Genomic DNA, 49,532 nt, shown 5'->3' on the forward strand with positions numbered 1-49,532 from the left:
GGCTTTGCGCATAAAAAAGGCTGTGTCAGCGTTTTGACACAACCTCTTCTTATTTATTTAATTTCGAATAAATTCTTATTCCAGTCTACGAGAACCGTCACCGATTACTACGTCATACACTTTCGGGCTTCTGCCGAATTTAGCTTTGAAAGCAGCTTTTGTTTTTTCAACGAAGTTATCGTACAACTCATCCTTAACAAGGTTGATAGTACAACCACCGAAGCCGCCACCCATAACGCGTGAACCGGTTACACCGTACTCTTTAGCGCAGTCATTCAGGAAGTCGAGTTCTTCGCAGCTTACTTCGTACAACTTGCTCATGCCGTGATGAGTTTCGTACATCTTCTTACCTACAGTTTCGTAATCATCCTTTTCCAATGCCTCGCAAACATCGAGTACACGTTGGATTTCTTCGATTACATATTCTGCACGCATATAGTCTTCAGCGCTGATATCAGCTTTCGCTTCTTCTAGCATAGCCATTGTACAGTCGCGCAGGAATTCTACGTGCGGATGTTTTTTCTGGATAGCGGCAACAGCAGCTTCACAGCTTTGGCGACGCTTGTTATAAGCAGAAGAAGCCAATTCGTGTTTCACAACTGAATCCATCAGAACCAGACGATAACCTTCCGGATGGAATGGGAAATACTGATACTCCAGTGAACGGCAATCCAGACGGATCAAACTACCTGCTTTACCGAATACGGAAGCAAACTGGTCCATAATACCGCAGTTCACACCACAATAGTTATGTTCTGTAGCCTGGCCAACTTTAGCCAATTCAAATTTATCTATTTTGTTTTCACCGAACAGTTCGTTCAGTGCGAAAGCATACGTACTTTCCAAAGCAGCAGAAGAAGACATACCTGCACCCAGAGGTACATCACCTGCGAAAGCAGTATTGAATCCCTTCACATCAACGCCACGTTTAATCATTTCACGGCATACACCGAAAATATATCTTGCCCAGCTGGCGCGTGGAGCATCTTCTTCATTCAAACCAAATTCTACATAATCCTTCAAGTCGATAGAGTAAGCCTTTACTTTGTCAGTACCGTTAGGTTTGATTTCAGCAATCATCCCTTTGTCTACCGCTCCCGGAAAAACGAATCCACCGTTGTAGTCAGTGTGTTCACCGATCAGGTTGATACGGCCCGGAGAAGCATATAAAAATCCAGTAGTTCCGTCAAAGTGTTTAATGAATCGACTTCTTACGTATTCTGTATCCATGATATTTATATTTTAAAGGTGAATAAATTGAATTCTATTCTATGTGATTATTCCACAGGAATATCCTTATTTACATTCTTGCAACCTACCAAACCGTAGAACAACAGGTAAGCCAGAGCAGCGATAATCAACCAGTAGCTAGCCATATAACCTACAGAGTCAGAGATGCTTTGTTGGATCAACGGCAATACACCACCACCAACAACCATCATCATAAAGATTCCGGAAGCCTGTGCTGTATATTTTCCTAAGCCTTCTACTGCAAGGTTGAAGATACCACCCCACATTACAGAAGTACAAAGACCGCAAAGTACAAGGAACAAGGCACTTATAGGAACCTGTGCCATCATAAAGCCTTCGCCTACAGTGTAACCCGGCATTGAAACCGTTACATCTTTCGGAGTGAAGATAGCGATCAATACGAAAATGATAGCAGTAGCAGAAACAGCGATCAACTGTGCACGGCTGGAAACCTTACCACTGATAGCACTACTTGCAGTACGTCCCACAAGCATCAGCAACCAATAGATAGCAGCGATAGCACCACCGATAGCAGCACCGTTCATCATGATACCGGCACCTTTATCGCTTGAATCGGCAAGATAGAAGTTCAGTGTACCCGGGATACCAATTTCAATACCTACATAAATAAAGATACCGATTACACCCAGTAAAGTGTGACGGAAGCTCCATGGACTGTGAGAGAATTTTTCTTTCTTCACTCCACCTTTCTGAAGGTGTGGTTCAGGAATAGCAACAAATGAGATAACGATAAATGCAGCAACGAATACACCCATAGCAACGAAGAGCAGAGGAGCAACGTCAGACATAGCAGTACTTGAAGTAACAGTACCGATCAAAGCACCTACGAAAAGCGGAGTCAATGTACCAGACAAAGAATTAAGAGCTCCACCAGTCTGAATCAACTGGTTACCTTTGTTACCACCGCCACCGAGAAGGTTCAACATCGGGTTTACCACTGTGTTAAGCATACAAACGCAGAAACCGCAGATAAATGCACCAAGCAGATAGATTACAAAGTTTAATTTGATAACATACTCACCGAATGCGAATACTTCAGCACCTGCTCCGAATAAGCTGGAAAGATACTGTGTGAACAAACCGAGGAAACCTACTGCCATTGCAATCAAAGCAGTCTTCTTGTAACCGATCTTAACGAGCATGTTACCGGCAGGAATTCCCATAAACAGGTAAGCCAGGAAGTTCATCATATTTCCCATCATACCTAAAGTGTTCGAACCCGCATATTCATTTCTCCAGATTGTTCCGAATGGAGCAGCGAGGTTTGTTACGAAAGAGATCATCGCAAAGATGAAGAACATCGTGATAATTGCGACGAGATTACCGTTCTTTTTTTCTTGTGTCATGGTTCAAAAAAAATGTTAGTTTATAAAATTAGGTTAGTTATTTTTCAAATCTTATTCTTCTACCGTAAATTTGTAGACAGTGATCTGTTGGTATTCATCACCTGGCAGCAAGGTAGCCGATGGGAAATGAGGTTTGTTCGGAGTATCCGGGAAACACTGTGCTTCAAAGCAGATAGCGCTTCTGGCAGGGAATGTAGCTCCGTGTGCACCTTCAAATCCATTGAGCCAGTTGCCCGTATAGAGTTGTACACCCGCTTCGGTGGTATATACTTCCATGATACGTCCGCTTTCCGGGTCCTTGCAAGTGGCAGCCAGGTCGAGCGAACCGCTTTCCATCTTGTTCAGTACATAACAGTGGTCATATCCTGCACCGAAAATCAGTTGCTGGAATTTGTCGTCGATACGTTCGCCTACAGTGTGCGGAGCACGGAAATCCATCGGAGTACCTTCTACTTTGGCAATTTCACCGGTAGGGATAGAAACTTCGTCGATAGGCGTATAGAAATCAGCGTTGATCGTAACGATGTGGTTGTTAACGGTAGGAGTAGGGTTGGAAATACCGGCGAGGTTGAAGAAACCGTGGTTAGTCAAGTTAACGACTGTAGCTTTGTCGGTGGTAGCGCGGTATTCGATAGTCAGTGCATTTACTTCATTTTCCAGGCGGTAAGTCATTTCCACTTCCAGATTGCCGGGGAATCCCTCTTCGCCGTCAGCAGAAACATAGTTGAATTGCACTGTGCTCTCATCAATCTGGACAGCATCCCAAACACGGGCGTGGAAACCGGTAGGTCCACCATGCAGAGAGTTAGGTCCGTTGTTAATCGTGAGTTCATGTTCTTCGCCGAACAAGGTGAATTTTCCTTTCGCGATACGGTTGCCGTAGCGTCCGATAGTAGTGCTTAGGAAAGGTTCCGGGCTGTTGATGACGTGGTCGATGCTGTCGTGTCCGAGGATTACATTAGCATACTTACCGTTTTTGTCCGGTACCATGATAGAAAGAATGGCGCATCCGTAATTGGTTACAGCTACTTCCATTCCCTTTGTGTTTTTGAGGATAAATAAATCAGTTTTCTTATCATTTATATCCTTTTGGAAATCTTTCCGGCTGAGCCCTGATAGATTCCCTTCTGTTGGGAATGTGTTATTCATGTCTGGTATTATTAAAAATTTCCTGCAAATAAAGGGAAATTCTTTCTTACTCACAAATTATTCCGACTAAATATGACAGGTGCTTTAGGAAAGTTTAGCTTTATTACTTCATCTTCTTTGGATGCAAGGACAAAAGATGATTTCTTAAATGAATTTTCATCCTCCTTTTCTTAAAAACTGAACTATTTTTTGTATGTTTGTTCCCGGATTGTAACAATCCGAGCGAATTTAATCTAAGTTTATAACAAGAAAAACAAAAATGTATCCATTAAAATTCGAACCTATTCTGAAGCAGACGCTTTGGGGGGGCGACAAAATTATTCCGTTCAAGCATTTGAATTCAGACTTGAAAGGAGTAGGAGAAAGCTGGGAGATTTCCGGTGTTGAGAACAATGAATCCGTAGTGGCTAATGGCCCGGATAAAGGTTTAACCTTGGCCGATATGGTAAGAAAGTATCGTGAGGAACTGGTTGGTGAAGCGAATTATGCCCGTTTCGGCAATAAATTCCCACTGCTCATTAAGTTCATCGACGCCAAACAGGATTTGTCAATCCAGGTACACCCAACAGATGAGTTGGCGAAGAAACGCCACAATTCGATGGGAAAAACCGAGATGTGGTATGTGGTAGATGCCGACAAAGGAGCTAAATTGCGTTCAGGATTCTCTGAACAGATTACCCCGAAAGAATATAAAGAACGCGTGTTGAACAATACGATTACCGACGTATTGCAGGAATATGAAATTCATCCGGGTGATGTGTTTTTCCTTCCTGCCGGACGCGTGCACAGCATCGGAGCAGGTTCTTTCATCGCCGAGATTCAGCAAACTTCTGATATAACTTATCGTATCTACGATTTCAACCGTAAAGATGCGAATGGTAAAACCCGCGAACTTCACACCGATTTAGCCCGTGAAGCCATCAACTACGAAGTGTTGGATGACTATCGCACTAAATACGAACCGTTGAAGGACGAACCGGTAGAACTGGTTGCCTGCACTTACTTTACGACTTCTCTGTATGACATGACTGAAGAAATCAGTTGTGACTATTCCGAACTCGATTCATTCGTGATCTTTATCTGTATGGAAGGATCATGCAAGATGAGAGACAATGAAGGTAATGAACTGACTGTTAGTGCAGGAGAATCTATCCTGTTGCCTGCTACCACGCAAGATGTCACTATCACTCCCGAAGGAGGAAATGTGAAATTGCTGGAAACATACGTATAAAACGAGAAAAACATAAAAAATGAAGGGGCATTCTTCTGAAGGATGTCCCTTATTATTCGGTAAAGTGGTAAAATATAGGCAAGAAAATGTGCAGAATACTATGCATTGTCCATGAAATCGATGATGAGAGCCATCATTTTTAGAAGTCTTTTTTCTAAATCAATATTGGGAGTGCTACTTCCTCCATGGGTATTGTTGTTTCTTGTAGAGTTTAATTCCAATAATGTCATGAAATGCCGGTTTGTGGTACGGGCGAACATCCATGATCCAATTCGTGCATATGATCCCAATTCTAACTCTTTTTCTGTACGACTACCTTGTGTTTGTTGGATCAAGTTGCCTTCCATATATTGTCATATATCATTTTTAGCTGTTCAGAACAATTAATATCCTTTCCTTTTGTGTCTTCGCAATAAATATCCTTTTTATTCTTGATTTTGATATACATTCCAGTACTTGTTTCTGCGAAAAGTTCTAGTATCTGATAATATGACAAGTAAGCATACCGTAAATACCTTTCATCGAAACGATAATTCGTCAACATTACCCAAGCTATTTCTATTTGTTCCTTTATATTATAAAGCATCCTTTCTCTAATAGGAACACTTATTGTGCTTGTTTTATCGTTTAATCTGTCCAAAATCTGTTTTTCATTTTTTGCCACTTGCTTGAGAAAACGACTTTTAGAGATTGCGTCAACAGACTGTTTTAATAACTCTTCCAGTTTTTCTTTAGAACAACTTTTATCAAAAATAGATTCTTTAGTGATGTAAGCAAATACATTTCTGTTTAAAGCATATTGCAGGTTCCACGCCTTATTGGAGGCTGTCACGATGATAATTTGGATTCCCTTATCAAGTGTTTGTAGCACATTGATAACATCAAAGCTGGAGAAGTCTGTTTTCTTTTTAAAGTCATCTTGCAGTAGCCGGATGTCAAGTAATACTAAATGATACGGTTCAAACGGCCTTTCTTCAATCGCTTCCTTTACTTTCTGGAGTAAGGTCGCTTTGGTGTCGGATGCATAATCAAAGTCTTTCAGGGTGTTTACTTCAATGTTGGAGTAGTGAGAAAATAATGCCTTGTAAAGTTCACCCCATCCTTTATCTGCTTCATCATCAATAATGAGAATGCGCTTTTTTTCCGACCCTGACTCTGATGAATACGGAGGATAATCAATCGTAACTTTAACGTCAGATTCGGGGTGTTGCGATATAACATACCTGTAATATAAATTCCTTTCAATATGATTTGCTATCGCTGGTTTGATATTCAGACATGTAGACCATTGGTATAAAGACCATTCGCTCGTTATAGAATGATGGGAAAGATAGTTGTTAGGTTGAGGTATATGAGTTTTTTCTAGATATGCTTCATAATTTTCCAGATGTTTATAGCTCTGAATATTGTCAATGACATTTTTCACTTTTTCTTTAGAGTAAGATAAAAGTTCCACCGCCGGAGTCTGTAGAATGGAGGAATAATCTGAAAGACGTAATAATTCAGTGATATTTTCTGAACCAATTAAGAAAATGGGTAGCTTTCCTACTCCTTCACCTCTGGTTATAATACGTATATAGTGTGCCATCTGAAGTCCTTGCAATTCTATAGCATTATCAGATAATGTGTTCATAATAAAAATGGCTGTGACTCCTTCCTTTTTGTAGCTTTCTGATAAGTCATTGAATGTCAGGTAAAATCTTTCATCAACAGTGCGTCCGGAAGTGGCTAAACGGATGTTTTGAAAATAATCAAGTTGCGAAAATACATTTTCTTTATAGTAAATCAAGGCCGGTTTCATATTTTTTGTTTTATAAGTGAGGATATACTATTAATCTGTTCGCGCAATAGAGTCGGATTGTACTCTTTATCTTCATGCACACATTCGGTTAGCGAAGCATTGTCGGCTAATTCTAATACATAGCTGTCTAAATCAAGTTCGGAATATGTCCGCGTGTCGTCTTCGGATTCAAGCCATTCTATCAATTTATTTCTTGTATTCATTAATATGGCAACTTCATAATCTTCTCCGAATTCTATTTTTTCAAGTATCAGCGGATTTTCTGCTTTTATATCTTGCACTATGCATGGCAATGCCTGTGTGTAAAATTTGTCGACGCTCAGTTGCAATACATTATCACTCATGTAGGAGTAGGAATAACGTCCGGAAAAGAAAATGAGTGGAATACTGTTTTTCCGGCATATCTCTTTTAACTGCTCCTCTATTTTTTCTACAAATGTGTGATGGCAACAAATAATTGCATATTCTGCCATATTAAATGTTTTGTTGTTGGAACGAACTCCTTCAATAAAAGTATTACATTCATTCCCTGTCAGGATGTGAAGCTGGTCGCAGTTCTTCAGTGTGTTGTTTACTTCCTCATTTATTGAAGCAAGCTCTTCCCGCCGTGTTTTCTTTTCATCTATAATTAGGATTTTCATAAGCATAATGTTTATATATACGGATTCGGTGAGTGAATCCCTTTACTCCATCTGAAAGCAAAGGTTCCGCTATTGTCCGATCAGGCTGAATACTATTTAAATAATTGATGCGGAATGCTCCATCTTTACATTGTGTTTCCACATACCAGTCGCATAAGTTTGCCATTTTTCTTTTCAATTCACAAAAATCTCCAGATTCAGTTTCCTGGATCAGTTGTAGGTGAGTGGCATAATAATCCGAATCCTTTTGACAAAGTAGGATATCTACATAATCAGAACCAAGGTCTTCAACTCTAACGAGAATGTCGGGAAACTGCTTCCTTTGTGCCATATCATGTAGTATGTCAGATAGAATATTACGTATCATATATACGTTTGTATATAATTTGACATCTGTTAGTTCAAACGTAACATGAAAATCGAAATTTAAATATTGCCTGACTAGTTCTCGTAGAAGTTTCTTTAGTTGGCGTGTTTCCGGTCTGAGCTGAAATTCAGATTTAAATAGCTCTACGATATCGCTGAAATAGTTCAATTTTACATTATTTGCTATTTCGCGTTTATTTTCCGGAATCGGACAATCGAAAGGAGAACGCTCCGGATGTTCAGAACACCATGCTTTTAGCCATGAAGAACTCCATCCGGATTTTATTTTATATTGCCCCCATCCTCTGTTGTTGAGGGGATTATGTAGAAAACCGTAAAAACAATAAAAAAGATTTTTATCTATTGTTTTAAAACGTCCGGTTATCTCTTTAAATGCAATTTGTTCCTTTCGGATAAAATCCTCATACCCTTCAAATTTGCAATTGTCCGCATTTCCGTCCCAGATATGAGTGATAAATTTGAGCGGATCGTTTTGCTGAAATTCTCATATAAAAAGGATGGTAGTAGTGTGGCATTGTGTATTGGTTCCTTAAAGACAGTCTGTGTGGGAATGTCAGATGCTTTTAAAGTTAAACAAGACAGAGCTTTGGTAAGTGAAGTATAGAGGGGGGTGTCTTTTAATAGATGTATATTGATATTTGTACTAATTGTTTTATACCATTTATTTAGCTCTTCTATACTTAATTTAGAGTTTTGTACCGCATCACAGAAGTCGAGTATATTCTTTTTCCATTCTTTCCATTGAGGAATATATAAGTAGATAAATTTGTTTCGCAATGTTTTATAAGTAGCATCACTGTTTCCTTTTATCATCTGCATATATTGGATTTTTCCATTTAAATAATGGGATAATTGAGGTATGTCGGAATGGTTGCCTTTCGTTTTCTTTATATCTGAAGCGAGATACATCTGCGCGCGTTCATATCCATACCGTTCCCATAGATATAAATATAACCGAATCTCTTTGACATACGATTTTGAGACATTGACCTTCTCATTGATTGTTAAGCCGCAAACAGTTTGCCTGTATCCTCTGCCTTCTGCTCTGGTTTTGGAAGGCTGAATTTGAAAGTTCTGTCCCGAAATGATCCTGACTAGTTCTTGCTGGAACTCTGTGTTGTTTGCGATGTCCTGATAGGATGAGAAAGTTATATCATCTGCATAGCGTGTATATCTAGCACTGAATCTTTTGGCAAGTCCGGTAAGCTTTCGATCCAGACGCAGGCTTACAATGTTGGACAAAATGGGAGAAGTCGGTGCGCCTTGAGGTAAGAAGGTTCTGCTGCCGTCATTAGTACAACATATATTGGCTATACAATAAGCTATCCTTTCTTTATCTCCATTCAGATTGAATGGAGGTAATGATAGACAAGCCTTTACCCGATAAAGAGAAATAGAAGTAAAAAAGTCTTTTAAATCTAAATGAAAAACATAAGGCATTCTTACGTGTGGTTTTGTTGCGTCACTTATGTTTTGTCCCAAAATAAACCCCTTAGCGGCAGGATGAGGGTGATAAAGACTGGACAGGATAAAGTTCAGACATATTTGCAGACGTTTTAAGTCTTTTACAGGTGCTTGTATCTCACGCGTTTTTCCGTTCTTTTTAGGAATTAAAAACTTGTAATATGCATCTTTAGCTAATTTATAGTTACTAAAGTAAGTCACGTCTTTTAGTGGAATTCTTTTATGTGTACCTTTACATAAGAATGACCAAACCTCATTCATTAGTTTAGTCAAATCCGCAACAGTCTTTATTTCTTGAAAAGACCGGGTTACTTGCTGACGTATCTTAATCTCTTGCTCTGTCATTAAAATAAGGAAAGTATACTAAAAAAATTCTTTATGTATAAACGAGCACGCAGAGCGGTCTGCGACTACGGCAAATGATAAAACCTATAGTCTTCCGAAGAAGACATCAAGCCGATCTGTTAATTTCTTAACCAGCTTGCTAAATTCAATTTATGTAATAGTATACCTTCCTTGTGTGCAAAGATAAGATTTTCGTTTGAAATAGGAAAGAATTAGAAAGTTTTTCGTTCTTTTGCCGCTTGCCAAATGGTATAATATACAAAATAACTAATGATGTAATGAGGAACAAAAATGGATTTAGCCGATGTGCAGAGTTCTACATCGGCCGTTTGCGAAAGGAGGGACGCTATTCTACGGCGCATGTCTACAAGAATGCTCTCTTCTCTTTCAGCAAGTTTTGCGGCACGCTCAATGTGTCGTTCAGACAAGTCACCCGGGAAAGTTTACGACGCTACGGGCAGTATCTTTACAAGTGTGGCTTGAAGCCCAATACGATCTCTACGTATATGCGTATGCTTCGTAGTATTTATAACCGGGGAGTAGAAGCGGGCATTGCGCCATACGTGCCGCGATTGTTTCATGATGTTTATACCGGTGTCGATGTTCGCCAGAAGAAGGCCCTGCCTGCTGTCGAATTGTATAAGCTTCTGTATGAGGACCCCAAGTCGGAGCGTTTGCGTCGTACACAGGCTATTGCTGCCCTGATGTTCCAGTTTTGCGGAATGTCGTTCGCAGATTTAGCCCACCTGGAGAAATCGGCACTCGATCAGAATGTGTTGCGATACAACCGTATCAAAACTAAAACCCCGATGAGTGTGGAAGTACTTGATACAGCCAGGGAAATGATTAACCAGCTTCGCAATAGGGAAGATGCACAACCCGATTGTCCGGATTATCTGTTTGACATCCTTAGCGGCGATCAAAAACGTCTGGATGAAAGAGGGTACCGGGAATATCAGTCCGCTCTTCGCCAATTCAATAATTGTTTGAAGGACTTGGCAAGAGCTTTGCATTTGCAATCTCCCGTCACTTCCTATACACTTCGCCATTCTTGGGCAACGACAGCGAAGTATCGGGGAGTACCTATTGAAATGATTAGTGAATCATTGGGCCATAAATCTATAAAAACCACACAAATCTATTTGAAAGGCTTTGGACTTAAAGAACGTACGGAGGTAAATAAAGGGAATTTATCTTACATTAAAAACTGTTGTGTAGGCAGGGTAAAAAGTGCAAAGTGTTAGTATTCAGAATTAAAGTATGTGTGTTACTTCTTAGGTAACGGAACTTAAATTTGACGCAAAGATAGACAAAAACATAAATAGTAAGCAAATATTCTTCCACTTTTTTTCGTTTTATCTGAAATATAGGAAAAAAACTATCCGAACATGAAATAACTTTGTTTTCATGCTCTAAACTTTTTATTGCCTAATCTCTGGATTTTTCCTGTTGAGTATTAGGCAGTTCCTTTCTTGTGCCCTATTCCTATATGTGATTTCCATTTTTATAGAGACGCGCGCCTTGTGTGTGTATTGTCCGTTACCTAAGAAGTAACGGACATACATGAGGTAAAAAAACATGATTTTAACAAAGCCGAAATCAATTAGTGCTGGGCCTAGCGATGGGACAGGGGAAGGCGTAGCACACTCTAAACGCTGGTATGTTGCTCTGGTTCGTATGCATCACGAGAAGAAAGTAGCCGAACGTTTAGATAAAATAGGGATTGAGAATTTTGTTCCTGTTCAGCAGGAAATTCATCAGTGGAGTGACCGGCGCAAGATGGTTGAGTCTGTCCTTCTTCCAATGATGGTGTTTGTACACGTTAATCCGAAAGAGCGCAAAGAAGTTCTAAGTTTTTCTACAGTGAGCCGTTATATGGTGATGCATGGTGAGAGCTCTCCAGCGGTGATTCCAGATGAGCAGATGGCTCGTTTTCGTTTCATGCTCGACTATTCAGAGGAAGCTATTTGTATGAACAGCTCTCCTTTGGCACGTGGTGAGAAGGTTCGTGTTGTGAAAGGACCTCTGACCGGGCTGGTTGGTGAACTGGTCAATGTCGATGGCAAAAGCAAGATTGCCGTCCGGCTGAATATGCTGGGATGCGCATGCGTCAATATGCCTATTGGTTATGTCGAGGCTATCTGTGAGAAAAACTAATCCAGTCATCATTTATCCACCATTTACATGAATACGAAATTATCCGGTGCTTTTGCACTGATATTCTTTTTCTTCTTTCTCTCGGCTTGCCAGTCCTATAAGAAAGTACCTTACTTACAGGATGCGGAGATTTTGAAACAGGCGAATACGCAAGTTGCGCCTGTTCAGGACGCAAGGCTGATACCGGGTGATGAAGTTTCCATTCTTGTTTCCACTTCCGATCCGGTTGTTTCGCAGCCTTTCAATGCGCAAGGCAGTACGTTTCTATTGGACGATCAGGGAAATATCAATTATCCGGTTTTAGGTAAACTTCCTTTGAACGGTTTAACAAGTCGTGAAGCTGAAAACCTGATAACGGATAGACTGAAATCTTACGTGAAAGAAAGACCTACGGTAGTAGTCCGTATGTCCGGCTTTAAAGTTTCAGTTTTGGGCGAAGTGGCCTCTCCCGGTGTTTATCCGGTAGTGAATGAGCAGATCAATGTGCTCGAGGCCCTTGCCATGGCAGGAGATTTGACTATTTATGGTGTTCGTGATAATGTGAAACTAATCCGCGAAGACAAGAACGGGCATAAACAGTTTGTTACACTCAATCTGAACGACGCGGATTTGTTGTTATCTCCTTACTATCAGTTGCAACAGAATGACATCCTATATGTCACTCCCAATAAAACCAAAGCACAGAGCGCGGACATCGGAACAAGTACTACGATGTGGATTTCGGGATTTTCCATCTTAGTGTCAATTGCCAGTCTGTTGGTCAATATACTTAGATGATCCTTACAACTCTCCATATTCTTTGATACAGTTAAAACACGGACATTCCTTCATCGGATTTAAATCATGATGGCCTACAATCAATGCTTTGGGGAATCTTTTCCTCAATTCGCGGAGCAAAGCGAGCAAGGAACCTCGTTGCGCCAATGTACGTGTGTCTTGGGGACGTCCGGCAATATCCAGCCCTCCTTCGTAACAAATACCTATCGAATGGGTGTTATGGTCACGGCAGTGTGCCCCGACCTTTTCCAGAGGACGGCCCTGGCAAATTTCTCCATCGCGGGTGATGTAGAAATGGTAACCGATGTCACGGAATCCACGGTGTTGGATATGATCTTGTCGGCAAGCCTCCGCCGAAAGGAATTTTCCTTCCGGCGTGGCACTGCAATGAATGATAATCAGCGTGATGGTGCGCATGGGGCTACATACAACTTTGTACTCCGATCAGGCCTCCGATAGCGGTGGCAACGGTGATAATCACTTTGATAATGAAGCTCCATACGGAACGGGGAGAAGATGAATTACTCATGACATTGTTTTTTTAAGATTAAAAATTGGATTTAAATAAGTCCTTCACTAAATGAAGGACTTACAGGAACTAAGGAATAGGAATTAGGCAGCCGGGTCAGGTGCTTCACCGCTTCCGCCCGGATTCGGATTGGGCGTATTGCCTGAATCGGAACCTCCACCGGGGGTAGTTGGTTTCTGATATTCGGCCTGTTGTTTCAACTGGCTGTCAAGTTTCAGGTTGGTGGTTGACAAATTACCGGTAGCACGGGCTTTCAGACGCATACCAGTGATGTTTTTCTCCAATGAGAAATCTTCCAGTGTTTCAGCCGCCTTACTTCGGATGCCCACACCAAAGATGGCAAGGTCGTCGATTTTCACACATTTGCCGTCGAGCAGCAGTTCCTTGATACAGTCTACCATGTCGGAAAGCACACCTTTGATGACCCCACCGGAATACGGTGAATTGTGTTTCGACATGTGTTCGGCAAGCTTGGCCAAATCAAACGTCTCGTCGCTTACTGCACGGGCGAACCACTTGCCTGCATTCAGGCCTTTTTGCTGTTGGTTTTGATAAATTTTGTAACGAATCATAAAACAATAAATTAAAGGGTTAAACATTGTGTCCGGGGGATTCTTTTCCCTTTCGACGATACAAAGATACAACCCTGAAACCCGCAGAAATCAATAGTCTACAGTTGCACGCGATTATTGTCAATTATACGCAGTAACGGTCGGTTATTCAATGGAAAAACGTAGGATATGTGAATATGTTTTGTTGTTTTTGTAACTGTAAATCAGAAACTTATTCATCATGAACGAATTCAAAATACGCGCCTACGGCCGCATGGAACTGGCTCAACTTTATTCTCCGGAACTAACTGACATTGCTGCATATCGAAAGATGAAGAAATGGATCTCTTTATGTCCCGGACTTCTGCAACGCCTGTACGACTTAGGTTACGAATCAAAGCGCCGCTCATTCACCCCGTTGGAGGTGAGAGTGATTGTAGATGCCTTGGGAGAACCTTAGAAGAGCGGAAAAGTAAAGCACCGCTTTAGCAGTCGTAAAGCTATGCTTTACCACCTCTAAAGCGCCGCTTTAGGATTCATGAAACGTCCTGTTGTTATATAAATGCAAAAAATGCACTTTTTTCGAGGGCTCCCTAACACACGCACACATGCGTGCGCGTATAAACGCCTTTATCGTCTGTATTGATAAGCAATCCTTTTTTTATCAGACGGTTCAGCCAGCTAAGAGCAGTGTTAGGTTTGATTTTCATCTTTTCAGCCTGCTCCAACAACTGTGTGCGGGTGAACTGGTTGCCCATCATTTCAAAAAGTGCATCCCGGTCGGCATTGGCTCTATGTTTGACCTCTGTGGAAGGAAGAAAAGACAAGATATGTGTGGCATGACGATAGAGCGGAGTTACAAGCTCCAGCACCGCATGGAAATCTTCAGCGGTGATTGTCACATCCCAACGGGTGATAATGCCGTCTTTGATATTATCGGCGGCAATCTCCTTGTCAGGGGTCAGCAGAGGGGAGGAAGAATCCTTGAACTGATAAGGCTGGTCGCATTCCAATGCACGAATCATAGCTATTTCTGCCATGATACGGCATGTATTGACAGCCAGTCGGGCTATGGAACTGCTCATTTCGTTATCGTTGGCAAGTCCCGAACGGAAAAAAAGATCGGCAAAGAGGGCATTGAACTCTTGCTTTTGCTCATCAGTGAGCCGGAGCGTATGAAGCCCGTGTGCTTTCATCAGGTCCAGTTGCTTTTTCCATTCCAGGCCTATGCCTGTGAAGATGGCTTCCAGATCGGTTTCGCCACTTTCAAACTGGTTGATCCATGTCCATATACCGTGCATATAATAAAACAGTTGGCGCGAGAAAAGACCGTTCTCTGTCGAGGGAATGAGTGGTTTTACTTGTGCGGGTGTGCCGGAAAGCAGGAGGGAGAGATAGCTTTTCTTTACCTCCCGGTATTCCTGGTCGGTGCGCCGGTTGTACGACAGACGATCGTGGTCGAATGCTTTGCGGAGTGTATCGCTCCAGTGTCCATATTCAGAACCGATAGCAGCGGAGATGGTATCCGCTTCGGTTTCGCAGATAAGTCCTGTGCCGTTGGCATCCATGATATTTTGCAGAATACCTGTTCCGGTGTTATTGCCCGAGATGAGAAACATTTTATTCTTGGGCATTTGAGGAGCTTCCACTTTGCAGCGCTCCTTTCCCATGGTATCATAGGCGGCTTTCTCTTTTTTGTAGGCCTTGACCTCTTCCGCTACTTTTTGGCGGATCTCGTCATGAATAGGCTCTACAAGCAGCCGGATGAACGAAAGAATTCCCTTACCCGAGGCGGAAGGAGCTACAATAAAACTTTGCAGGCAAGGAGACTGGAGTTTGCCGGCGTATGGACATCTCACATATCGCTCCATGCTGGCACCTATGGCGGTCAATGCTCCGAGCAGCATGACATCGCGTTGTGTGGGGCTGGTGGCATAACTCATGATGAGCAACAGGATTTTCGGCCAGTCCGCTTCGGTGAAAGAGGGCAATGGCTGGTTCGGGTCACTCCCGTCCTGCAGCTCTTCGGATTCGTCCGGTTCTTCATTGTCCACCTTATTATACACGTGCGTGTGTGTGAGATTTTTGGACGGTGCATTTCCTGCATTTTTTGCATTTTTCCGGTGGTTCATCATTTCCTCTTTGCAGAGAGTCACACCCGCCCTTTCAGCAAGATGGAATGCAGTGCCCAGATGGACATCTCCATGCCGGGTAGTAAGTGCATTGGAGAATATCCGTTCGGCATGTTCCCGTTCGTACTTGGCAGACACCCGGCACAACCGATGGAAAAACTCGCGTCCCGCTTCTCCGCAATCCGTTGCGATGGCGAACGCCAGTTGTACATATTCAGCATACGTAGGGGCAATATCCGCTCCTGCAGTTTCAACCGCCTCACAGAGGCGGCATAACGATTCAATTTCGTCCATAATTTTAATTTATAGTTTTTAATATCTAATTATTTGTTGTTTCTAAACAACGCTCCCGGATCATGACTAAGAAAACAAGACCTAACAATGTCCTTACCGGAAAAGTCTACCCCTTTGCGTTTTTCTCCGAATGGAGGAGGTGTTTCAGTACCATAGAGCAACACAGTGAACATCATTGCCAGTTTCATATTTTCGATGATACTGTTTGTGTCGTTAGCAATGGGTAAATGATCGTAGGGTACGAATGCTTTCACACCCCGTCCGCTGGGACTGATAAACGTGAGTACAGGATGCAGAAGGTGGTCATTAAACAATGTACTGCGCATTTCCACTGCCTCCTGATAGGAATCGAGATGGTCGATATCTACCACCACCAGATGTGAAGAAGCTACGAAACATTTGCTGTTGCGATGCGAGAACGTACCACAGGGAGTCACATAAGGCAATAGTGATGCTTTTGCTGTCCGTATATCTCCGGAATTGCGTACTTGTCCGGTCAGAATTTTGAGATTCTCGTTGCAGGTTATTATTTGAAAAACTTGTTCTACGGAGACTTCGCAAGAGGGAATAAGTGTTGCAGGAGTAACAATCCGTCCCTGTTCATTTTTGATGGGAGCAATGGGAGGCATGAAATAAGACATTCTAAAATCGTTTGTCATAATGTTTATTATTTGAAGTTATCGCCTTGAATTTTCAAAACGCGGTGCGAAGGTAGAAATAGCTTTTAAATATATCGTTCAGACATGTCTGAACGGATATGCATAAAATTAACATATAATACAATGTATTTAACAACTAATAAAATTATAAACATGAAAAAATTTAATCATCCCGTACTGGGCCATTTCATCGCAGAGCAGTTTGAACGTGCTCACTTGTCAATAGAGGCTATGCGTAAAGAAATCCACATGGGAAAACCCACTTATTACAAGATGACATCTGGGGAGATTTACGTCTAAGTGATTTTACCCGTCTTTTTTCCTATTACTATGACAATCTCACAAAAGAAGAGTTTCGAGCCAAAATGGTAGAATGGGGAGAACTTTATATTGAGTATAGGGAGAAAAATGAGGATATGGATGAAAATCTAAATCAAGAATAAAGTAATGCAGGAAGTCCAACGTTTTAATAAAGTCCTAAAATCTTTTGTCCTTTCAGGGGACGTCATCTTACTGAACTTACTGTTGTGGGTGTTTGGTTCTCTTTGGGGAAACCGTTCTCCTTTTGAGTTTTCCATGCCTCTTTTCCAGAACATGGCTTTGATGACTTTATGTTATCTGGTTTGCAACATTCGTTCCGGAGTGATCCTTCATCGTCCGGTGGTTCGTCCGGAGCAAATAATGCTTCGGGTGGCCCGGAATATGATTCCTTTTGTCTTGATAGTCTTTGGGCTTTCATACATATTCCATTTTGAATGTGTCAATCTGCGTCAGTTGGGGATATTTTATGTAGTTCTCATTATCGTTATCATTTCCTATCGTCTGACGTTCCGATCTATTCTGGAACTTTATCGCAAAAGTGGGAAAAATGTCCGAAAGGTAGTACTGGTGGGTAGCCATGAAAATATGCAGGAACTTTATCATTCCATGACGGATGATCCGACATCAGGATATCGTGTACTGGGGTATTTTGAAGATTTCCCATCAGACCGCTATCCTATGAATATTGCATATTTGGGGCAGCCGTGCGAAGCTGTTGATTATTTGACCCGTAATGCGGGAAAGGTAGACCAACTTTATTGCAGTCTTCCTTCCGCCCGTAGTGCTGAAATTGTGCCGATTATCAACTATTGCGAGAATCATCTAATTCGTTTTTTCAGCGTTCCCAATGTCCGGAACTATCTGAAACGGAGAATGTATTTTGAAATGTTAGGTAATGTCCCGGTACTTTCTATCCGTCGTGAGCCACTTGAGTTATTGGAAAATCGTATTGTGAAACGTAGCTTTGATATTGTTTGCTCGCTACTATTCCTTTGTACTCTTTTCCCGATTATATACATCATTGTGGGACTGGCTATAAAGATAAGTTCTCCTGGACCTGTCTTTTTCAAACAGAAACGAAGTGGTGAAGATGGTCGTGAATTTTGGTGCTATAAGTTCCGTTCGATGCGGGTGAATGCTCAATGTGATACATTACAGGCTACAGAACATGATCCTCGTAAAACCCGTATCGGTAATCTGATTCGCAAGACGAATGTGGATGAACTTCCCCAATTTATTAATGTACTGAAAGGGGATATGTCTTTAGTGGGTCCCCGTCCGCACATGTTGAAGCACACAGAAGAATATTCCCATTTGATAAATAAATATATGGTTCGTCATTTTGTTAAACCGGGTATTACAGGTTGGGCACAGGTGACAGGTTTTCGTGGAGAAACGAAGGAACTTTGGCAGATGGAAGGACGTGTGCAACGTGACATCTGGTATATCGAGCATTGGACGTTCATTCTGGACTTATATATCATGTATAAGACTGTATATAATGTAATCCGTGGGGATAAAGAGGCTTATTAGGTGAGGAATTGGAAATTGAGTAAAAATTAAATCAATAGTTGTAAAATTACATGAGTAGGTGGTTATGAGAAAACTGAAACGATTGACTTTGGGTGTGTTACTTGCTTTTTTGCTGGTATCCTGCCAATCATATAAGAAAGTGCCTTATTTGCAGGATACGGCTTTTGTGAATGATACAGAACAGAGTGTTCGTCAGACAGGTGTGAAGGTTATGCCCAAGGATTTGTTGACGATTGCCGTATCTTGTTCTACTCCGGAACTGGCTGCACCTTTCAATCTGGTAAATTCGGGTACTGCTAGTGGAACGGAGGGAAAGATGGTAGGACAAGGAAACGCATCACCTGCTCTACAGCAGTATTTGGTAGATAATCAGGGGAATATCAACTTTCCAGTATTGGGTGAGATTCATGTAGGTGGATTGACTAAACTGGAGATAGAAAATCTGATTATAGATAAGTTGAAGGTTTATTTGAAAGAAGTACCGCTTGTAACTGTGCGTATTGTTAATTACCGAATTTCGGTATTGGGGGAGGTTGCCAAGCCTGGTAGTTTTGTGATCTCTAATGAGAAGATTAATTTGCTGGAAGCACTCGCTATGGCAGGTGATTTGACTATTTATGGTATGCGTGATAATGTGAAATTGATCAGGACAGGGCAAGATAACAAGCAGGAAATTATTACTATGGACTTGAATAAGGCTGAAACGGTACTGTCTCCTTATTATCAGTTACAGCAGAATGATATAATTTATGTGACACCTAATAAGACTAAGGCTAAGAATTCGGATATAGGAACCAATACGGGATTATGGTTTTCTGCTACTTCTATCTTGGTTTCACTTGCAAATATATTGGTAATTTTATTAAATAAGTAATTAGTAATGAAAGAGAATGAGAATTCGTATAACAATAATATGAGTGAATTAGACGAAGAGAAAGTAAATTATCAGGAAATTCTCTTTAAGTATATCATTCACTGGCCTTGGTTTATTGCTTCGGTTTTAGCTTGTTTGATTGGCGCTTGGGTGTATTTGCATTTTCAAACTCCTGTGTATCAGGTCTCTGCATCTATCATGATAAAGAATGATAAAAAGAATGGTGGTGGAAATACTGCAGATTTGGAAAGCTTGGGATTAGGTGGGGTGATTACTTCTACGCAGAGTATTGATAATGAGATAGAAGTGCTACGCTCAAAAACAATACTGAAAGAGGTCGTTAATAATCTGGAACTTTATATTACTTACTATGATGAGGATGAGTTTCCTAAAAAGGAACTGTATAAAACCTCTCCCGTAATTGTGAATTTGACGGCACAAGAGGCGGATAAATTGCCAAATGTAGCTTTGGTTGATATGAAGTTATCTCCAGAGGGTGGTCTGGATGTGAATCTAAAGATAGGCTTGAATGAATATAATAAGCATTTTGATAAACTTCCAGCAGTGTTACCTACGGATGCAGGTACATTTGGGTTTACATTGAAAGATTCTTTATCAAATGGGAAGATAGTAGGGCAAAGTGTAGTACGAAATATCAGCGCTGTAGTTAGTCAGCCTTTTGGGGTGGCAAAAGGATATCAGTGGGCATTGGAAATAGCACCTACCTCAAAAACGACTTCTGTAGCAGTTGTTTCATTGATGAATACGAATATACAGCGGGGACAGGACTTTATTAATAAGTTAATGGAAATGTATAATCGGAATACGAATAATGATAAAAATGAGGTTGCCGAAAAGACGAGAGAGTTTATCAATGAACGTATTAAGATTATTGATGAGGAACTTGGCACTACAGAGGATAAGCTGGAAGCTTTTAAAAGAAATGCAGGATTGACGGATATCAGTAGTGATGCCCAATTAGCAGTATCGGGAAATGCTGAATATGAAAGAAAACGTGTAGAAAATGGAACTCAAATTAATTTAGTTCGTGATCTTAATAAATATATCAATAATCCGTCGAATGAGTATGAAGTATTACCTAGTAATATTGGTTTATCCGATAATGGTTTAACTACTCAAATAGATCGTTATAATGAATTGATTATTGAACGTAAGCGTTTACTTCGTACTTCTACGGAAAGCAACCCGATGATTGTAAATCTGGATACAAGTATTCGTGCCATGAAAGCAAATGTAAAAGCTGCTATTGATGGGACTTTACAAGGCTTGCTTATCGTGAAGGCTGATCTGGATCGTGAGTCCAGTCGTTTTTCCCGTCGTATCAGTGATGCTCCGGGACAGGAGCGCCAGTATGTAAGTATTGCACGTCAGCAGGAAATCAAGGCTGGGCTTTATCTGATGCTTTTGCAGAAACGTGAAGAGAATGCTATTACTTTAGCCGCTACTGCGAATAATGCGAAGATTATTGATGAGCCAGCAGCTGAAGGTGCTCCAGTTTCTCCTAAGCCTAGGATAATCTACTTAATTGCTTTAGTGGTAGGAGTGGGATTGCCTGTTAGTATTATTTTTTTAATTGGTTTGACTAAATTTAAAATAGAAGGGCGTGGTGATGTAGAGAAGTTAACAAGTCTGCCTATTGTAGGTGATGTACCGTTGACAGAAGAAGCAAATGGTTCTATTGCTGTGTTTGAGAATCAGAATACTTTAATGAGTGAAACTTTCCGTAATCTCCGTACTAATCTTCAGTTTATGCTTGAGAATGATCAGAAAGTGATTTTAGTGACTTCGACAGTTAGTGGTGAAGGTAAATCTTTTATTTCTTCCAATCTAGCAATAAGTCTTTCTTTATTAGGAAAGAAAGTAGTGATTGTGGGGCTTGACATTCGCAAGCCCGGTTTGAATAAAATTTTTAATATTCCGAGGAAAGAGCAGGGAATTACTCAATATCTGTCGAATCCGGACAAGAATCTGATGGATTTCGTTCAGCCTTCGGATGTTAGTAAGAATTTGTTTATTCTTCCAGGAGGAACTGTACCACCTAATCCAACAGAGTTATTAGCTCGTGATAGTTTGGATAAAGCGATTGAGGTATTGAAAAAGAACTTTGATTATATAATTTTGGATACTGCCCCGGTTGGTATGGTAACTGATACTTTGCTCGTAGGTCGTGTGGCTGATTTGTCAGTTTACGTATGTCGGGCAGACTATACTCGGAAAGCAGAGTTTACCTTGATTAATGAATTGGCTGATAGTAATAAGTTGCCTAATCTTTGTACTGTAATCAATGGTTTGGATCTTCAGAAGAAAAAGTACGGCTATTATTACGGTTACGGTAAGTATGGCAAATATTATGGCTATGGTAAGCGTTATGGCTATGGTTATGGCTATGGGGAGACACACCATGGTGGTAAGGGAGAAAGGACAGAAGAATAGACGAATGTGATTTTGGAGAAGACAAATGAATTATATAATATGAGAATTAAACAATTACGCATAAAAGGTAGAATCATAAGATTATTTAGGCTTATTGTAAATACAGGTTATATGCTTTTGCATAAAAGAGCAGATGAGATTGTACTTAATGTGTCTATGAATTTGTTGTGTAATAAAGTGTTTCATAGTAATATAGGTGATGACATAAACTATTATCTTATAAAAGAATTGAGTCATAAACGTATATTGAATTATTGGGATTTTTTCAATCTACGGGAGCAGCCTAATTTTATGGTTATAGGTTCGATAATAGGTTGGATGACAAATAAAGATAGTATCATTTGGGGGAGCGGAGTGCGGGAACCGGATAATCCTTTGCCAGCTATTCCTCGTAAGGTATTGGCTGTTAGGGGGCCGCTTACACGCAAATACTTGATCTCACAAGGGGTGGAGTGCCCGGAGATATATGGAGATCCCGCTTTATTGTTACCTAAGATTTACCCTCTTCCATTTGTAAATAAAAAATATCTAATAGGGGTGATTTTACATAAAAATGATCTAGGTAATTCTATTATAAAGGAATTTATTGAAAGAGAAAGAAACAAGGCGAGACAGATTGATATTAAACATTATAAGGATTGGAGGCAAGTGATAAAAGAGATCGTAGAATGTGAAATGATTATATCTAGCTCATTGCATGGTCTGATTCTGTCTGATGCGTATCATATTCCCAATATTTGGATTAAATTCTCTGATGAAACCTTTGATGGAAGTTTTAAATATTTGGATTATTTCGCTTCTGTGAAAAGGCCGATCGATAGACCACTAATCATACGATCACGTTTGGATTTATCGGATTTGCTTCAATATAAAGATAGTTATTCTCCTATTACTTTTGATGCTCAAAAATTGTTGTCTGTCTGTCCGTTTATAGATAATAACAAAATTTTACCTTAATGTCAGGAAACGATAGAATCGCAAAGAATACAATATTCTTATATTTTAGAATGTTGTGTACAATAGTCGTATCATTATATACATCACGAATTATTCTCCAAACATTGGGTGTCAATGATTATGGTATTTATCAAACTGTGGGTGGAGTAGCAGGTTTATTAAGTTATATTATTAATGGTTCATTGGCATCCGGTTCATCGCGATTTATTACATTTGAAATGGGGAGGAGAGATAAGGGAAAGCTAAGTGATACTTTTTCCTCTTTATTGACTGTACATCTATTATTCGGCGTGGTCGTTGCTTTATTGGCAGAAACTATCGGATTATGGTTTTTATATAATAAATTAGTCATTCCCCCGGAACGATTTTCCGCTGCTGTATTTACATATCATTTATCTATATTAATGTCTATTGTCGGTATTACGCAGGTGCCATATACCGCTGTGATTATTGGACATGAGAAAATGAATATATATGCTTATACGAGCATTATTGAAGCTATATTGAAATTACTGCTTGTATATATACTCATGGTTTCCGATTGGGATAAATTAATGCTTTGCGCTTCATTGCTTTTTGTGGTTCAATGTGGTATTACTTTTTTTTATCGTTATTACTGTATTCGTCATTATGAGGAATCTCATTACCATTTCTCTTTTGACAAGTCTATTATAAAGAAAGTACTCGGCTTTTCATCGTGGAATTTGGTAGAAAACACTTCTATTTCATTAAATGCTCAAGGTACTACTATTCTTCTTAATATGTTTTTTAATTCGGGCATAGTGACAGGACGTTCAGTGGCCAATATTGTTTCTATGACAGCTAATTCATTTGTTAACAATTTCCGAACAGCAGCAAATCCGCAGATCGTTAAGAGGTTTTCGGCAAATGATTTTGATGGCAGTAAGCATTTATTGCTAATATCAACAAAATATTCATATTTTTTAATGTTGATATTAGCATTTCCAGTCTTTTTAGTTGCAAAGCAATTATTATATCTTTGGCTGGGACAAATACCTGATTATTCTGTTGTATTTCTGCAATTCGCAATTGTTACTACGCTTTTTGGAGTGTTTGACCAATCGTTTTACAGTGCGTTTACAGCAAAAGGTCAGATAAAGGAAACTACTATATGTTCCATTTGTGTCGGCTATTTATCCTTTCCTGTCATCTATGTTTTGTTCAAGTTAGGTTATTCTCCAGTTTCATTGTCCTGGGTCATGTTATTTTCATCTCTGATACTCGCTATTTTTATAAAGCCTTTCCTACTGGTGAAAATTATGGGATATACGTGGACAGATATTTTTGTTTTATTTAAATCTTGTATCATAGTAACTGTTGTTTCTGTGCCTATACCATTACTGTTATATATATTTAGAAATACATTGTTTCACACGCCATATTTGGATTTTTTTATCCTCTCAATAAGCGGCGTAGTTTGCGTAGCTTTGGCTGTTTGGTTTTTGGGTTTGGATGATGGCATACGTAAGAGAATACAAAACAATATTAAGATAAAGTTATTAAAAAGAAAATGATGAACTCGAGAATTGAACACATTGACTGTTTGAGAGGACTAGCCATTTTTTAACATTCTAATATGATACCTAAAATAATACATTATTGTTGGTTGAGTAACGACCCGATGCCTGCAGAGCTCAAACGTTGCATTAAAAGTTGGAAGAGAAAGCTTCCTGATTATAAAATAAAGAAATGGGATACACACAATTTTGATATTTATTCCATCCCTTTTGTAGCAGAAGCATGTAAGATGCGAAAATGGGCATTTGCTTGTGATTATATTCGTGTATATGTACTTTATACGGAAGGGGGAATATATATGGATTCAGATGTTTTTGTCAGGAATAGTTTAGACTTTTGTCTTGCTAACAGGGCATTTAGTGCGGTAGAGTGTTATCCGGACTTAGTGGAGAAAATTTATGCTGAAGGGTCGGTTGATGCGGAAGGTAACAAAAGAAAAGATATTCAATATATAGACGGAATTCAGATTCAGGCGGCTATTCTTGGTGCGGAAAAAGGACATCCTTTTATGAGGGATTGTATGAACTATTATCATGATAAGCATTTTATATTGCCGGATGGTTCATTGAATAATAAAATTATTTCTCCTTTTATTTTTGCAAATATTGCGATTGATTATGGTTTCAAATTTAAGGATGAAGAACAGGATTTGAAGAGTGGATTAAAAATTTATTCGTCAAGTTTGTTTGCAAGTAATATGGAGCTTATAACAGAGAAAGCCGTTGCAATACATTGCTGTGCCGGTAGTTGGCGTTGGATGCCTTCCTCATCAATGGCGTATGCTGTGCAGTATATGAAAGAAATAATCAAAAACATACTTTTCAGATTACATTTGAGAGGCGGCAAAACTAGAGGAACTTTGAAATAATTTGTATTTTTATTATGCGTATAGATTCACTTGATATTTTAAAAGGGATAGGTATTATCCTTGTGGTAGTTGGTCACATGATTGGGAATCAACTATATATCCGTCCATGGATATATGCATTTCACATGCCTCTTTTTTTCATGCTATCGGGATACTGCTTCAATATAGCGAAGCATCCTCAATTGTTACCGTTTGCTGTAAGTAGGGTTTGGACACTTCTCGTTCCTTGTGTTCTATATACGGTGGTTAGTCTTGTAGTTTCTCCGGAATATATTTGTGAAGGGAGATATTATGAACTGAAGACATTGCTTCCCGGCGCACTTTGGTTTCTTCCAATATTATTTATAGTAGAAGTTCTAGGGTATAACGTGGCTCGCTTTAAGGGGGGGTGGTAAAAATATTTGTCATATTGCTATGCGTGGTCTTAGCTGCTTGCTTTCGTTTTTGGGAATTCCCTTTAACATATAGGCTTATTCAAATTCCAATGTGTCTTTTGTTCTATCTAATAGGAAATTCATTGAGAAAATATGCTATTGTTGAAAGGTTTTTGATGAATAGCAATTGGATGTCTTTGTGGAAATATTGTTTGTTGGGTTTGTTGGGGTGTGTTTTGACTTATGTATATGTGAGAACTGATGCGTTAAAACATAGTCAGGAAATTTTGAACTATTTTGAGATAGGGATGGTTCTTGCTTGTTTCAGCGCTATTGTCGGTGTAGCTTCATTCTCGGTTTTTTCTCTCAAAAGAATGCCTAAATTAGGAAATGTATTGATATATATAGGTAGAAATACATTGATAATTATGTCTGTTCAGGGTATATTTATATCATTAGCTGATTATTTTTTGCGTCCATTGATACCGTCGTTTGCTATCGGTAAGTTAGTTCAGTTTATTTTTGTATTTTCCTGCTGTTTGATAATGATACCACTAATCAATAAATACATTCCTGTACTAGCCGGTAAAGGGATAAAACATCGTTCACTTTAATTAAATATGTTTCTTTCAGTTATTATTCCTGTATACAACGTAGAACCTTATTTGCATCGTTGTATTGATAGTGTCATAGCCCAAGATATGAGTGATGAAATAGAATTGCTGTTGGTGGATGATGGCAGCAAAGATGCATCGGGGGCAATATGTGATGAATATGCATCGAAGTATAGTTGGATTCATGCTTTTCATATTCCCAACGGAGGAGTAGGCAATGCGCGTAATTATGGTATTGAACATGTTCAAGGTGAATACTTTACTTTTATAGACTCGGATGATTTTATTGATCCCGGTTTCTATAAAGAGGTGTTAAGGTTGCATCGTCAAACTCCTTCAGACGTATATTTATTTGGTTATAAGGATTATCCTCTTAATAGTAGCGATGGGCATAGGTTGAAACAATGTCGTTGTGATGATACTGAATCATTGGCGCAATTGTATTTAGATATGAAGAAAAACTATCTGATGTTTCCGATTTTCAACAAAATTTTTAATTCTATTGAAAATCGGAAACATCGATTTTTGACAAATATTCACTATTTTGAGGATTGCCTCTTTGCTCTTGATTGTCTGGGTAAAGCAAAATCTGTAGGAGTGATTGAGCAGGCTCCTTATAATTATGTGCATCATCCGGGGGAACATTTAGGCGGAAAATATACTGCACCGGAGGTGGTGGTTGAAGTAGCTCGTGAATTGAAGAGGCGAAGTGACTTACTTCCTCAAAGTGATGAACTGACTCAATATACAATTCTTGAATACTATAATAACATGCTTCATGCGGTTGATAGCAGCCGTGGCATAAAGCAAAGATTACAATATATACGCATACTTTTGAGGGAAATCGAGACGTTTGGTTTCAAGACTGAATTCAAGAAGTATCTAGGCAGGAGAAAAATACTGATGCAGTTCTCGAGTCCTGTAGGTGTACTTATGATGTGCCTCTTACGTAATTTAATCCTAAAATTCAGATGATATGTATCAAAATTATAAAGTTGTAGTGAATACGGCTGCAGGTCGCCGCCGTTATATGCAATATTTGGTTCCTCCCATTTTGAATGCTGATATTGTGGATCGGTATGATATATGGGTTAATACTCGCAATATGGTGGATATTGAGTTCTTTAAAAAGCTTGCGCAGAAATATCCGAAAGTTAATTTGGTGTGGCAACCGGACGGAGTTGTTAATGGCATTGCGAGCATTAATGCATTTTATCGTGATTGCTGCGACAAAGATACTATTTACATGAAACTTGATGATGATGTGGTATGGTTTGAACCCGAACTGTTTGAGAAGATGGTGAAGTTTCGTGTGGATAACCCAGAGTATTTTTTAGTATCACCGCTCGTAATCAATAACGCTTTGTCTACTTATCTTTTACAGGTGCATAATAAAATCAAGTTGGATAAGTATTATATGAGTATCTGTGGGGAGAGAACTATCTGCTTTGATGGCTGGTTTGCGGCAGATTTGCACGATTGGTTCATGGAGAAATATCTTATTGCCGGTAAATATCAAGAGCTGTATGTTGGTAAGCATCCTATGGGGATGGCTCGTTTTTCAATCAACTGTGTTTTATGGTTTGGTAATGAAATGGCTGAATTTAAAGGTGAAGTGCCAGGAGATGATGAAGAGTTTTTGAGTTGTATCAAACCAACTCAATTAGGTAAGGCTAACTGTTTTAATGGCGATGCTCTGATTGCTCATTTCGCTTTTGGACCTCAACGAGAGGGGCTTGATAAGATGGATATTCTGAATCGATATGGTAAAATATTGCATGATTTGTGGAAGCAGGATGAATCAATGCGTGAGATAGACATTTCTGTACAACAAATGATTAAGAAAGTTGAAGCGCGTGAAGCTGAATTGAACAGCCTTCCATCACCATATAAATGTATACCTAAAGTAAAAGTGCCTTTCTTCATGCGTTTAGGAAAAAAACTGCCGGAAAGGGTGAGATGTGCAATCAGAGAACTACAACGTAAACAGCGATATAAATTCATAGAAAGATAAAAAATATCTGTGAAAAAATCAGAATAGAAAAAACTAACATATTATGAAACAATATGATTATTTGATAGTGGGTTCCGGACTTTTTGGATCCACCTTTGCCTGTATGGCTAAACGACAAGGTAAGAAATGTTTGGTCATTGATAAGCGTCCACAGCTGGGTGGCAATCTTTATTGTGAAAATATAGAAGGGATAAATGTTCACCAATATGGAGCGCATATCTTTCATACTTCAAACAAAGAAGTGTGGGATTTTGTCAACTCTATAGTGGAGTTTAACCGATATACCAATTCACCGGTGGCTAATTATAAAGGCAAACTTTATAATCTCCCCTTTAATATGAATACCTTCTACCAGATGTGGGGCGTGACAACCCCTCTCGAAGCTGAAGCTAAATTGGAAGAACAGCGGACGGAAGCAAAAGTTGCTCTTAATGGTCGTGAACCTGAAAATTTGGAAGAACAGGCGCAGCTTCTTATTGGAAAAGATATTTATGAAACACTCATCAAGGGATATACTGAAAAACAATGGGGACGACCTTGTACAGAATTGCCTGCTTTTATCATTCGTAGATTGCCGGTACGTATGGTATTCGATAATAACTATTTTAATGACAAATATCAAGGAATTCCAATTGGTGGGTATAATAAGCTGATTGAAGGCCTATTGGATGGTGTGGAGTGTCGTCTAAATTGTGATTTTGGGGAGAACCGTGAAGAACTGACAGCTCTTGCCGATAAGATTGTTTATACAGGTGCAATAGATGAGTTCTATGGTTATCGTTTGGGGCGTTTGCAATATCGCACCGTATCTTTTGAAACAGAGATCTATGATACTGCTAACTATCAAGGTAATGCTGTAGTGAATTATACTGACCGAGGAGTACCCTATACTCGTATCATTGAGCATAAACATTTTGAGATGTTCGGTCAGCAACTTTTTGATTGTCCGAAAACTGTAGTTAGCAAAGAGTATTCTGCAGAATGGAAACCCGGTATGGAGCCCTATTATCCGGTAAATGATACTCTGAATAATGATTTAGCCGATAAATATCGTGCGTTGGCAGCTCATGAAAAAGATATCATCTTTGGAGGTCGATTGGCTGAATATAAATATTATGATATGGCTCCTATTGTGAAAAGGGCTTTTGAAGTAGTTAGATCACAAGGTTTATAAAAATGAAGAAATACATACTTATTATTAAAACTATAGCAAATGATAAACTTAGTAAATCTTTAATAGGTGGTGGAGCAAGTGTTAAGGCTCCTCAAGATATACATAAAATTGCTTTACAAAATGGTTATGAAGAATATCCTATCATTTTGAGAGGGTATAAGAATAAGCTACTTTTTATTGTTGTTTTATTCCTAAAAATGATTCGTCTTGCTATCAATTTACCTAATGGTGCAACATTGTTGATTCAGTATCCAAGCTTAAATCCTAAAATGCTTTATTTTATTTTTCCTTTCTTGAAAAAAAAATATCTGATAACATTGTTGCATGATATTAATTCTGTAAGAGAAAAAGGGGAGCTATCGGGCTTTGAGAATAAGGTTTTGTCAAATTTTGATGAAATAATTGTGCATACACCTGAAATGCAAACTTATTTTGAGCAGCGATTGAGACCGGGCATTAAATATCATTATTTAGGTTGTTTCCCTTATATTGCAGTCCCAGATAAAGAAGCACGTCAGTTAAGTAAGCAGGTTTGTTTCGCAGGTAATATAGATAAGAGCGTGTTTTTTAGTGATTTTGTTTTTGAGAATAAAGATTTAGATCTTATAGTATATGGTTCTTGTTCCTCAAATAATGCTATGAAGAATAAATATGAGTATAAAGGAGTTTTTAAGCCTGATATGATTGGTCACTTAGAAGGGAGTTGGGGACTTGTTTGGGACGGAGATTCCACAGAAACCTGCTCTGGTACATGGGGGAGTTATCTTAAAATTATTGCACCTCATAAATTTTCGTTATATGTGTTAGCTGGATTACCATTAATAGTATGGAAGGATTCGGCGATGGCGAAATTGGTAGAGATGAAGAATCTTGGTATTACCGTGACATCGCTTTCAGAGATTTCTGCTAGAATTTCTGCTGTTTCAGATAATGATTATAAAGAATATTGTGCTAATATTCTAAAATTCCAGCCAGTTCTATTGAAGGGTGAAAATGTGTGTTTGTAGAACATTGGGTATTATAGCCATATAGGAGTGCATAATTTCTAGTAAATTTTATTATTATATGTTGGGTCTTAGCTTGGTAATAATTAATCGTGATATTAAGGAATATTGTTTTCCTTCCTTAATGGCTTTTTTTCTTATTTGTTCAAATTCAATTATTTTTCCTGGTATATATACATTACTCATTGCATTTGGGTATGTGGCATTTTACAAAATTAGATATGGAACCTTTACCATTAAATATTCAAAACTAAATATCTTACTTCTTTTAGCCTGCTATATTTCTGTATTTTCAAATTTATATATCGATTATCGCATTCTTATGTTTACTGGGATGATGCTTATTTGTGCACCATTTTATGTATCTAAAAAAGTCTTCTTATTTGAACGCAAAATTTTATCTGTAATTTTATTATTTTTTCCTGTTGTATCAATGATAGCTATGTATTGCTATCTAAAAGGCATAAATGCCTTTGCACAGGAGGGGGTACATATTGACCTCTCTTTTTCGGCTATTTATTATCATCCTATGTGGTTAGCTCCTATTGCAGGATTAGCTAATGTTATTTTGTTGTGGTGTCTATTTCAGTTACAAAATAAATGTTTCAGATGTATTGTGTTGTCTATTTTGTTACTGTCTATTTATGTCACTGTTGTTGCTGCCTCTCGTACTGCTCTTTTTGCATCCGTGATAACCATGGTGTTATACATTGTATACAATGCAAGAAATGTAAAAAAAATAATATTGTATTTGTTAGTTATAGGATTTCTTGCAACAATATCGATTCCTGTATATCTTGAGCATTCAACTCAAATACAAAATAAGTTTGAAGGGGGAAAAGGTGAAAAATATGGTTCTCGCTCTGCCCATTTTGGAGAGGGGTTTGATAAATTAAATGAATCTCCTCTTATTGGAAGTGGATTTGCAACGGCTTGGTATAGAGGCGTACTTCATAAAGGTCGATTGGAGAGTGGTAGCGGATGGTTGTCTATATTATTTCAATTAGGTGCCTTAGGTGCAATAATAATGTTATTCATTCTAAAGAAAGTAACTCGAGTTTTTAAATATATTAGACATGATCGAAGGTTACAATTGTTTGTTATTTCTTTACTTTTTCTGTGTTTGCATTCTTGTTTTGAGGGGTATTTATTAACTGTCGGTTATTATATAGGTTTTGTATTTTGGCTTCTAATTTCTCATATAATATGTTATCCGGATATGGTGAAGAAGTACAAATTAAATTTTGAATCATGAAAATGTTTTCTTTGGATACTTTTGTTTATAGTGTATTGTTCTTTTGTATTGATTGTGACAGGCTTGAATCTGTTTATAATATTTGATGTCATTCTGTCTTCATTCAGTTGATGTTCATGTGTTAATAGCTTATTTGTTATGATCTTTTTTATTTGCAAAATCTTGTTTTGAAATGAACTTATTTTTTTTCCAAAATTGTATTAGTCCGCATCAGATACCTTTTATCGAAGAACTGTCAGTTTTTACAGATGTTGATAGGGTAGTGGTGATAGCTCCTCGTGTGGATTACGATGATCGAAAGCTGATGGGATGGAAGACATCAAAATTGCTTGAGACAAAAGGTATAGAGTTTTTGATTACTCCTACTATGAAAGTAGTGCAAAGACTATATGAGGAATGCAAAGGTATTGAAACGTTTTGTTTTTTTTCTGGTATCAATGCTTTTCCTGAAATTGTGCCATGGATGAAACTCTCATTCAATTATTCTTTTAAGCGAGGAGTAATAACCGAGCCACCATTACTCTATAATCATCCACTATGGTTGCATAAACTAAGATTTGCATTGAAAGATTGGCGATACGTAAAGTATTTTGACTATTTATTGGTGATGGGCGATGAATTTGTGCCTTATTATCGCTTTTGGAGTAAAAAATGGAAAGTATTACCTTTTGTATATTGTACAGAGTGGAGAGAACGTATATATCCTATACCGACTTCAGAGAAGCTTAAGGTACTCTATGTGGGTAGTTTGTCAGATAGAAAGAATGTGGTGGAGATGTTTCAAGTGTTGTGTCAAAAGACTGATTTAGAGCTTGGTATTGTAGGTGACGGTGAGAAGCGAGCACAAATTGAGGAGATGAGTATGCAGGCTAATACAGAAGTAGTGCTTTATGGTATGCAACCGATGGAGAGGATCTCGGATATTATGCAACAATATGACGTACTGATTTTGCCTTCGAAGCATGATGGGTGGGGAGCTGTTGTGAATGAGGCGTTGATACTTGGACTATATGTGATAACAAGTAATCATTGTGGAGCTTCGTATCTATTAAAAGATAAGCAACAGGGTATGATATTTACTTTAGAAGAGGCACAGAGTTTAAGCAACGTGGCTGATGTTTGTATTGCAAAAAAAGATTGGATAAGGGAGACGGTAAATGAGCGTATTACATGGAGCAAAAACTACATCTCGGGTAAAGCAGTGGCGAACTATATAGTCCAAAATTTATAAATAAACGCTTATGAAAGTAATACATTATATTCCTAGTCTAGACCGTTCTTCAGGTGGTACAACTGCCTATATGCAGTTATTGACTAAAGAATTGACACGGTTGGTAGAACTCTATGTAGTGAGCCATGCTAGTGAGAATCCTGTAGTAATAGATAATTGTACGGTGTATTTCATTCCTGAATTTAGAAACTTCATGGGGATGAAACGACAGTGGAGAATATTGTTAACTCAATTACAGCCTGACGTGGTGCATGTAAACTGTTGTTGGATGCCTGCTTGTGCCTTTATACAAAAGTGGGCACAGGCATTGGGGTATAAAGTGGTGCTAACACCTCATGGTATGTTAGAGCCGTGGATTATGGCGCGTCATTATTGGACTCGTAAATTACCGGCACTGTGGTTTTATCAAAAGGCGGCAGTGATGAAGGCGGATGTATTGCACGCTACTGCAGAAAGCGAGAAGGAGAATTTACTGAAGTTGGGCTATAACAATAGGATTAAGATCATTGCTAACGGTATTGATGTAGAGAATATAGAGATGAAGTCATCATGGAAGCGGAATAAGGAGATTCTTTTCTTGAGTCGTGTACATGTGAAGAAGGGAATTAATTTTCTTCTTGAGGCAGTTGCTCAATTGAGGGAACAGGTAGAGGGGTATGTGATACGTATTGCTGGTGAAGGAGATGCTATCTACATTGATGAGTTAAAGCAATTAACAGAACGTCTTGGTATATCAAAACTAGTCTTCTTTGAAGGTGGTGTATATGGTAATCGTAAATGGGAATTATTCCGTCAAGCGGATCTTTTTATATTACCTACACATAGCGAGAATTTTGGTATTGTGGTGGCAGAGGCATTAGCTAGTGGTACACCTGCGGTAACAACAATGGGTACACCATGGAGTGAGTTAGAGAGTCGACGGTGTGGCTGGTGGACGAAAGTTGGTACAGAGGCAACCGTACAAGCACTTCGTAACTTTTTATCGCTTACTGAAAATGAGTTGGAGAAGATGGGACGTAATGGTCGTAAACTGGTAGAGGAGAAGTATTCGGCACGTAAGGTGGCAGAGGAGTTTGTGGAAATGTATAAATCAATTTTATGAAAAAGGATTTGATGGGATTTAAAACTCTATATTCGAAGAGGAATAAGTTTCGCAGATTGATATGGAGTATGGTTTGGACTTGTCTTGCCCGTCCGTTTCCCCGCTCTATGGCAATGGGATGGAAACGTATGCTGCTTCGTGCTTTTTGGGCAAAGATTGCATCTACGGCTGCAGTGTATGCTATTGCTAAAGTGTTCCAATCTTGGTTGCTGGCAATGGATGATTACCCCTGTTTGGCCGAGGGAGTAGATTGCTACAATACAGTACCCATTCGGATTGGGCGTAATGCTACGGTCAGTCAGCGGGCTTTCCTTTGCACTTCAGGACATGACATTACCGACTCACGTTATCATCAGACCAATGCTTCGATAGTGATTGAAGATAGGGCTTGGGTGTGTGCCGAAGCTTTTGTGGGACAAGGAGTGACTGTAGGAGAAGGTGCTGTATGTGCAGCACGTGCAGTAGTGATTAAAGATGTTGAATCATGGACTGTGGTTGGGGGGAATCCGGCAAAGTTTATAAAGAAAAGGATGTTAATAAATATCAACAGGACACCCTTGTCTCTTATTTTATATAATCAGTTAGCTTGATGCTGCATAATATAATTGAGCTGACATGAAAGTAAATATAATAACAGGGCCTTTTGGCTGTCTACCCCCATATGCTATTGGAGCAGTGGAAAAATTATGGTACTCTATCGGTACAGATATGAGAAATAAGGGACATCAAGTCATCTTTATATCTAAGAAGCCACTAAAAGAGAGTTCTATGGATGATAATCTTCTTCTGCATGGCTATGAAAGAACTGGATCTTGGGTAAAAGACTTTGTTCTGGATTTTGTTTTTTCAATAAAGGCATTAAGTAAAATGCCTAAATGTGATATGCTTGTGCTTAATTCAATATGGAGCCCTATTCTTTGTCTATTATTTAAATGGAAGTATCGTAGGGCTTTATATAATGTGGCACGATTTCCGAAGAAACAGATGGGGGCGTATTTTGCTATGAGTAGTTTGGCATGTGTGTCAACTGCAGTTTACAATGCATTAATAGAACAGAGTCCGAGTATGAAATCTAGGGCTTGTGTCATACCCAATCCGATTGATACTCATATATTCTGTAATGAACACATGGTAAAAACTCTTTCAGATAGTCCGGAAGTGGTTTATTCTGGCAGAGTACATAAAGAAAAGGGACTGGATATATTAGTAAAAGCAGTGACAAGACTCCATGAGGTGGGGGTATCTGTTGGATTACGGATAATTGGTGCAACGAAAATAGAAGACGGAGGTAGCGGTGAAGACTATGTAGATTATTTAGAATCTTTGGTAAGAGGATACAGGATAACATGGGTGGAACCTATTTTCTCACCTAGTTTGTTGGCAAAAGAAATACGTAAAGGTGATATTTTTTGCTATCCTTCTATAGCTGGATTAGGTGAGACATTCGGTGTAGCCCCTCTTGAGGCAATGGGCTTAGGATTGGTTCCTATTGTTTCGAATTTAGATTGTTTTAAGGACTTTATAGTGGATAATGAGAACGGATTGGTCTTTGATCATACTGATGTACGATGTGATGAATTGTTAGCTAATTGTTTAATGCGCTTATTATCAGATGAAAAAATGTATTCAGAAATGTCAGCGAAAGCAATTAAAAAGTCTGCAGGTTTTAGTGTGAGTAGAGTGTCTGATATGTATATGAGTATTTTTAAAAAAGTATTAGGTGGTGAGTAAGCTTTATCATAAAAATAAAAACCAACGTGATGCGTATTCTAGCCCATGGCCAAAGAAAGAAGCAATCATGATTCGTATATGGGAAGTGGTTTGGACGCTTTTTGTAAGGTGGCTGCCAAAGCCTTTTTATCGGTGGCATATATTTCTATTGAAGTTGTTTGGGGCACATATTAGTGGTCATCCTTTTATTGCGCCTACTGCCCGTATATATGCCCCATGGCTTTTAACCGTAGGAGATAGGTCTTGTATAGCGACTCGAAGCGAAATATATAATTTGGGACCTGTTATTATAAAAGAGAGAGTAACCATAGCGCAGTATGCTTATATATGTAATGGATCCCATGATTTATCTGATAATAAATTACCTCTGGTTGTAGGTGATGTGGTTATTGACAATGATGTGTTTATTGGAGCAAGAGCCATAATTCTGCCAGGATTACATCTTTGTCGATATTCGGTTGTTGGTGCTGGCGCAGTACTTACCAAAAATACTACTGATTTTGGCATTTATGCAGGTAATCCTGCAAGATTTATAAAAGAAAGAAATATTTATGGTGAATAATCATTATTATGGTGGCTCTTATGTTGCATAAATCTCCTAAAATCTGTTTAGCTTGTTCGGCAGGCGGGCATTTACGTGAGCTACAATTGGCTATCGGTGCTATTCCCGAGCAATGGGATTGCTATTGGCTTACCTTAAAAACGACATCAACTAAAGCTTTTATGGCAGACAAGGAACATGTATTTTTAGTGAATTTTCAACCAGCAAAGAAATGGACACTGATAGTGAACTGTTTGCAAGCAATATTCTGGGTGCTGGTGAAACGCCCAGATGTAATCATTACTACAGGAGCTGGTGTGACTGTACCTACGGTTTTTTTCGCAAAAAAACTATTGGGGACAAAAGTAATATTTGTTAATTCGGCTGCTGATGTGACACATGCTTCTAAAACTCCCGTATGGATAGAACGGTATAGTGATCTATTTTTGGTCCAATGGGAAGAGATGCGGCAATTATTTCCTAATTCAATTTGTTGTGGTGTTTTATGATTTTTGCTAGTTTAGGTACAATGAACATAGCCTTCAATCGTATGGCAAAAGCCGTGGATGAATGGGCAGCTATAACTAAGGAAGAGGTGATAGTACAAACTGGGTATACAGATTATCCCTACAAACATGCGAAAGCTTTTAAATTTTGTACAAAGGAGCAGATGAAGGGTTATATTTCTAGAGCTGATATATTAATACTTCAAGGTGGCTGGGGAGCAATATCGGAAGCGATGGAATTGAGGAAAAGAATAGTTGTGATACCAAGATATGACAAGGTAGAGCATATCCATGACCAATTTCAATTAATTAGGAAATTGGATACTTTGGGATGTGTGCTAGGGGTATTTGACGAAAGGGAGCTTGCTGCAAAAATGGAACAGGCAAAAACTTTTGAGTTTAAGCAAATAGAGAAAGGAAACGCACAGAAACTGATTGAGAAGAAACTGCAGGAGTGGTTTCCGAGATGACAATAATTAGCGAGTTCAAAATAGAATCTTATGAAAGTATCTATAATAACGTCATGCTTTAATCGTGTGGCGACGATTCGTGGTGCTATAGAGAGTGTCTTGGCGCAGGACTATAATAACATAGAGTTTATTGTTGTAGATGGGGCGAGTACAGATGGTTCGTTAGAGATTATTAGAGAATATGAAGATCGTATATCAACTATTATCAGTGAGCCTGATCATGGTATGTATGAAGCCATCAATAAGGGAATTCGTGTGGCTACAGGTGATGTAATCGGATTGCTACATTCGGATGATTTCTTTTATGATAATGGGGTCATAAGCCGCATTGTGGAACACATGAAGACTACTCGAGCGGATTTTCTGTATGGTGACGGACTTTTTGTGAATCCCGATAATACTGACAAGGTAGTACGTAACTGGATTGGCGGTGATTATCGTTTGTGGAAGGTACGTCATGGCTGGCTTCCATTACATCCTACTTGTTATATTCGCCGCGAGGTAATGATGAGACTAGGTCTTTATAACGAAAGTTATAAGATTGCTGCGGATAGTGAACTGCTGGTGCGTTATCTGATGACGGGCGGACTTTCTGTTACTTATTTGAAAGAGTATGTTGTACGTATGCGTATGGGAGGGCTTTCTACTGATAGTGCTAAGCGTAAGAAAATGTGGGGAGAGGACATTAGAGTGTATTCCTCTCACGGTCTATGGCCTACTCTGACTAAATTAGAGAAGATGGCATGGAAAGTACCACAGTTTGTGTTGGCATTATTGAAAGGATAATGGCAATTAAATGGATTTGATAGCTGATTTGTGCAGATCAACTAGCTACTTTCTAAAAATAAATTCTTGAAGATTATTAGCTTATAATATAACGATATATGTAGGTCCCTAACTTCATGCTACACACATGAATCCCCTACATTCTGCAGGTTGGGAAAAATACAGCGGTATATTCCTGATCTGTCCCCTCATATTGGCAAAATGCTGATATGTATTCTAAATATATCAACTGTCTGTGAAGATCGTTGATATATTGTTTTTTAATAGCATGCTTATTGATTAAAAATAATCAGATTTGATTATATATTTTCGGATTTACTTGCTATCTTTGTAGTAAAGATACTATTTATTGTATTCAATATGCAAAAAGAAGAGATATTACGATTGATCAAAGAAACAATAGCTAAGACAATACCATCTGGCGCTAAAGTTATTTTATTCGGATCACAGGCTCGTGGAGATGCTAGGGAGGATTCGGATTGGGATATTCTTATTTTACTGAATAAAGATAAAGTAGAATTAGATGATCATGATTATATTTCTTATCCTTTTTTTGAACTTGGATGGAATATTGATGTACAAATTCACCCCATTCTTTATACTTTTAAAGACTGGATGGAAAGAAGTTTTTCACCATTTTATAAAAATGTGGAACGGGAGGGGATTGACTTATGTTAAGTGCTGAGGAAAAAATAGCAATTGTAAATTATCGTAGACAAAAGTCTCACGAAAGTTTGAATGAAGCGAAGGAAGTCATCAAATTGGGCTTTTGGAGTTTAGCTGGAAATAGACTTTACTATGCTGCTTTTCATATGGCTTCTGCTCTGTTGTTGGATAAAGGAATAACAGCACGTTCTCATAGTGGAGTTATCCATCTGATTGGTGCTCAATTTGTAACCAAGGGATTATTGGAAAAAGAATATGGACGTTTGTTTTCTCGGTTGTTTGAAATGCGTCAATCGGGTGATTATGATGATATGTATGACGCAACAGAAGAAGAAATTCTTCCTCTTATTGATAAAACTGTAATGTTTATTTCTAAAATGGAGGATTTGTTGACTTTTAAGTAGGGTACAGTGAAGTCCCTTATTTTATCTCAAATTTCTAAAATACGTCCGTATCTTCCGCATAATCTTGATTCCCATCACCACACCATCGAATATAGCCATACCGGTATTGAACGAACGCATGAGTGCATCCGCCTTGTTGGTTGCCGGAGCAAGTGGGGCAAATATTTCGCGTGTAGTAGCTGTCATGGCTTTTTTTTGAGCATGGATCTCATTTAAAAGCTTCTTTTTACGTTCGGCAATCTCTTCTAATGTAAATTTCTGCGGGGTCTGCGCATTCATAATTTATTTATTTGAATCAGTTAAAAATAAATTAGCGAGGAAGTTCACCATCGGAGAAATGATGAGCTGCTTGCGGAAAATAATAACCAGGGCGATGAGAACAACATTGATGCCTGCTATGATGGCGAAACTCGACATCAGACCGCCCACTAAAGGCTCCAATATATAAGCAAGAGCAAAAAGCAGATAAAACAGGGCAACCATGCCAAGGATAATAAGTACTAATATCATAATTAACGTGGAAAAAAGTATGGTTAACTTCTCCGTCAATTCTAATTTGGTATATTCTTTTTGAAGCTCCAGATATTTCTTGAACTCGAAAAACAACTGCTGAAAATTCTCAATACTTTTATCGTCTGCAAACATGGTCGCTCTGTTTTTAGTCTTTGGTTACTCACTTATTCTGCTATTTCTCCCTTCATCTCGGCAGCGATCTCGTCAACGAGAGTTTCCATTTCACTGCGATTCAGCTTGATTCCCTTTTTACGAAGAATCTCTGCGATTTTATGACGGGTATCTTCTCCCTTTTCAGGAGCAAATAAAATACCAAGGGCTGCACCTACGGCTGCACCACCCAGAAAAGCTGCTAAAACATTCAATCCTTTCATAATGTATAATGTTTAAAATGATTATGATACAACAAATATAACATTTTTATGGAAAGGTTGTTCGTGAAAACTGAAATTTTTTGCTACGTTTTATAATTCTTTTTTTCTTTTATGGTTTAATCTTATTTAACTGACTTTCGTAGCTAACCTTTGAAGGTTAAGGCGTACTTTTGTTTTCGAATATTGTAAATCAAAACATAATGGAAGCTAAGATTGTTTTTATAACTGGCGCCAGTAGCGGAATTGGTGAGGGTTGTGCCCGTAAATTTGCGAGGGAGGGATGGAATCTGATTCTGAATGCCCGTACCGTATCGAAACTGGAAGAACTGAAAGCTGAACTGGAAGGGGCGTATGGTGTCCGGGTTTATATATTGCCTTTTGATGTGCGCGACCGGAAATTGGCTGCCGCCTCTTTGGAATCATTACCCGAAGAATGGAAGGCGATTGATGTGTTGGTGAACAACGCCGGACTGGTGATCGGTGTGGATAAGGAATTCGAGGGTAGCCTGGATGAATGGGATATCATGATCGATACGAATATAAGGGGACTGTTGGCTATGACGCGTTTGGTGGTGCCCGGTATGGTGGAACGCGGACGCGGACATATTATTAATATAGGATCTATTGCGGGGGATGCCGCTTATCCGGGCGGAAGTGTGTATTGCGCAACGAAAGCTGCCGTGAAGGCTCTTTCGGACGGACTCCGGATTGATCTGGTGGATACTCCATTGAGAGTGACGAATGTCAAACCGGGAATGGTGGAGACAAACTTTACAGTGGTGCGTTATCGGGGAGATAAGGAAGCTGCCGATAATTTTTATAAAGGGATTCGTCCGTTGACGGGAGATGACATTGCAGAAACGGTTTATTTTGCCGCGTCGGCTCCTGCACATATTCAGATTGCGGAGGTACTTTTGATGCCTACTTATCAGGCAACAGGCACTATTTCGTATAAGAAGAAGCCGGAATAGACGTTTTTTTGACGGATTTCTTTGCCGGATGATAAAATTTCTATTATTTTGTTGCCCGAAACTAAATATAATAGACGAGAATATTGAATTATTAATTAAAACAGAGTATAGGATTATGAAAAAATTAGTCGTATTAGGAATGGGAGTATGCTTGGTGCTAGCATTTGCATCTTGTAAATCCAGCGAAAGTGCCTATAAGAAAGCTTACGAAAAAGCAAAACAGCAAGAATTGGCAGAACCGCAGGTGGAAGCTCCGGTAGAGGTTACTCCGGTGGTTGCAGCTCCTGTGACAACTACTAAAGTGGCAGATACATCCGGCGTTCGTCAGGAAAAGGTTACAGTGGTTTCCGGTAACGAAGGATTGAAAGATTATAGCGTTGTAGCAGGTAGCTTTGGTGTGAAAGCGAATGCTGAAGGCCTGAAAGATTGGTTGGACGGACAGGGATATCACTCTACGATTGCATTTAATGCTGATAAGGCAATGTATCGTGTGATTGTGAACTCTTTTGCTGACAAGACTGCTGCTGCTGAAGCTCGCGATGCATTCAAGGCTAAATACCCGAACCGTTCGGATTTCCAGGGTGCTTGGTTGCTGTATCGTGTATATTGATTTCTTTTTGGTAATATATATTGGAAAGAACGAACGTTTTTTTCCGAATAAGAAGGCGGTAACTGGGAAGTTACTGCTTTTTTATTGAAAATGAGTGGCTTTTTCGTTTAGATATTTTTATCTTTCTACTAAAAGAAGTTATAAATGATAGTGGGGAAACTTTTATAGCAAAGAAAGTTTTTACTTTTGTCAACTCTTAATTTGGAGGATGTTTTGCCTGAATGTGAATAGGGCATTAATTTAGAGATTGAATGGAACAAAAATATGTAATGGCTGCTATCGACGCGGCTCTAAAAGCAGGTGAAAAGATTCTTTCTATTTATAATGATCCGGCATCGGACTTTGAAATAGAGAGGAAAGCTGACAACTCTCCGCTAACTATAGCAGACAGAAAAGCGCATGAAGCGATTGTGGCTATTCTGAACGATACTCCTTTTCCTGTTCTTAGTGAAGAAGGGAAGCATTTAGGGTATGAGATCCGTCGAGGATGGGATACTTTATGGATTGTAGATCCGCTGGATGGAACGAAGGAGTTTATTAAGCGCAATGGAGAATTTACGGTAAATATCGCTTTGGTGCAGAACTCTGTACCTGTATTCGGTATTATTTATGTGCCTGTTAAAAAAGAACTTTATTTCGGGATCGAAGGTGTAGGGGCTTATAAATGTTCCGGTATTGTCAGTTTGGAAGATGACGGCGTGGCATTGGAACAACTGATTGGGAAGTCGGAACAGATACCTTTGAAGGAGGTGCACGATCATCTGATCGTGGTTGCTTCCCGTTCGCACCTGTCGCCTGAAACGGAATCATATATTGCAGATTTGAAGAAGAAACACGGCAGTGTGGAGTTGATTTCGAGCGGAAGTTCAATTAAAATCTGTCTGGTTGCTGAAGGTAAGGCTGATGTATATCCGCGTTTCGCTCCGACGATGGAGTGGGATACGGCTGCCGGGCATGCGATAGCCCGTGCTGCAGGGATGGAAGTATATCAGGCTGGAAAGGAAGAACCTCTACGATATAATAAGGAGGATTTATTGAATCCGTGGTTTATCGTTGAGCCAAAAAGAGAACACTAAATAATGTTTATATGACATTTGAAATTGTATTTGTACTATTATCCCTATTAGGAATGGTAGCGGCTTTGATAGCAGATAAGATGCGTCCGGGCATGATACTTTTTTCGGTAGTGGTTTTGTTTCTGTGTGCCGGCATTCTGACTCCTAAGGAGATGCTGGAAGGGTTTAGTAATAAAGGGATGATTACCGTTGCTCTGCTGTTTCTGGTGAGTGAGGGTATTCGTCAGTCGGGCACATTGGGACAAGTGATTAAGAAGTTGCTTCCGCAAGGAAAGACGACAGTATTTAAGGCACAGTTGCGTATCTTACCTTCGGTGGCATTTATTTCTGCCTTTCTGAATAATACGCCTGTTGTGGTTATTTTTGCCCCGATTATCAAGCATTGGGCTAAGTCGGTGAATCTCCCGGCTACGAAGTTTCTGATTCCTCTTTCTTATGTGACTATTTTAGGAGGTATCTGTACCTTGATCGGTACTTCTACCAATCTGGTGGTGCACGGTATGATATTGGAGGCCGGATTTGAAGGCTTTTCTATGTTCGAGCTCGGAAAGGTGGGTATTTTTATAGCTATTGCCGGAATCATTTATATATTTCTTTTCTCCAAACGTCTTTTGCCGGATGCACGTCCGGATACGGCTGTGCCGGATGAAGAAGTAGAAGAAGGGGAGAAGTTGCATCGGGTAGAGGCTGTTTTGGGTGCCCGTTTTCCCGGTATCAATAAAAAACTGAAGGATTTTAATTTCCAGCGTCATTATGGTGCAGAGGTAAAAGAGATCAAGACACGTAACGGACAGCGCTTCGTCACTAACTTGGACGATGTGGTACTTCATGAAGGGGATACGCTTGTTGTGATGGCTGATGATACTTTTATCCCGACGTGGGGGGAATCTTCTGTGTTTGTCTTGTTGACAAACGGGAATGAACCGGATACTAGCGGGAAGAAGAAGCGTTGGTTTGCTTTGTTGTTGCTGGTGCTGATGATTGTGGGTGCAACGGTAGGGGAGCTTCCGGTAACGAAGGAGATGTTTCCGGATATCAAGTTGGATATGTTTTTCTTTGTGTCTATTACTACTATTATTATGGCATGGACGAATCTGTTCCCTGCCCGTAAATATACTAAATATATTTCGTGGGATATTCTGATTACGATTGCCTGTGCCTTTGCTATCAGTAAGGCGATGGTGAACTCCGGCGTGGCGGATAGCGTTGCGAAGTTTATTATCGGATTGAGTGATGATTACGGCCCGCATGTGTTGCTTGCAATGGTATTTATTATCACGAACTTGTTTACGGAATTGATTACTAATAATGCGGCAGCGGCTTTGGCATTTCCTTTGGCACTGTCAATCTCTGCCCAATTAGGAGTGAGCCCTACGCCTTTCTTTGTGGTAATCTGTATGGCTGCATCTGCCAGCTTCTCGACACCGATTGGTTATCAGACAAATTTGATTGTGCAAGGTATCGGTAACTATAAGTTTACGGATTTTGTACGTATCGGGTTGCCGCTTAATATTATCACTTTCTTAATCTCTGTTATTCTGGTTCCGTTGATCTGGAACTTTTAAATAAAATTGTAAATGGAAGAAAAGAACCATATATATCCGATATTTGACCGCATGATGACGCGGCAGGACAAAGAAGAGCTTTTGGGGCAACACAGTGTGATGATCTGGTTTACCGGATTGAGTGGTTCCGGAAAGAGCACGATTGCCATCGCATTGGAACGTGAGCTTCATAAGCGTGGATTGCTTTGCCGTATCCTGGATGGGGATAATATCCGTAGTGGAATTAATAATAACCTGGGATTCTCCGAAACGGACCGGGTGGAAAATATCCGTCGCATAGCGGAAGTGTCTAAGCTGTTCTTGGATAGTGGTATCATTACGATTGCTGCATTTATCAGCCCTAATAATGATATTCGCGAAATGGCTGCAAACATTATTGGTAAGGATGATTTCCTGGAGGTTTTCGTTAGTACTCCGTTGGAGGAATGTGAGAAACGTGATGTGAAAGGATTGTATGCGAAGGCACGGAAAGGGGAAATTCAGAATTTTACAGGAATTTCCGCACCTTTCGAGGTTCCCGAACACCCGGCTTTGTCACTGGATACTTCCAAATTGACTTTGGAGGAGTCGGTGAACCGTTTGTTGGAGCTTGTTTTGCCAAAAGTGAAGTGTATAAAATGAAATAAATATGGAAGAATATAAATTAAGCCACTTGAAGGAGCTCGAAGCCGAGTCTATTCATATCATCCGCGAGGTGGCGGCGGAATTTGAGAATCCGGTGATGCTTTACAGTATCGGAAAGGATTCTTCGGTGATGGTACGCTTGGCTGAAAAAGCGTTTTATCCGGGTAAAGTGCCATTCCCGTTGATGCATATCGATTCGAAATGGAAGTTCAAGGAGATGATTCAGTTTCGTGATGAATATGCGAAGAAGTACGGATGGAATCTGATCGTTGAAAGTAATATGGAGGCTTTTCATGCAGGGGTAGGACCTTTTACGCATGGAAGTAAGGTGCATACGGACTTGATGAAGACGCAGGCTTTGCTTCATGCGTTGGATAAGTATAAGTTTGATGCTGCATTTGGTGGTGCTCGTCGTGACGAGGAGAAGTCACGTGCGAAGGAACGTATTTTCTCTTTCCGGGATAAGTTTCACCAATGGGACCCGAAGAATCAGCGTCCTGAATTGTGGGATATTTATAATGCCCGCGTGCATAAAGGGGAAAGTATCCGCGTATTCCCGATTAGCAACTGGACTGAATTGGATATTTGGCAGTATATTCGCTTGGAGAATATTCCGATCGTTCCGCTGTATTATGCTAAGGAGCGTCCGGTGATTAATTTAGATGGCAATATTATTATGGCGGATGATGACCGTTTGCCTGAAAAATACCGTGACCAGATTGAAATGAAGATGGTTCGTTTTCGTACGTTGGGCTGCTGGCCTCTGACTGGGGCGGTGGAAAGTGGAGCTGCTACGATTGAAGAGATTGTGGAGGAAATGATGACTACGACGAAAAGTGAACGTACTACCCGTGTGATTGACTTTGACCAGGAGGGTAGTATGGAACAAAAGAAACGTGAAGGATACTTTTAATTGTAACTAGTAATGGCAGATAATAAATTAGATATAAAAGCTTTTCTGGACAAGGATGAACAGAAAGACTTGTTGAGATTGTTGACTGCGGGTTCGGTAGATGATGGAAAATCTACGTTGATCGGACGCTTGTTGTTTGACAGTAAGAAATTGTATGAGGATCAACTGGATGCACTGGAACGTGATAGTAAGCGTGTAGGAAATGCAGGCGAGCATATTGACTATGCGTTATTACTGGATGGTTTGAAGGCTGAACGTGAACAGGGTATTACGATTGACGTGGCTTATCGCTATTTTTCTACTAATGGCCGTAAGTTTATCATCGCGGATACTCCGGGACACGAACAGTATACCCGTAATATGATTACCGGAGGATCTACGGCTAACTTGGCTATTATCCTGGTGGATGCCCGTACCGGAGTGATTACCCAGACTCGTCGCCACACTTTCCTGGTGTCTTTGTTGGGAATCAAACATGTGGTATTGGCTGTCAATAAGATGGACCTGGTGGATTTCTCGGAAGAGCGTTTTAACGAGATTGTGGCTGACTATAAGAAGTTTGTTGCTCCATTAGGTATTCCTGACGTCAACTGTATTCCGCTTTCTGCATTGGATGGGGATAATGTAGTGGATAAGTCTGAACGTACTCCGTGGTACAAGGGCATTTCTTTGCTCGATTTTCTTGAAACGGTTCATATTGACAATGACCATAATTTTACGGATTTCCGTTTCCCGGTTCAGTATGTGCTTCGTCCGAATCTGGATTTCAGGGGATTCTGTGGTAAAGTTGCATCAGGTATTGTTCGCAAGGGCGATACGGTGATGGCACTTCCTTCTGGAAAAACATCTAAGGTGAAGAGCATCGTGACTTATGACGGGGAATTGGATTACGCTTTCCCACCGCAGTCTGTGACCTTGACATTGGAGGATGAGATTGACGTGTCGCGCGGCGAAATGTTGGTGCATCCTGACAATCTGCCGACGGTGGATCGTAACTTTGATGCGATGATGGTCTGGATGGATGAAGAACCGATGGATGTAAATAAGTCGTTCTTTATTAAGCAGACTACCAATTTGAGCCGTACGCGTATTGATACGATAAAGTATAAGGTGGACGTGAATACGATGGAGCATCTGTCTCTGGAGAATGGTCAGCTGACTAAAGAAACGTTGCCTTTGCAGTTGAATCAGATTGCCCGTGTGGTGCTGACTACGGCTAAGGAATTGTTCTTTGATCCTTATAAGAAGAATAAATCTTGTGGCTCATTTATCCTGATTGACCCGATCACTAATAATACTTCGGCAGTAGGTATGATTATTGACCGCGTGGAAATGAAAGATATGAGTGACACGGAAGATATTCCGGTATTGGATATGACAAAACTGGGAATTGCTCCGGAACATTATGAAGCGGTAGAGAAAGTTGTGAAGGAACTGGAACGTCAGGGTCTTGCAGTGCGACTAATAAAATAGATTGTTTAATAATAAATTGAAAACTGAAAATGACAGTATCCTGTCGTCTTTAATTTTTAATTTTTAATTTCGAATTAATAAAGTGGGATTACTCGAATTTAATAAACTTCCGATTAATACATTGGTAGGTGCCGACTGGAAGACATTCAAGGCTATCACCGCCGGTCGTGAAATTGATGCAGCCTACAAAGGTAAATACCGATTGACGAAGGCTGTGTGCCGATTGCTTTCTCCACTGGCGTCATTACAAGACAGGCGTTACGAGAAGTTGCTGGCTAATCAGACGTTGGAGCATGATCCGGTGTTCATTTTGGGACACTGGCGAAGTGGAACTACATTTGTACATAATGTGTTCTCTTGTGACAAGCATTTTGGGTATAACACTACTTATCAGACTGTATTTCCTCATCTGATGATGTGGGGACAGCCTTTCTTCAAAAAGAATATGAGTTGGCTGATGCCGGATAAGCGTCCGACGGATAATATGGAACTGGCAGTGGATCTTCCCCAGGAAGAGGAGTTTGCTTTGTCGAACATGATGCCTTATACATATTATAATTTCTGGTTCTTGCCGAAATATCAGCAGGAGTATGCCGATAAGTATCTTTTGTTTGATGATATAACGGATGCCGAATTGAAGGTGTTTGAAGAGGTATTCACGAAGTTGATTAAGATTTCTTTGTGGAATACCCAGGGAACTCAATTCCTTAGCAAGAATCCTCCGCATACCGGAAGGGTGAAGGAACTGGTGAAGATGTTCCCGAATGCTAAGTTTATCTACCTGATGCGTAACCCGTATACCGTGTTCGAATCTACACGCAGTTTCTTTACCAATACGATTCAGCCGTTGAAATTACAGGATGTCAGCAATGAACAATTAGAGGAAAATATCCTTTCTATCTATGCAAAACTTTATCATAAGTATGAATCGGATAAGAAATTTATTCCGGAAGGTAACTTGATGGAAGTGAAATTTGAAGATTTTGAAGCGGATGCGATGGGAATGACGGAGAATATTTATCAGTCTCTTTCTATCCCCGGATTTACCGAAGCACGTACTGATATAGAAAAATATGTGGGCGGAAAGAAGGGATATAAGAAGAATAAGTATAAATATGACGACCGTACGATTCGTTTGGTAGAAGAGAACTGGGATTTTGCTTTGAAACAATGGGATTATAATTTATAAGAAGAAAAAGAAAGGAAAAGTATTGATGATTCAGAAAAGCGTTCATCGCCTGTTGATGACAGGTTTCGTTGCATTTATTTCTTCCTTGTCTTTGATGGCGCAACATAAAGTTGAAATGCTTCCTTTTGGGGACATGGATCAATGGGTGGACCGTCAGATAAAGGAATCGAGCATTATCGGTGGGAATACAAAGAATGTATATGCGATAGGGCCGACGACGGTAATTAAGGGAGATCAGGTTTATAAGAATATGGGCGGATCGCCTTGGGCTACTTCAAATGTGATGGCGAAAGTTGCCGGTATTACGAAGACTAATACTTCGGTATTTCCGGAGAAGCGAGGAGATGGATATTGCGCCCGTTTGGATACGCGCATGGAGAGTGTGAAAGTGTTGGGACTGGTTAATATTACGGTGTTGGCGGCTGGCTCTGTCTTTACCGGTTCGGTGCATGAGCCGATTAAGGGTACTAAAAACCCACAGAAAATGTTGCAGACCGGTATTCCGTTTACCAAAAAACCGGTGGCTCTTCAGTTTGACTATAAAGTGAAGATGTCCGACCGAGAGAACCGTATTCGCGCTACCGGTTTCAGCAAGATTACGGATGTTCCCGGAAAAGATTATCCGGCAGCTATCCTGCTTCTGCAAAAACGTTGGGAAGATGCCAATGGAAATGTGTATGCAAAACGGATAGGGACTATGGTGACTTATTACTATCATTCGACGGACTGGAAAAATAATGCGACCTATGAGATTATGTACGGTGACATCACGAATCGTCCGGAATATAAGTCGCACATGATGCGTTTGCAGGTGACTGAAAGTTATACGGTGAACAGTAAGGGTGAAAGCGTGCCTATTCATGAAGTGGCCTGGGGAGATGAAAATGATGTTCCGACTCATATGTGTCTTCAGTTCACGTCCAGTCATGGAGGAGCCTATATCGGTTCTCCGGGAAATACACTGTGGATTGACAATGTAAAACTGGTATATTAACTAAAGTATATAGACAAAGAATAGAAATGAGGTTGTGTCAAAACGTTGGCACAACCTCTTTTATATTTTACAGTTCT

54 protein-coding genes are annotated in these 49,532 nt (G+C 39.6%); 38 read left to right on the forward strand and 16 right to left on the reverse strand.

Annotation, left to right across the window (positions count from 1 at the left end):
* Positions 1-75: 75 nt before the first annotated feature.
* Genes galK through DWZ47_RS25275 form a run of 3 tightly spaced genes read right to left on the reverse strand, consistent with a single transcriptional unit; the run spans position 76 to position 3,767 of the window.
* Positions 76-1,230 carry a galactokinase gene (gene galK, locus DWZ47_RS25265; RefSeq protein ID WP_004297463.1) on the reverse strand — a complete coding sequence of 385 codons (1,155 nt, stop codon included), beginning with the start codon at positions 1,228-1,230 and terminating at the stop codon, positions 76-78.
* 47 nt (positions 1,231-1,277) lie between these two features.
* The gene (locus tag DWZ47_RS25270; protein ID WP_008644046.1) at positions 1,278-2,618 is read right to left on the reverse strand and encodes an MFS transporter; all 1,341 of its coding nucleotides are present in this window, start codon (positions 2,616-2,618) and stop codon (positions 1,278-1,280) included.
* Between the two features lie 51 nt (positions 2,619-2,669).
* Positions 2,670-3,767 carry an aldose epimerase family protein gene (locus DWZ47_RS25275; RefSeq protein WP_004307294.1) on the reverse strand — a complete coding sequence of 366 codons (1,098 nt, stop codon included), beginning with the start codon at positions 3,765-3,767 and terminating at the stop codon, positions 2,670-2,672.
* A 259-nt stretch (positions 3,768-4,026) separates the two neighbouring features.
* Between DWZ47_RS25275 and DWZ47_RS25280 the strand changes: the two genes are divergently transcribed.
* A complete protein-coding gene (locus DWZ47_RS25280; RefSeq protein WP_117515077.1) occupies positions 4,027-4,998 on the forward strand; it encodes a type I phosphomannose isomerase catalytic subunit in 972 nt (323 codons plus the stop codon).
* 98 nt (positions 4,999-5,096) lie between these two features.
* On the opposite strand, the gene DWZ47_RS31150 is transcribed toward DWZ47_RS25280, so the two are convergent.
* Genes DWZ47_RS31150 through DWZ47_RS25295 form a run of 5 tightly spaced genes read right to left on the reverse strand, consistent with a single transcriptional unit; the run spans position 5,097 to position 9,636 of the window.
* Complete coding sequence (locus DWZ47_RS31150; RefSeq protein WP_233525106.1) at positions 5,097-5,345, reverse strand: hypothetical protein; 249 nt, start codon at positions 5,343-5,345, stop codon at positions 5,097-5,099.
* On the reverse strand, positions 5,330-6,799 hold the full coding sequence (locus DWZ47_RS25285) for a response regulator (protein WP_233525107.1): 1,470 nt from the start codon (positions 6,797-6,799) through the stop codon (positions 5,330-5,332). Before DWZ47_RS25285 ends, DWZ47_RS31150 begins: the two co-directional genes overlap by 16 nt.
* A complete protein-coding gene (locus DWZ47_RS25290; protein WP_117515079.1) occupies positions 6,796-7,440 on the reverse strand; it encodes a hypothetical protein in 645 nt (214 codons plus the stop codon). The genes DWZ47_RS25285 and DWZ47_RS25290 overlap by 4 nt, the downstream gene beginning before the upstream one ends.
* Entirely contained in the window at positions 7,418-8,281 is an 864-nt protein-coding gene (locus DWZ47_RS31420; protein ID WP_410492100.1) for a hypothetical protein, read from the reverse strand. The genes DWZ47_RS25290 and DWZ47_RS31420 overlap by 23 nt, the downstream gene beginning before the upstream one ends.
* Positions 8,188-9,636 carry a reverse transcriptase family protein gene (locus DWZ47_RS25295; protein WP_233525109.1) on the reverse strand — a complete coding sequence of 483 codons (1,449 nt, stop codon included), beginning with the start codon at positions 9,634-9,636 and terminating at the stop codon, positions 8,188-8,190. The genes DWZ47_RS31420 and DWZ47_RS25295 overlap by 94 nt, the downstream gene beginning before the upstream one ends.
* A 278-nt stretch (positions 9,637-9,914) precedes the next feature.
* Here DWZ47_RS25295 and DWZ47_RS25300 point away from each other — a divergent pair, with 278 nt between their 5' ends.
* The 3 genes from DWZ47_RS25300 to DWZ47_RS25310 all read left to right on the forward strand — a co-directional run bounded on the left by DWZ47_RS25300 (position 9,915) and on the right by DWZ47_RS25310 (position 12,570).
* Positions 9,915-10,880, forward strand: a complete 966-nt coding sequence (locus DWZ47_RS25300; protein WP_004319272.1) for a tyrosine-type DNA invertase cluster 3b — start codon at positions 9,915-9,917, stop codon at positions 10,878-10,880.
* A gap of 334 nt (positions 10,881-11,214) precedes the next feature.
* Positions 11,215-11,793: a UpxY family transcription antiterminator gene (locus DWZ47_RS25305; RefSeq protein ID WP_117515081.1), complete on the forward strand. Its 579-nt coding sequence runs from the start codon at positions 11,215-11,217 to the stop codon at positions 11,791-11,793.
* Between the two features lie 27 nt (positions 11,794-11,820).
* Entirely contained in the window at positions 11,821-12,570 is a 750-nt protein-coding gene (locus tag DWZ47_RS25310; RefSeq protein WP_004319269.1) for a polysaccharide biosynthesis/export family protein, read from the forward strand.
* Positions 12,571-12,573: 3 nt separating this feature from the next.
* Here DWZ47_RS25310 and DWZ47_RS25315 read toward each other — a convergent pair whose 3' ends face one another.
* The 3 genes from DWZ47_RS25315 to DWZ47_RS25320 all read right to left on the reverse strand — a co-directional run bounded on the left by DWZ47_RS25315 (position 12,574) and on the right by DWZ47_RS25320 (position 13,671).
* Positions 12,574-12,987, reverse strand: coding sequence for an N-acetylmuramoyl-L-alanine amidase (locus DWZ47_RS25315; protein ID WP_004313206.1), 414 nt, complete (start codon positions 12,985-12,987; stop codon positions 12,574-12,576).
* 4 nt (positions 12,988-12,991) lie between these two features.
* Complete coding sequence (locus DWZ47_RS30480; RefSeq protein WP_004297473.1) at positions 12,992-13,099, reverse strand: smalltalk protein; 108 nt, start codon at positions 13,097-13,099, stop codon at positions 12,992-12,994.
* An 83-nt stretch (positions 13,100-13,182) separates the two neighbouring features.
* Positions 13,183-13,671, reverse strand: coding sequence for a DNA-binding protein (locus tag DWZ47_RS25320; protein WP_004319266.1), 489 nt, complete (start codon positions 13,669-13,671; stop codon positions 13,183-13,185).
* A gap of 220 nt (positions 13,672-13,891) precedes the next feature.
* On the opposite strand from DWZ47_RS25320, the gene DWZ47_RS25325 reads away from it, so the two are divergent.
* Positions 13,892-14,110: a DUF4248 domain-containing protein gene (locus DWZ47_RS25325; protein WP_004297475.1), complete on the forward strand. Its 219-nt coding sequence runs from the start codon at positions 13,892-13,894 to the stop codon at positions 14,108-14,110.
* 133 nt (positions 14,111-14,243) lie between these two features.
* On the opposite strand, the gene DWZ47_RS25330 is transcribed toward DWZ47_RS25325, so the two are convergent.
* Positions 14,244-16,076, reverse strand: a complete 1,833-nt coding sequence (locus tag DWZ47_RS25330; protein ID WP_117515083.1) for a DUF3987 domain-containing protein — start codon at positions 16,074-16,076, stop codon at positions 14,244-14,246.
* A 29-nt stretch (positions 16,077-16,105) separates the two neighbouring features.
* A complete protein-coding gene (locus DWZ47_RS25335) occupies positions 16,106-16,735 on the reverse strand; it encodes a BT4734/BF3469 family protein (RefSeq protein WP_117515085.1) in 630 nt (209 codons plus the stop codon).
* 153 nt (positions 16,736-16,888) lie between these two features.
* Between DWZ47_RS25335 and DWZ47_RS30760 the strand changes: the two genes are divergently transcribed.
* The 24 genes from DWZ47_RS30760 to DWZ47_RS25450 all read left to right on the forward strand — a co-directional run bounded on the left by DWZ47_RS30760 (position 16,889) and on the right by DWZ47_RS25450 (position 39,153).
* Complete coding sequence (locus DWZ47_RS30760; RefSeq protein WP_162487412.1) at positions 16,889-17,035, forward strand: hypothetical protein; 147 nt, start codon at positions 16,889-16,891, stop codon at positions 17,033-17,035.
* Positions 17,036-17,182: 147 nt separating this feature from the next.
* Positions 17,183-18,589 carry an undecaprenyl-phosphate glucose phosphotransferase gene (locus DWZ47_RS25340; protein WP_117515087.1) on the forward strand — a complete coding sequence of 469 codons (1,407 nt, stop codon included), beginning with the start codon at positions 17,183-17,185 and terminating at the stop codon, positions 18,587-18,589.
* 58 nt (positions 18,590-18,647) lie between these two features.
* Positions 18,648-19,463, forward strand: a complete 816-nt coding sequence (locus DWZ47_RS25345; RefSeq protein ID WP_117515089.1) for a polysaccharide biosynthesis/export family protein — start codon at positions 18,648-18,650, stop codon at positions 19,461-19,463.
* Positions 19,464-19,469: 6 nt separating this feature from the next.
* Positions 19,470-21,917: a GumC family protein gene (locus DWZ47_RS25350; RefSeq protein WP_117515091.1), complete on the forward strand. Its 2,448-nt coding sequence runs from the start codon at positions 19,470-19,472 to the stop codon at positions 21,915-21,917.
* Between the two features lie 39 nt (positions 21,918-21,956).
* On the forward strand, positions 21,957-22,874 hold the full coding sequence (locus tag DWZ47_RS25355) for a polysaccharide pyruvyl transferase family protein (protein WP_233525110.1): 918 nt from the start codon (positions 21,957-21,959) through the stop codon (positions 22,872-22,874).
* On the forward strand, positions 22,874-24,409 hold the full coding sequence (locus tag DWZ47_RS25360; RefSeq protein ID WP_004313215.1) for an MATE family efflux transporter: 1,536 nt from the start codon (positions 22,874-22,876) through the stop codon (positions 24,407-24,409). The genes DWZ47_RS25355 and DWZ47_RS25360 overlap by 1 nt, the downstream gene beginning before the upstream one ends.
* 62 nt (positions 24,410-24,471) lie before the next feature.
* Positions 24,472-25,281: a glycosyltransferase family 32 protein gene (locus tag DWZ47_RS25365; protein WP_032849305.1), complete on the forward strand. Its 810-nt coding sequence runs from the start codon at positions 24,472-24,474 to the stop codon at positions 25,279-25,281.
* 77 nt (positions 25,282-25,358) lie between these two features.
* Positions 25,359-25,676, forward strand: a complete 318-nt coding sequence (locus tag DWZ47_RS25370; protein ID WP_233525111.1) for an acyltransferase family protein — start codon at positions 25,359-25,361, stop codon at positions 25,674-25,676.
* 122 nt (positions 25,677-25,798) lie between these two features.
* Positions 25,799-26,269 (forward strand): hypothetical protein, encoded by a 471-nt coding sequence (locus DWZ47_RS25375; protein ID WP_225739724.1) that lies wholly within the window; start codon positions 25,799-25,801, stop codon positions 26,267-26,269.
* 6 nt (positions 26,270-26,275) lie between these two features.
* Entirely contained in the window at positions 26,276-27,244 is a 969-nt protein-coding gene (locus DWZ47_RS25380; protein ID WP_117515097.1) for a glycosyltransferase family 2 protein, read from the forward strand.
* Position 27,245: 1 nt separating this feature from the next.
* Complete coding sequence (locus DWZ47_RS25385) at positions 27,246-28,283, forward strand: hypothetical protein (protein WP_004313219.1); 1,038 nt, start codon at positions 27,246-27,248, stop codon at positions 28,281-28,283.
* A gap of 43 nt (positions 28,284-28,326) precedes the next feature.
* Positions 28,327-29,457: a UDP-galactopyranose mutase gene (gene glf / locus DWZ47_RS25390; protein WP_008651624.1), complete on the forward strand. Its 1,131-nt coding sequence runs from the start codon at positions 28,327-28,329 to the stop codon at positions 29,455-29,457.
* A 2-nt stretch (positions 29,458-29,459) separates the two neighbouring features.
* The gene (locus DWZ47_RS25395; protein WP_008018133.1) at positions 29,460-30,464 is read left to right on the forward strand and encodes a hypothetical protein; all 1,005 of its coding nucleotides are present in this window, start codon (positions 29,460-29,462) and stop codon (positions 30,462-30,464) included.
* Positions 30,465-30,522: 58 nt separating this feature from the next.
* Positions 30,523-31,716 carry an O-antigen ligase family protein gene (locus DWZ47_RS25400; protein ID WP_004313222.1) on the forward strand — a complete coding sequence of 398 codons (1,194 nt, stop codon included), beginning with the start codon at positions 30,523-30,525 and terminating at the stop codon, positions 31,714-31,716.
* Between the two features lie 172 nt (positions 31,717-31,888).
* Entirely contained in the window at positions 31,889-32,947 is a 1,059-nt protein-coding gene (locus tag DWZ47_RS25405; protein ID WP_004313223.1) for a glycosyltransferase family 4 protein, read from the forward strand.
* 10 nt (positions 32,948-32,957) lie between these two features.
* Positions 32,958-34,049 (forward strand): glycosyltransferase, encoded by a 1,092-nt coding sequence (locus DWZ47_RS25410; protein ID WP_004313224.1) that lies wholly within the window; start codon positions 32,958-32,960, stop codon positions 34,047-34,049.
* 11 nt (positions 34,050-34,060) lie between these two features.
* On the forward strand, positions 34,061-34,639 hold the full coding sequence (locus DWZ47_RS25415; RefSeq protein ID WP_008651628.1) for a putative colanic acid biosynthesis acetyltransferase: 579 nt from the start codon (positions 34,061-34,063) through the stop codon (positions 34,637-34,639).
* Positions 34,640-34,664: 25 nt separating this feature from the next.
* Complete coding sequence (locus DWZ47_RS25420; RefSeq protein WP_004313226.1) at positions 34,665-35,780, forward strand: glycosyltransferase family 4 protein; 1,116 nt, start codon at positions 34,665-34,667, stop codon at positions 35,778-35,780.
* Positions 35,773-36,342 (forward strand): DapH/DapD/GlmU-related protein, encoded by a 570-nt coding sequence (locus DWZ47_RS25425; RefSeq protein WP_008997745.1) that lies wholly within the window; start codon positions 35,773-35,775, stop codon positions 36,340-36,342. Before DWZ47_RS25420 ends, DWZ47_RS25425 begins: the two co-directional genes overlap by 8 nt.
* An 8-nt stretch (positions 36,343-36,350) precedes the next feature.
* On the forward strand, positions 36,351-36,830 hold the full coding sequence (locus DWZ47_RS25430) for a hypothetical protein (RefSeq protein WP_004313228.1): 480 nt from the start codon (positions 36,351-36,353) through the stop codon (positions 36,828-36,830).
* 41 nt (positions 36,831-36,871) lie between these two features.
* Positions 36,872-37,297, forward strand: coding sequence for a glycosyltransferase (locus DWZ47_RS25435; protein WP_229096967.1), 426 nt, complete (start codon positions 36,872-36,874; stop codon positions 37,295-37,297).
* 30 nt (positions 37,298-37,327) lie between these two features.
* Positions 37,328-38,083 (forward strand): glycosyltransferase family 2 protein, encoded by a 756-nt coding sequence (locus DWZ47_RS25440; protein WP_008651635.1) that lies wholly within the window; start codon positions 37,328-37,330, stop codon positions 38,081-38,083.
* Between the two features lie 360 nt (positions 38,084-38,443).
* A complete protein-coding gene (locus DWZ47_RS25445; RefSeq protein ID WP_117515099.1) occupies positions 38,444-38,761 on the forward strand; it encodes a nucleotidyltransferase domain-containing protein in 318 nt (105 codons plus the stop codon).
* Positions 38,755-39,153, forward strand: a complete 399-nt coding sequence (locus DWZ47_RS25450; protein WP_004297509.1) for a HEPN domain-containing protein — start codon at positions 38,755-38,757, stop codon at positions 39,151-39,153. Before DWZ47_RS25445 ends, DWZ47_RS25450 begins: the two co-directional genes overlap by 7 nt.
* Positions 39,154-39,174: 21 nt before the next feature.
* On the opposite strand, the gene DWZ47_RS25455 is transcribed toward DWZ47_RS25450, so the two are convergent.
* The 3 genes from DWZ47_RS25455 to DWZ47_RS25465 are packed head-to-tail and all read right to left on the reverse strand — an operon-like array spanning position 39,175 to position 40,040.
* Positions 39,175-39,432 (reverse strand): hypothetical protein, encoded by a 258-nt coding sequence (locus DWZ47_RS25455; protein ID WP_117515101.1) that lies wholly within the window; start codon positions 39,430-39,432, stop codon positions 39,175-39,177.
* Between the two features lie 3 nt (positions 39,433-39,435).
* Positions 39,436-39,798 carry a phage holin family protein gene (locus DWZ47_RS25460; RefSeq protein ID WP_004297511.1) on the reverse strand — a complete coding sequence of 121 codons (363 nt, stop codon included), beginning with the start codon at positions 39,796-39,798 and terminating at the stop codon, positions 39,436-39,438.
* Positions 39,799-39,830: 32 nt separating this feature from the next.
* Positions 39,831-40,040, reverse strand: a complete 210-nt coding sequence (locus tag DWZ47_RS25465; RefSeq protein ID WP_004297513.1) for a YtxH domain-containing protein — start codon at positions 40,038-40,040, stop codon at positions 39,831-39,833.
* Between the two features lie 200 nt (positions 40,041-40,240).
* On the opposite strand from DWZ47_RS25465, the gene DWZ47_RS25470 reads away from it, so the two are divergent.
* The 9 genes from DWZ47_RS25470 to DWZ47_RS25510 all read left to right on the forward strand — a co-directional run bounded on the left by DWZ47_RS25470 (position 40,241) and on the right by DWZ47_RS25510 (position 49,455).
* The gene (locus DWZ47_RS25470; RefSeq protein ID WP_004307255.1) at positions 40,241-41,011 is read left to right on the forward strand and encodes an SDR family oxidoreductase; all 771 of its coding nucleotides are present in this window, start codon (positions 40,241-40,243) and stop codon (positions 41,009-41,011) included.
* Positions 41,012-41,126: 115 nt separating this feature from the next.
* Entirely contained in the window at positions 41,127-41,621 is a 495-nt protein-coding gene (locus tag DWZ47_RS25475; RefSeq protein WP_004311445.1) for an SPOR domain-containing protein, read from the forward strand.
* A 251-nt stretch (positions 41,622-41,872) separates the two neighbouring features.
* Positions 41,873-42,697 (forward strand): 3'(2'),5'-bisphosphate nucleotidase CysQ, encoded by an 825-nt coding sequence (cysQ, locus tag DWZ47_RS25480; RefSeq protein ID WP_008651639.1) that lies wholly within the window; start codon positions 41,873-41,875, stop codon positions 42,695-42,697.
* Between the two features lie 11 nt (positions 42,698-42,708).
* Positions 42,709-44,262 (forward strand): SLC13 family permease, encoded by a 1,554-nt coding sequence (locus DWZ47_RS25485; protein WP_117515103.1) that lies wholly within the window; start codon positions 42,709-42,711, stop codon positions 44,260-44,262.
* 12 nt (positions 44,263-44,274) lie between these two features.
* On the forward strand, positions 44,275-44,883 hold the full coding sequence (gene cysC / locus DWZ47_RS25490) for an adenylyl-sulfate kinase (RefSeq protein ID WP_004297522.1): 609 nt from the start codon (positions 44,275-44,277) through the stop codon (positions 44,881-44,883).
* Between the two features lie 7 nt (positions 44,884-44,890).
* Positions 44,891-45,799: a sulfate adenylyltransferase subunit CysD gene (cysD, locus tag DWZ47_RS25495; protein WP_004297523.1), complete on the forward strand. Its 909-nt coding sequence runs from the start codon at positions 44,891-44,893 to the stop codon at positions 45,797-45,799.
* Between the two features lie 12 nt (positions 45,800-45,811).
* A complete protein-coding gene (gene cysN / locus DWZ47_RS25500) occupies positions 45,812-47,272 on the forward strand; it encodes a sulfate adenylyltransferase subunit CysN (RefSeq protein WP_117515106.1) in 1,461 nt (486 codons plus the stop codon).
* Positions 47,273-47,354: 82 nt separating this feature from the next.
* Positions 47,355-48,461: a sulfotransferase family protein gene (locus tag DWZ47_RS25505; protein WP_117515108.1), complete on the forward strand. Its 1,107-nt coding sequence runs from the start codon at positions 47,355-47,357 to the stop codon at positions 48,459-48,461.
* 25 nt (positions 48,462-48,486) lie between these two features.
* Positions 48,487-49,455 carry a PCMD domain-containing protein gene (locus tag DWZ47_RS25510; RefSeq protein ID WP_004319111.1) on the forward strand — a complete coding sequence of 323 codons (969 nt, stop codon included), beginning with the start codon at positions 48,487-48,489 and terminating at the stop codon, positions 49,453-49,455.
* Positions 49,456-49,532: the final 77 nt, after the last annotated feature.

This window comes from Bacteroides sp. AF32-8BH, from assembly GCF_003435205.1.
Taxonomy (GTDB): Bacteria; Bacteroidota; Bacteroidia; order Bacteroidales; family Bacteroidaceae; genus Bacteroides; species Bacteroides ovatus.

Coding starts and splice junctions, on each gene's coding strand:
- galK (WP_004297463.1), bottom strand. CDS start 1,230: ATGGATACAGAATACGTAAGAAGTCGATTCATTAAACACTTTGACGGA.
- DWZ47_RS25270 (WP_008644046.1), bottom strand. CDS start 2,618: ATGACACAAGAAAAAAAGAACGGTAATCTCGTCGCAATTATCACGATG.
- DWZ47_RS25275 (WP_004307294.1), bottom strand. CDS start 3,767: ATGAATAACACATTCCCAACAGAAGGGAATCTATCAGGGCTCAGCCGG.
- DWZ47_RS25280 (WP_117515077.1), top strand. CDS start 4,027: ATGTATCCATTAAAATTCGAACCTATTCTGAAGCAGACGCTTTGGGGG.
- DWZ47_RS31150 (WP_233525106.1), bottom strand. CDS start 5,345: ATGGAAGGCAACTTGATCCAACAAACACAAGGTAGTCGTACAGAAAAA.
- DWZ47_RS25285 (WP_233525107.1), bottom strand. CDS start 6,799: ATGAAACCGGCCTTGATTTACTATAAAGAAAATGTATTTTCGCAACTT.
- DWZ47_RS25290 (WP_117515079.1), bottom strand. CDS start 7,440: ATGAAAATCCTAATTATAGATGAAAAGAAAACACGGCGGGAAGAGCTT.
- DWZ47_RS25295 (WP_233525109.1), bottom strand. CDS start 9,636: ATGACAGAGCAAGAGATTAAGATACGTCAGCAAGTAACCCGGTCTTTT.
- DWZ47_RS25300 (WP_004319272.1), top strand. CDS start 9,915: ATGAGGAACAAAAATGGATTTAGCCGATGTGCAGAGTTCTACATCGGC.
- DWZ47_RS25305 (WP_117515081.1), top strand. CDS start 11,215: ATGATTTTAACAAAGCCGAAATCAATTAGTGCTGGGCCTAGCGATGGG.
- DWZ47_RS25310 (WP_004319269.1), top strand. CDS start 11,821: ATGAATACGAAATTATCCGGTGCTTTTGCACTGATATTCTTTTTCTTC.
- DWZ47_RS25315 (WP_004313206.1), bottom strand. CDS start 12,987: ATGCGCACCATCACGCTGATTATCATTCATTGCAGTGCCACGCCGGAA.
- DWZ47_RS30480 (WP_004297473.1), bottom strand. CDS start 13,099: ATGAGTAATTCATCTTCTCCCCGTTCCGTATGGAGCTTCATTATCAAA.
- DWZ47_RS25320 (WP_004319266.1), bottom strand. CDS start 13,671: ATGATTCGTTACAAAATTTATCAAAACCAACAGCAAAAAGGCCTGAAT.
- DWZ47_RS25325 (WP_004297475.1), top strand. CDS start 13,892: ATGAACGAATTCAAAATACGCGCCTACGGCCGCATGGAACTGGCTCAA.
- DWZ47_RS25330 (WP_117515083.1), bottom strand. CDS start 16,076: ATGGACGAAATTGAATCGTTATGCCGCCTCTGTGAGGCGGTTGAAACT.
- DWZ47_RS25335 (WP_117515085.1), bottom strand. CDS start 16,735: ATGACAAACGATTTTAGAATGTCTTATTTCATGCCTCCCATTGCTCCC.
- DWZ47_RS30760 (WP_162487412.1), top strand. CDS start 16,889: ATGAAAAAATTTAATCATCCCGTACTGGGCCATTTCATCGCAGAGCAG.
- DWZ47_RS25340 (WP_117515087.1), top strand. CDS start 17,183: ATGCAGGAAGTCCAACGTTTTAATAAAGTCCTAAAATCTTTTGTCCTT.
- DWZ47_RS25350 (WP_117515091.1), top strand. CDS start 19,470: ATGAAAGAGAATGAGAATTCGTATAACAATAATATGAGTGAATTAGAC.
- DWZ47_RS25355 (WP_233525110.1), top strand. CDS start 21,957: ATGAGAATTAAACAATTACGCATAAAAGGTAGAATCATAAGATTATTT.
- DWZ47_RS25360 (WP_004313215.1), top strand. CDS start 22,874: ATGTCAGGAAACGATAGAATCGCAAAGAATACAATATTCTTATATTTT.
- DWZ47_RS25365 (WP_032849305.1), top strand. CDS start 24,472: ATGATACCTAAAATAATACATTATTGTTGGTTGAGTAACGACCCGATG.
- DWZ47_RS25370 (WP_233525111.1), top strand. CDS start 25,359: ATGATTGGGAATCAACTATATATCCGTCCATGGATATATGCATTTCAC.
- DWZ47_RS25380 (WP_117515097.1), top strand. CDS start 26,276: ATGTTTCTTTCAGTTATTATTCCTGTATACAACGTAGAACCTTATTTG.
- DWZ47_RS25385 (WP_004313219.1), top strand. CDS start 27,246: ATGTATCAAAATTATAAAGTTGTAGTGAATACGGCTGCAGGTCGCCGC.
- glf (WP_008651624.1), top strand. CDS start 28,327: ATGAAACAATATGATTATTTGATAGTGGGTTCCGGACTTTTTGGATCC.
- DWZ47_RS25395 (WP_008018133.1), top strand. CDS start 29,460: ATGAAGAAATACATACTTATTATTAAAACTATAGCAAATGATAAACTT.
- DWZ47_RS25400 (WP_004313222.1), top strand. CDS start 30,523: ATGTTGGGTCTTAGCTTGGTAATAATTAATCGTGATATTAAGGAATAT.
- DWZ47_RS25405 (WP_004313223.1), top strand. CDS start 31,889: ATGAACTTATTTTTTTTCCAAAATTGTATTAGTCCGCATCAGATACCT.
- DWZ47_RS25410 (WP_004313224.1), top strand. CDS start 32,958: ATGAAAGTAATACATTATATTCCTAGTCTAGACCGTTCTTCAGGTGGT.
- DWZ47_RS25415 (WP_008651628.1), top strand. CDS start 34,061: ATGGGATTTAAAACTCTATATTCGAAGAGGAATAAGTTTCGCAGATTG.
- DWZ47_RS25420 (WP_004313226.1), top strand. CDS start 34,665: ATGAAAGTAAATATAATAACAGGGCCTTTTGGCTGTCTACCCCCATAT.
- DWZ47_RS25430 (WP_004313228.1), top strand. CDS start 36,351: ATGGTGGCTCTTATGTTGCATAAATCTCCTAAAATCTGTTTAGCTTGT.
- DWZ47_RS25435 (WP_229096967.1), top strand. CDS start 36,872: ATGGCAAAAGCCGTGGATGAATGGGCAGCTATAACTAAGGAAGAGGTG.
- DWZ47_RS25440 (WP_008651635.1), top strand. CDS start 37,328: ATGAAAGTATCTATAATAACGTCATGCTTTAATCGTGTGGCGACGATT.
- DWZ47_RS25445 (WP_117515099.1), top strand. CDS start 38,444: ATGCAAAAAGAAGAGATATTACGATTGATCAAAGAAACAATAGCTAAG.
- DWZ47_RS25450 (WP_004297509.1), top strand. CDS start 38,755: ATGTTAAGTGCTGAGGAAAAAATAGCAATTGTAAATTATCGTAGACAA.
- DWZ47_RS25455 (WP_117515101.1), bottom strand. CDS start 39,432: ATGAATGCGCAGACCCCGCAGAAATTTACATTAGAAGAGATTGCCGAA.
- DWZ47_RS25460 (WP_004297511.1), bottom strand. CDS start 39,798: ATGTTTGCAGACGATAAAAGTATTGAGAATTTTCAGCAGTTGTTTTTC.
- DWZ47_RS25465 (WP_004297513.1), bottom strand. CDS start 40,040: ATGAAAGGATTGAATGTTTTAGCAGCTTTTCTGGGTGGTGCAGCCGTA.
- DWZ47_RS25470 (WP_004307255.1), top strand. CDS start 40,241: ATGGAAGCTAAGATTGTTTTTATAACTGGCGCCAGTAGCGGAATTGGT.
- DWZ47_RS25475 (WP_004311445.1), top strand. CDS start 41,127: ATGAAAAAATTAGTCGTATTAGGAATGGGAGTATGCTTGGTGCTAGCA.
- cysQ (WP_008651639.1), top strand. CDS start 41,873: ATGGAACAAAAATATGTAATGGCTGCTATCGACGCGGCTCTAAAAGCA.
- DWZ47_RS25485 (WP_117515103.1), top strand. CDS start 42,709: ATGACATTTGAAATTGTATTTGTACTATTATCCCTATTAGGAATGGTA.
- cysC (WP_004297522.1), top strand. CDS start 44,275: ATGGAAGAAAAGAACCATATATATCCGATATTTGACCGCATGATGACG.
- cysD (WP_004297523.1), top strand. CDS start 44,891: ATGGAAGAATATAAATTAAGCCACTTGAAGGAGCTCGAAGCCGAGTCT.
- cysN (WP_117515106.1), top strand. CDS start 45,812: ATGGCAGATAATAAATTAGATATAAAAGCTTTTCTGGACAAGGATGAA.
- DWZ47_RS25510 (WP_004319111.1), top strand. CDS start 48,487: ATGATTCAGAAAAGCGTTCATCGCCTGTTGATGACAGGTTTCGTTGCA.